A 55,770-nucleotide genomic window follows, 5' to 3' on the forward strand; every position below is an offset into this window, starting at 1 on the left:
GCGTGGCCTGTGACACACAGATCAGCGTGCCCAGTTGCTTGTTCACGCTCTCGAGACGGGCCGCCGTGTTGACGGGATCACCCAGCGCGCGGTAGTCGAAGATGGCCTTGCCGCCGAAGTTGCCCACGATGACTTCGCCCGAGTGCACACCGAACCGCGTGCTCCCGAAAGCGATGCCCTGGGCCTGCAAGTCCCTCGCGTAGGCGGAGGCAAAGGCGTGCATCTCCAGCGCGCAGTCCAGGGCACGTTGTGCATGGTCGGGCTGTGCCACCGGCGCGGAGAACATGATCGCCAGGGCGTCGCCCACGATGCGATCCAGAGTGCCCTGGTGCCGGAAGGCGATGGAAATCATTTCCTCCAGGTAGCGGTTGAGCAGGGACACCGCTTCCGCCGGGTCAATGGATTCCATGAGCGCCGTGAAGCCCGTCAGATCGGTGAACACAAAGCTGCAATGCTGGCGTTTACCGCCGAGTTCCAGCTGGCCCGGGTTGTTCATCAGGTGTTCGACCCGGTTGGGCGACACATAGCGCGAGAACGCTTCCTTGATCCACCGCTGCTGGCGTTCGCTCCAGAAGTGCCTCCAGAGGCTGGACAGGGCGAATGCCACCGTCATCACGAGCGCCGGCGTGAAGCTGTCCAGCAACAGGCGCTGGCTGGCGAACGCCCACCAGCCACCCCACAGCACCGCGCCCACCAGCACCAGCGCCCCGCCTGCCGCCCACAGCGACGGCAGGAACGCACCGATCCAGACCAGCAACACACAACCGACCACCACCACGATGGCTTCGGCGGCCTGGGCCCATCCAGGCCGGTTGAGAAAGTGGCCCGACAGCGCCTGCTCCAATGCCTGAGCGTGAGCCTCGACACCGGGCATGACGGCGCCCAGCGGGTTGAAGCGCAGATCCAGCAGGCCCTGCGCCGAACTGCCCACCAGCACGATGTGCCCTTCAAGCAGGGCCGGGTCCACGGCGCCTTCCAGCACCTGCCACGCCGGCACATAACGCTGCGCCTCGTGCCGGGTGTAGTGAATCCACATCTCCCCCCGTTCATTGGTCGGCAGATCCAGGGAGCCGATGCGAACCGATTCCAGTGCGGGCGCCGCGCCATCCGCGCGCTTGAGAATGTGGTTCTCCAGACCCTGTGCCACCCGCAGCATCTCGGCGCCGAGGCTGGGCACCGGGTTCCCCGCGAGGCTCACCACCAGCGGCACCCGGCGCACCACGCCATCCCCGTCAGACACGAAGGTGAGCGATCCATTGCCCCGCGCAGCAGCATCCAGCCCGGGCAGTGAAGGCACGGCGGCTGCGAAGGCGTACAGGGCCTGAGGACTCGGCTCGCCCATCCACACATAGCGGTAGGGCGCATGGGGCACCGCACCCTGGCCTTTCGATGGCGCCTCGCCGAGCGCAGCGAAGCCCAGCACCACGTTGTGCCTCTGGATGGCTTGCGCGAACACCGTGTCGTGGTCGGGCAAGCCCTCCAGCGCCGCGCGCGCGGATGGGGACAAAGGCCACTCGGCAGAGGCTCTTCGCGGTGAGGTGCGATCGGGCTCGGCAAACACCACGTCAAATCCGATGGCGGCGGCACCACGCCGATCCAGCTGTTCGACCAGCTGCGCCAGCCGGGTGCGCGGCCAGGGCCACTGGCCCAAACGCTGCAGGCTCTCCTCGTCGATGTCGACGACCCTCACGGGCACGGGCGTGTACCCGCGGGGTTGCCAGCGCTGGTACTGATCGAACCCCTGGTGCCGCAGCGTCTGCAGCGCCATGGGGTCAAACAGCACGAGCGCCAACCCCAGCGAGGCCGTGACGAGACTGAGCAGGATGGCGATCGAACGCAGGGGCATTTTTTCAATCGCGGGATATGTGAGACATTCGACGCTTTACGTGGCCCCGGACGGCCCGCCTTTTTTCATGGGTCGGATTTTCCAGACATGCAAACATCCCTGCATTTGCGCCGCTGGCTGCTGAGCGCCGCGGCTCTGCCGATGGTACTGGTGTTGGCGGCTTGCGGCACTTCCACACCGCGTTCCTATGTGGTTCTCCTGCCGGACGCGGATGGCAACGTGGGACAGGTCATCGTGAGCGGCGGCAAGGGCCGTCAAGTGTTGACACAGTCCGGGCAGATGGCCGCGCTGGATGGGGGCGCGGTCCACATCGCGTTGAGCCAGGCACAGATCGCCGCGGAATTCGGAGAGGCCAGGGCCGCTCAACCCGTGGCGCCGGAGCACTTCATGCTCTATTTCCTGACGGGGGGCACCCGCCTGACCATGGAATCGGAGATGAAGTTCGCGGACATCCTCGCCCGCTGGAAAGCCCGGCCGCAGAACACGGTGAGCGAGCTGGTGGTGATCGGACACACCGATACCGTGGGCAGCGACGAAAGCAACACCGCGCTCGCCATGCAACGCGCCCGGTCGATCGCGGAGAGGTTGCGCGATGCAGGCATCAGGGTGGGCGCGCTGACGCTGGAGTCCCATGGCGAGAAGAACCCCCTTGTCCCCACCAGGGACGGGGTGGCCGAACCGCGCAACCGGCGCGTGCAGGTCACCATCCGCTGAACAGCCGCACAAAAAGAGAAAGGGGCGCATCGCGCCCCTTTCTGCTGGCATGAACCCTCGGCAGGCTCAGTGCGCCAGGATCTTGTTGAGGAAGTCCTTGGTGCGCGGCTGGCGGGCTTCGGGGTTGCCGAAGAACTCGTCCTTCGAGCAGTCTTCGAGGATCTTGCCACCCACGTCCATGAAGATCACACGGTTGCTGACCTTGCGAGCAAAGCCCATTTCGTGCGTCACGCACATCATGGTCATGCCCTCGTGGGCCAGGCCGATCATCACGTCCAGCACCTCGCCGACCATTTCCGGGTCCAGCGCGGAGGTGGGTTCGTCGAACAGCATCACGATGGGGTCCATCGACAATGCGCGCGCAATGGCCACACGCTGCTGCTGGCCGCCCGAGAGCTGGCCCGGGAACTTGTCCTTGTGGGCGATCAGGCCCACGCGTTCGAGCATCTTCAGGCCGCGCTTCTTGGCCTCGTCCGGGTTGCGGCCCAGCACCTTGATCTGCGCGATCGTGAGGTTCTCCGTCACCGACAGATGGGGAAACAGTTCGAAGTGCTGGAACACCATGCCCACGCGGCTGCGCAGTTTGGGCAGGTCGGTCTTGGGATCGTGCACCTTGATGCCGTCAACGGTGATCTCGCCCTTCTGGAAGGGCTCCAGCGCGTTGATGGTCTTGATGAGGGTGGACTTGCCCGAGCCCGATGGACCGCACACCACCACCACTTCGCCCTTCTGGATGTTGGTGGAGCAATCGGTCAGCACCTGGACACTGCCGTACCACTTGGAGACGTTCTTGAGTTCAATCATGGCTATTCCTGTTTGTCGGGTACTTCAGCTTCAACGGATGATGGCGATCTTCTTGTGCAGCCGCTTGACCAGCCAGGACAGGGCAAAGCACATGACGAAATAGATCACGGCGGCGGCGAGGTAGGCCTCGATCGGCCGGCCGTAGTTCTTGCCGGCCACCTCGAAGCCCTTGAGCATGTCGTAGGCGCCGATGGCGTAAACGAGCGAGGTGTCCTGGAACAGGATGATGGTCTGCGTGAGCAGCACCGGCAGCATGTTGCGAAACGCCTGGGGCAGCACCACCAGCTTCATGTTCTGACCATAGGTCATGCCCAGCGCCTGCCCCGCGAACACCTGGCCACGCGGAATCGACTGGATGCCAGCGCGCATGATCTCGCTGAAATAGGCGGCCTCGAAGGCGATGAAGGTGATCACCGCCGACACCTCGGCACCGATGGGACGCCCGATGAGCAACGGCACCAGCAGGAAGAACCAGAGGATCACCATCACCAGCGGGATGCTGCGCATGCCGTTCACGTAGATCGCTGCCGGCGTGTCCAGCCACTTCTTGCCCGACAGGCGCATGAGCGCGAGGATCGTGCCAAAGAAGATGCCACCCAGCGTGGCGACGATGGTCAGCATGACGCTGAAATAGAGACCCTTCAGCACGAAGTTGCTGATGAGGTCCCAGTTGTAGAAAGAGAAGTCGAGATTGAGGTTCATGTCAGTGGCCCCCTGCTCCGCCGGCGACCACGAAGCCCGGGATGCGCACGCGTTTCTCGATCACCGCCATGATGCGGTTGATGGCGAAAGCCGAGATGATGTAGAGGCCGGTCACCGCGAGGTACACCTCGACGCCGCGCGAGGTTTCTTCCTGCGCCTGCATCGCGAACATGGTGAGTTCGGACACCGACACCGCGAACGCCACCGAGGAGTTCTTGAAGATGTTCATCGTCTCGCTGGTCAGTGGCGGGATGATGATGCGGAACGCCATCGGCAACAGCACGTAGCGGTAGTACTGGAATGTGGTGAAACCCATGGCCATGCCGGCGTAGCGCTGGCCGCGCGGCAACGCCTGGATGCCCGAACGCACCTGTTCGGCGATCCGTGCCGACGTGAAAAAGCCCAGCGCGAACACCACCAGCACGAAGCCGGGCACATCCCTCATTGCCGGGAACACGGCAGGCACCACGTGGTACCAGAGAAAGATCTGCACCAGCAGGGGGATGTTGCGAAACAGTTCCACCCAGGCATTGCCCAGGCGCACCACCATGGGTCGGTCCGGCAGCGTGCGCAACGTGCCGATCACCATCCCGATCACCAGCGCCAGCAGCAAGGCCAGCAGCGACACGGACACCGTCCACCCCCAGGCGGAGAGCATCCAGTCCAGATAGGTGATATCTCCCCCCTTGCCAAAGCAGCTTGCCACCGGCTGCCGCTCGATGGTGTCCTCGCAGAACACCTGCCAATCCCAGGCCATAAGAGCCCCTTCTCGTTTTGTTACCAGTCCGGCGGGCACCCTCTGGTGCGCGGACCTCTACGAAAACGCCCCTTCAAATGATCCACTTGAAGGGGCGTGCCTGAAGCGTGTTGGAGCTTACTTGGTGGCGTAGTCTTCCATCGGCTTGTCGTTCGGGTTGGCCCAGGCAGCCTTGGTGGCAGCGGACATGGGCAAACCGATCTTCACGTTCGCGGGCGGGATGGGTTGCATGAACCACTTGTCGTACAGCTTGGCGAGCGAGCCGTCGGCGATCTGGCGCTTGATGCTGTCATCCACGGCCTTCTTGAAAGCGGGATCGTCCTTGCGCAGCATGCAGGCGATGGGCTCCACCGACAGCACTTCGCCGACCATCTTGTAGTCGTTGGGGTTCTTGGACTTCGACGCGTTGGCGGCCAGGATGGAGCCGTCCATCACGAAGGCGTCGGCACGGCCGGACTCGAGCAGCAGGAAGCTGTCGGCGTGGTCCTTGCCCATGACCTCCTTGAAGTCGATGTTTTCGGCGCGCTTGTTGCGACGCAGGGTCTGCACCGAAGTGGTGCCCGTGGTGGTGGCCACGGTCTTGCCCTTGAGGTCTTCAATGCCGTTGATGCCGGAATTGGCCTTTGTCAGGATGCGCACTTCTTCCACATAGGTCGTCACGGCGAAGGACACGTCCTTCTGGCGGGCGGCGTTGTTGGTGGTCGAGCCGCACTCCAGGTCCACGGTGCCGTTCTGCACCAGAGGGATGCGGTTCTGCGAGGTCACGGGCTGGTACTTGATGTCCAGCTTCGGCAGGCCGAGCTGCTTCTGGATGTCGGCGAGGATGATCTCGCCCATTTCGGTGTGGAAGCCGACGTACTTGCCGTTGCCCAGGGTGTAACCGAGGCCGGACGACTCACGCACGCCCAGGGACACACTGCCGGACGCCTTGATCTTGGCCAGCGTGTCGCCAGCCTGTGCAAAGGCGCTGCTGGCGGCCAGTGCGGTCACGGCCAACGCGAGCAGGTGTTTTTTCATAGGGATCTCCTTGCTTGTGGATAAAGGTATTGATTCAACGAACGGACCGGGATGCTCTACGCCCCAGAGACGCAGATGGCATCACGATGATGCTACCTACGCAAGCTCCGTTCCACCCGGGAATTCCCACCCGTGTCGAGCGGAACCGGCGACTGTAGCCAGCGGCCGGTGCGCAAGCCAATGCCGATTGCAGCGCCGGTCATGCAAACCGTTCATGTCCGAATTTACCCCAATGGCGAAACCCGGAATGGTGCGGTAAGCAGCTTTTGACGCATCGTTACGGCGGGGTTCCCAGCCGCTGGCGGAGATCGTGCCAGAAGCTCTCGACCTGGCCCTTGGCCTTGCGGGTGCTGGACCGTTCACGGTAGATGCGGATGTCCAGCGCCGTCTCCAGCGCCCCGCCGGCAGACACCAGCTTGCGAGCACGCACTTCCTTGCGCACCGCGCTGGCCGGCAGGAAAGCGATGCCATGGCCTTCGAGCGCCATGGCCTTCAGACCCTCGGCCATGTCGGTTTCGTAGATGCGGTCCAGGTGGACTGGTGTGGTGCTCTGCTTGAGCATCTGGTCCACCGCGCGGCCCAGGTAGGCACCTGGCGCATAAGCCAGATAGGGTTGTGGCTGCTGGAGCGTGCCCGGTAGTGCGTACAACGGTGCGCCCTGGTCATCGGGGCGCACATAGGGAGACAGCAGTTCCGTGCCCAGGTGCAGCATCTCGTAGCGGCTGGCATCGAGCTGGATGGGCTGGGACGCGTGCTGGTAGGCGATGAGGAGGTCGCAACTGCCCTCCACCAGCCGCAGCACCGCATCGTGCACGTTCAAGGCGATGAGCCGGCTCTTGATGGGGCCGCAGGTCGCGCGCAGGCCGGACAGCCAGGATGGGAAAAAGGTGAACGCCAGCGTGTGCGGCACCGCGAACTCGATCACGTCCTGGGCGGCGGCGGTGTGGGCGCGGAGCGTGGCGCGGGTGCTCTGGAGGGCCTGCAGCATCTCCAGGGCCTGGTCGTACAGCGTCTGGCCGGCGGGGGTGAGGCGGGTGGGATACGAAGATCGATCCACCAGATCGGTGCCCGCCCAGGCTTCCAGCGACTGGATGCGCCGGGAGAAGGCGGGCTGCGTCACGTGGCGCAGCTGCGCCGAACGGCTGAAGCTGCGGGTCTCGGCGAGGCTGACGAAGTCCTCGAGCCATTTGGTTTCCATGGGGGGCGATTATGGAGCGGCTCCCGACGCCCGGGCACCAGACCGGCACGACCTGCGGGTAAACGGGAATCAGTCGCTGGCCGACTGCTGCAGTGCCCACATGCCGGCGTACGTCCCGTCCCGGGCCACCAGATCCGCGTGCGTGCCCCGCTCCACGATCTCGCCGTTGACCAGCACCAGAATCTCGTGCGCATCGACCACGGTGGACAACCGGTGTGCGATCACGAGCGTGGTCTTGTCGCGCGCGGCACTCCGCAATTCGGCCTGGATCGCGCGCTCGTTCGCGGAGTCGAGCGCCGAGGTGGCCTCGTCGAAGATCACGATCGGCGGGTTCTTCAGCAGGGTACGGGCGATGGCGACGCGCTGCTTCTCGCCGCCCGAGAGCTTGAGGCCGCGTTCGCCCACCATGGTGGCGTAACCCAAGGGCAGGCGGTCGATGAAGGCGTGGATGTGGGCGGCCTTCGCCGCCTCCACGGCCGCGTCGTGCCCCGCATCGGGGCGGCCATAGAGGATGTTGTATTCGATGGTGTCGTTGAACAGCACGGTGTCCTGCGGCACGATGCCGATGGCCTGGCGCACGCTGGCCTGGGTGACATCCCGGATGTCCTGGCCATTCAGTGTGATGCGGCCACCCTCTTCCGGGTTGCTGACGTCATAGAACCGGTACAGCAGGCGCGCCAGGGTGCTCTTGCCCGACCCGGAAGGGCCCACCACCGCCACCGTCTTGCCGGGCGGAATCTCGAAACTGATGCCATGCAGGATCTCCCGCGCCGGCTCGTACGAGAAGCGCACGTTCTCGAACCGCACCGCAGGTGGGCCCGCCAGATGCAGCGGCCCGGCCCCGGGCTCGTCAGCGATCTCGCGCTCCTTCTCGAGCAGCGCGAACATCTTCTCGAGATCGGTCAGGCTCTGCTTGATCTCGCGGTAGAGCACGCCCAGGAAACCCAGCGGAATATAGAGCTGGATCATGAAGGCGTTGACCATCACCAGATCGCCCAGCGTGAGCTCGCCGGTGGTCACCCCCTGGGTGGCACGCCACAGCATGAGCACCAGCGCCACGGCAATCACCAGCTGCTGCCCGGCGTTGAGCATGGACAGGGTGGTCTGGCTCTTGATGCGCGCCCGGCGCAGTTTTTCCAGCGCCTCGTCGTAGCGACGGCCTTCGAACGCCTCGTTGTTGAAGTACTTGACCGTCTCGTAGTTCAGCAGCGAGTCGATCGCCCGGGTCTGGCTGGTGGACTCCAGTTCGTTCATCTTGCGGCGGAACTGGGTCCGCCACTCGGTCACCACCACGGTGAAAGTCACGTACAGCACCAGTGCGATCAGCGTGATCCACACATAACCCATGTCGAACCTGGTGCCCAGCAGCGCGAGCACCATGATCACTTCGATCAGCGTGGGAAAGATGCTGTAGAGCGAGTACGAGATGAGCGATTGCACCCCACGCGTGCCCCGCTCGATGTCGCGCGTCATGCCGCCGGTCTGGCGCTCCAGGTGAAAGCGCAGGCTCAGCGCGTGCAGGTGCCCGAACACCTGCAGCGCGATGCTGCGCGTGGCGCCCTCGGTGGCCTTGGCGAACACCAGCTCCCGCAGTTCCGTGAAGACGCTGGTGGACAGGCGCAGCAAGCCATACGCCAGCAGCAGGCCCACCGGCACGACCAGCAGCGCCGCGGCGCTGCCGGGCGCGATCGTCATGGCGTCGACCAGTTCCTTGAGGAGCAGTGGCACCCCCACGTTGGCCATCTTGGCGGCCACCATGAAGGCCAGCGCCAGCACCACGCGCCCTTTGTACTGCCAGAGGTAGGGCAGCAGGCGCTGGAGGGTGGCCCAGTCGGAACGGGGGGCAGGGCTGGCACCCGCCGCCCCGGACGCACCGGCACTGGCGGGCGCGACGAACGCGGAACGGGCGGAAGAATCGGGTCGCATGCAGGAAAATGGGCGGCTAATGTCTGGAGATTGTGCCCATGTCCCGCGATTCAAGCCTGCCCCCGCAAACCGCCCTGCCCACCGACCGCGAGCTGGTGCTCAAGGTCATTCCCATGCCCGGCGACTGCAACGCCAACGGCGACATCTTCGGCGGCTGGGTGATGGCACAGGTCGACCTGGCCGGTGCGGTCCTGCCCGCGCGCTACGTGCGCGGCCGCATGGCCACGGTCGCGGTGAACCAGTTCGTCTTCAAGCAACCGGTGCGCGTGGGCGACATCCTGAGCTTCTTCGCCCACATCACGCGCGTCGGGCGCACCTCGGTCACGGTGCAGGTGGAGGTGTTCGCCGAACGCTTCTCGACGCAGGGCCAGTACGTGAAGGTGACCGAGGCGAGCCTGACCTACGTGGCCATCGACCTCGAAGGCCGGCCCCGGCCTATTCCGCGCGACGGCCTGGAGCTGCCCGGCCACCTGGCCTGAGCCAGCTCAGCCCGGCCAGCGCGAACGCCAGGTGCGGTAGATGCGGTCGGCGAGGGCCTGGCTGCCTGGCAGGTGCCGGTCGGTGGCGGCCAGCATGCCGGCCGGGTCCTGCACGCTGTCGCGGTGCAGCAGCACCTTCACGGGGTAGGCCTCGCCGGGGGTTTCCAGCCAGTCCTTGATCTTGGCCGGCGTGATCTCGATGTGGAACTGCATGGCCAGATGAGGGCCGATGGCAAAAGCCTGGTGCGCACATGCCGCTGACGTGGCCAGCCATTCGGCACCGGGCGGGAGATCCACGAAACCGTCCTGGTGCCACTGATACACAGTGGGGGTGCGTCCGTCGCCAAACCACTGGCGCGCGGTCGCGCCGCCGTTGTGCTCGATCGGCCACCAGCCGATTTCCGGTTGGCTCAGCTGCTCCACCCGCCCCCCGAACGCCCGCGCCATCAGCTGGCCGCCCAGGCAGTGCCCGATGACGGGAATGCCCAGTGCGTCGGCCTCGCGGATGAGCGCTTCGGCCTGGCGCAGCGTGGGGCGCTCGTCGTTGGCGCTCCACGCGCCTCCCAGCACCACCAGGCCTCGGTAGCCTCGCACCGAGTCGGGATATGGATCGCCCGCCTCCGCACAGCGCAAATGCCACGTAGCGCCCTGCATGTCGAGCCATTCACCCAGATAGCCGGGTCCGTCCTCGAAAAGATGCTGCAGGATCAGTGCGTCGGCAAAGGGGGTAGCGGTAGCGGGCATCGGGCAATGATGAGGCAAATCTTGCCGACAACATCGCCCGGCCATGCATTCCCGAAGCGGACCCAGGGGCGTTGGTTTCGGGAACGCCATTTGCCCGTCGATGGGCCTCCATCCACAAAAAGGGCAAAAAATGAGCGACAAGGACGCATCCCTCGAATCCCTGCGGGACATGATCAAGGACATTCGCTTCGCGATGTTCACCACCCGCAGCCACCGGGCTCACCATGCGGGCCACCTGCACTCCCGACCCATGACGACCCAGAAGGTTGGCGTCGATGAAGGCACTCTCTGGTTCTTCATGTCGCGCAAAGGCGATCCGGTGGCCGACATCGCCGCCGATCCCGTCGTCAACGTGAACTATGCCGATCCGGACAAGGACACTTACGTTTCCGTTTCAGGCACCGCACGAGTGGTCAACGATCCAGCGAAGGTCCGCGCGCTGTGGAACAAGGCAGTCGAAGCCTGGTTTCCGAAGGGCCCGGATGACCCCGACGTCGCCCTCGTGGCGGTGGACATCGGGCACGCGCACTACTGGGACATCAAGGAAAACAAGCTGGTGCAGCTGCTGGCGATGACGAAGGCCGTGATCGTCGGCGGCGTGCCCAGGCTGGGCGAATCGGTCGAGGTGCCGGTCCGCTGAAGGGCTTTCAGAACTTGCCGTGCCGGCCCTGCCCGGCCGCGAAGCGCTGTGCGCCGGCCAGGGCATCGGGTATGCGTTCGCGCCCGCCTTCCCACTCCTGCTTCAGGGCGTCGCCCATCGGCAGATCCCATTGGCGCAACGCGCTCTCGCGGTCGGCGCGCATCGTGGCCTGCGGGAACGCCGCCAGTTGTCGCGCCAGTTCCACCGCCGCATCTCGCGCCTGCCCGGGTGGCACCACGCGGTTGGCCAGACCCATCTGCAAGGCCTCCGGCGCCTCGACCTTGCGGCCGGTGAGGATCAGGTCCATCGCATGCCCCATCCCGATCAGGCGCGGCAGGCGCACGGTCCCGCCGTCGATCAACGGCACGCCGAAGCGGCGGCAGTACACGCCGAAGTAGGCGTCCTCCTCCATCACGCGCATGTCGCACCACAGCGCGAGTTCCATGCCGCCGGCCACGGCAGCGCCGCTGACGGCCGCGACCACGGGCTTGGAGAGCTGCAGGCGCGACGGCCCCATGGGACCGAGCGCCCGTGTGTCATCGGCCGCGAAGTCAAGATCGAGGCCGCCCGTTTCGCCACTGGCTGCGAGGCGGGCGCCGTACTGCAAGTCCCAGCCCGCGCAGAAATGACCGTGCGCCCCATGGAACACCGCCACCCGGGCTTCGGCGTCGTCCTCGAAGGCCAGAAAGGCGGCGTGCAAGGCCTGCGCGGTCGGGCTGTCGACGGCGTTGCGCACCTCGGGACGGTCGAGCGTGACGACCCACACCTCGCCGAGCTGTTCCGTCCGCACCGCGGCGTTCATGGCCACCACCCCACGCGCGGCGCGTCCAGGGCCGCATTCAGTTCTTCGGGCGTCACGTCGATCTCCATCCGGAGCAAGGCACCGGCCATGGCCTTGCCAAGGTTGTCCAGCCGCAGGTTGCGTGCGCCGCCTCCTTGCAGGGCGCCACGCAGCACGAACTTGAGCGCGAGGATGTTGGGCAACGGCCAGGCGTCCACCTCACCGGGCAGCCAGGGCGCGAAGTGCGCCTGCACGCGCGCGGCCGTCACCTCGCGTTCCAGCACGCGGTAGCCCGCCTCGTTCCAGGCGAACACGCCGAAGTCGACCCAGTCGGCCTTGTCGCCACTGCGCGCGTGGGCGATGCGCACCAGGGGAATGCGGAGGGTGTCGCTCATGCGGCCTCCCCGAGCAGCTCGACACGAACACCGGTCTCGACACCACCTCGCGGTATCAACGTGGGCCAGATGCCCAGCAGCTCGCTCGTGTTGTGCAGGCCGGTGAAGCCGCAGGTGTAGGCCGGGCCACTCAGGCCCATCCAGGGGAACAGCCGGCCGAAACCGTCGGCCGCCGCCTTCTCCTGCGTGCGCAGCACCATGCGCGTCCAGATTTCGTTGGACTGGTTCAGCGCATCGGGTTTGGGACAGGGCGCCAGTGCGCCGTGCGCCGAGTTCAAGCCCGGGTACTCCACATACAGCTCGTCGTGCGGGATGCGCTTCTCGTGCAGCAGGGTTCGGATGGTGGCCTGCGCGGCCTGCGCCTTGTCCCAGGCGTCGGGCCAGGAAAAGCCCCAGGTTACCTCCGCCTTGTAGCCATCGCGAAAACCCGCCACGACCTTGAGCGTGTCGGTGGGCGCGGCGCCGCGCGCGCCGCTGAGCCGCACGCGGTCACCGCCTTCGTCGTCCAGGTAGATGCCCCCCATGTCGAGCACCACGTCGGGCGAGTGATAGGCGTGCGGGTTGTGCACCTCGTACAGCAGTTGCTGGCGCACGGTGTCGAAGTTGACGCGCCCACCCGAGCCCGGCGCCTTGGTGATGAGCGCGCCGCCATCCTCCCACACCTCGGCAATGGGATAGCCGATGTGGGCCAGATCGGGAATGGCCTGCCAGGCACCCTGGCTGCCGAAATTGCCCCCGCTGCCCTGCCCCGAACATTCGAGCAGGTGGCCCACGGTGAGGCCTTGTGCCAGGCGGTCGAGATCGCGCTGCGCGCTGGCGCCGGTGAGCTTCCAGCCCAGGCTGTGCACCAGCGGTCCGAGAAACAGCGCCGCGTCGGCCACACGGCCGGTGATGACGATGTCCGCCCCCGCGTCCAGCGCCGCCACGATGGGCGCCGCACCCAGGTAGGCATTGCCGAACACCAGCCGTTCACGCACTTCCTCCACCGGCGCCCGCGTGAAGAGATGGGCAAAAGCGCCAGCGGGCGCAGCGGTGTCGAGCAGCTGCGGCAGCACGTCGTCGCCACTGACCACCGCCACGCGGGCGCGCCAGCCCTTGGCCTTGAAAGCGGCCAGCACCGCCTGCGCGGCGCCCGCCGGGTTCAGGCCCCCGGCGTTGCACACGAAGCGCACACCCCGCTCGAGCATCAGTGGCCACAGCTTCATCAGCATGGGCACCACGTCGCGCGCGTAACCCAGCGACGGGTCGCGCTGCCGGTCTTTCTGCAGGATGGCCAGCGTCAGCTCGGCCAGGTGATCGCTCGCGATGAACTGCACGCCACCGCGTTCGATGCTCGCGGCCACGGGCTCCCAGTTGTCGCCATAGAAACCGAGGCCGGCGCCGATGCGTATGGATTTCATGTGATCGATCTTCCTGGCACCTGAGCGACTCAGGATGGGGGAGAACCCCTAGCGCCAGTCACGGGCAGGACAGCTATAAATTGCGCTCACCTGCTGGGCAGACTGCCACAAAGATTGCAGCGCCACCCCGCGCCGAGGCGTTGAAGGAACAACAGAGGAGACATTGCGTGCAATTGCTGCAACTGCTCATCAGCGGTGTGGCCCAGGGCTGCATCTATGGGCTGATCGCGCTGGGGTTCGTGCTGATCTACAAGGCCACCGAAACGGTGAGCTTTGCCCAGGGTGACCTCATGATGGTGGGCGCCTTCGGCGGTCTCGCGGCCATGACCATGCTGGGCTTTCCCTTCTGGCTCTCGGTGCCCGCCGCCATTGTCGGCATGGGCCTGTTCGGCGTGGTCCTCGAACGCGTGGTGATCCGCCCCATCCTGGGGCAGCCGGCCTTCTCGATCGTGATGCTCACCATCGGCGTGGGCTACACGTTGCGCGGCCTCATCACCATGCTGCCCAACATCGGCACCGAAACCCACACGCTGCCGGTGCCTTACGCCAACGAGGTGCTGCGCCTGGGCGCCCTTGTGGTCTCGGCCGAACAGATCGTGGTGATCGGCGTCACCGCCGTGCTGTGCGGCGGCCTGTTCGCGATGTTCCGCTACAGCAAGCTTGGCATCGCCATGCAGGCCTCTTCGCAGAACCAGCTCGCCGCCTACTACATGGGCATTCCGGTCAAGCGGCTCAACGGCCTGGTGTGGGGGCTGGCGGCGGCCGTGGCGGCGGTGGCCGGCCTGCTGCTCGCGCCCATCACCTTCGTGCACGCCAACATGGGCTTCATCGGGCTGAAGGCGTTTCCCGCGGCCGTGGTCGGCGGCTTCGGCAGCCTGCCTGGCGCCATCGTGGGCGGCCTGATCATCGGCATCGTCGAAGCGCTCTCGGGCTTCTACCTCCCCGAGGGTTTCAAGGACGTGGCGCCCTACATCGTCGTGCTGATCATGCTGGTGCTCAAGCCCAACGGCCTCTTCGGCGAAAAGCTCAGGAAGAAGGTCTGACCCATGCGCTTTCTTTTCAAGACCGACTACAACCAGGACATCCAGCTCGCCAAGCACGGCGGCCACCGGTTCTGGTACAGCCTGCTGGGTCTGTTCCTGGTGACCGCACCCTGGGTCATTCCCGAGTACTGGCTGGCGCAGCTCACCTTCGTGTTCATCTACTCCATCGTCGGCCTCGGGCTGATGCTGCTCGCCGGTTTCACGGGGCTGTTCTCGCTCGGCCATGCCGCCTTCCTCGGGGTGGGCGCGTACACGCAGGCCATCATGGTCAACGCGGGCCTGCCGTTTCCGCTCGCGCTGGCCTGCGCCGGCCTGCTGTCCGCGGCGGTGGGCATGGTGGTGGGCCTGCCGGCGCTTCGCGTGAAGGGCATCTACCTCGGCATGGCCACGCTGGCGTTCGGCTTCATCGTCGAGGAGGTCATCGCACGCTGGGAACATGTGACCGGCGGCAACGCCGGTCTGATGGTGCAGTACCCCGCCCTCTTCGGCTGGGAGCTGGACTCCACCAACGAGTTCTACTTCCTGTGCCTGATCATCACCGTGCTGGCCACGCTGGGCATCGTGAACCTCATGCGCTCGTCCACCGGCCGCGCTTTCGTGGCCATCCGCGATTCGGAGATTTCCGCCCAGAGCATGGGCATCCAGCTCGCGCGCTACAAGACACTGAGCTTCGCGCTCTCGGCCGCGCTGGCCGGCATCGGCGGCGCGCTGTACGCGCACAAGATCCAGTTCCTCTCGCCCGAGCAGTTCAGCATCATCCAGTCGATCGACCTGTTGCTCATGGTGGTGATCGGCGGCCTCGGCTCGATCCACGGCGCCTTCCTCGGCGCGATCTTCCTCATCGTGATGCCGCAACTCATCGCGCTGGGCAAGGACTTCCTGCCCGACGCCATCGGCCAGGCCGCCGGCCTGCAGGGCGCGGTGTACGGCATCGTGCTGATCGCGTTCGTGCTGTTCGAGCCCACGGGCCTGTATGGCCGCTGGCTGAAGATCCGCACCTGGTTCCAGTTGTTCCCGTTCTACCGCAAGGGCATGTTCAAGCGGCAGAAATCGTTCCAGAAGTCCGACCGCCTGAAGTGAACGCCATGAACGACATTCTTCTTTCGGCCCAGAACCTGAGCGTGCGCTTCGGCGGCGTGCTGGCGGTCAACAACGTGAGCTTCAACGTACGGCGCGGCGAGGTGTTCACGCTCATCGGGCCCAACGGCGCCGGCAAGACCACGGTGTTCAACCTGATCAGCCGCATCTACACGCCCACCACCGGCACCATCGACTACGCCGGCCCGCACGGGATGCTGCGCCTGACCGACCAGGCACCGCACCAGATCGCCCGGCTGGGCATCGCACGCACCTTCCAGAACATCGAGCTGTTCGAACACGCCACAGTGCTGCAGAACCTGCTGATCGGGCGCCACACGCACCGCAAGACCGGGTTGTGGAGCGAGATCTTCTTCACCGGCAAGACCCGCGCGGCCGAGATCGAGGCGCGCGAGAAGGTGGAACAGGTGATCGACCTGCTCGACCTGCAGCACCACCGCGAGTCCATGGTCGCCGGCCTGCCCTACGGGGTGCGCAAGGTGGTCGAGCTCGCCCGAGCGCTGTGCACCGAGCCCCGGTTGCTGCTGCTGGACGAACCCTCTTCCGGCCTGAACGTGGAGGAGACCGAGGACATGGCGTTCTGGATCACCGACATCAAGGAGGAGCTGGGCATCACGGTGCTGATGGTCGAGCACGACATGAGCCTGGTCTCCAAGGTGTCCGACCGCGTGCTGGCCATGAGCATGGGCACCGAACTTGCCACCGGCACACCGGCCGAGGTGCAGGCCGACCCCGGCGTGATCGAGGCCTACCTGGGCAGCGTGGACGATGTGTCTAGCCTGCGCCGTGAGAACCAGAGGGTGACGACATGAGACACGCCGGGCCGCCCCAAGTGGCGAAAGCCCCCTCGGGGGGCAGCGCAGTACACGAAGTGACAAGCGTGGGGGTTATTCCATGAGCGTTGCGACGTCCGACGCCCCCGTCCTCAAGCTGCTCAACGTGGAGAGCGCCTACGGCCCGATCAAGGCCATCCGGGGCGTGAGCCTGCAGGTGCGCCGCAGCGAGATCGCCACCGTGCTCGGCTCCAATGGCGCAGGCAAGACCACCATCCTCAAGACCATCAGCGGCATCATCGACCCGCGCAAGGGTTCCATTGAGTTCAAGGGCGAGAACATCACCGCGCAGGACCCGGCGCTGATCGTGCAGCAGGGCCTCTCGCACGTGCCGGAAGGCCGCGAGGTGTTCCCGTTGCTCTCGGTGCGCGACAACCTGCTCATGGGCGCCTACACGCGCAAGGACCGCGACGGCGTGGCGCGCGACATGGAGGCGGTGTTCAACTACTTCCCCATCCTGCGCGAGCGCGCCGCGCAGGACGCCGGCCTGCTCTCCGGTGGCCAGCAGCAGATGCTGGCCATCAGCCGCGCGCTCATGGCCAACCCCGATCTCATCCTGCTCGACGAACCCAGCCTGGGCCTCTCGCCCAAGCTCACCAAGGAGATCTTCGAGATCGTGGTGCGCATCAACCGCGAGCGCGGCACCACCATCCTGCTGGTCGAGCAGAACGCCAACATGGCGCTCAACGCATCCGACTACGGCTACGTGCTGGAGAACGGCCGCATCGTGATGGAAGACACCTGTGCCCACCTGCGCGAGAAGGACGACATCAAGGAGTTCTACCTCGGCATGAAGGAAGCGGGTGTGCGCGCAGACCGCCGCTGGAAAAAGAAGAAGAACTGGAGATAACACGATGGCTTACCTCTGGGACCTCTCTCACATTCAACCGCAGCCCGACATCGTGCTGGCAGGTGACACCATCCCGGCGCAGTTCTGGAACGGCGTGAAGGAACGCGGTCCGTCGGTCTGGATGCGGCAGAAGGACCTCGGCATCTGGCGCAGCTGGACCTGGGACCAGACCGGCACCGCCGTGCGCGAGATTGCCCATGGGCTGATGGCCCTGGGCTTCGAGGCGCGCGAGACCGCCTCCATCCTTTCCAACACCACCATCGAATGGGTGCTGTGCGACCTGGCGGTGCTGAGCGCCGGCGGCGTGTCCAACGGCATCTACCCCACCGACGCGGCTGAGCAGGTGCAGTACCTGTGTGAAGACTCCACCACCACCGTGCTGTTCGTGGAAGACGACGAGCAACTCGACAAGGCGCTGGAGGTGCGCGATCGCCTGCCGCGACTCAAAAAGATCGTCGTCGTCGACATGGAAGGCCTGCGCGACCTGAACGACCCGCAGGTGATCAGCCTGGCCGCGCTGCGCGAGATCGGCCGCGCGCACCTCGCGCAACACCCCGGCATGGTGGAGGCGCGCGTGGCCGCCGTGAAGCCCGAAGACCTCGCCATCCTGGTCTACACCTCGGGCACCACCGGACGGCCCAAGGGCGCGATGCACAGCCACCAGGGTCTGGTCTACACCGTGCGCGGCTACAACACGCTGATCGCGCGCGACCAGAACGACGAATGCATGTGCTTCCTGCCGCTGTGCCACATCGCCGAGCGCATGGGCGGTGAGTATTTTTCGATGTACACGGGGGCGAAGCTGAACTTCGTGGAGAACCCCGAGACCGTGCCCGAGAACGTGCGTGAGATCGCGCCCACGGTGTTCACCGCCGTGCCCCGCGTGTGGGAGAAGTTCTACTCCGGCGTGATGATCGCGCTCAAGGAAGCCGGTGGCCTGCAGCAGGCCGCCTACGCCTGGGCCATCGGCGTGGGCCAGCAGGTGGCCGATCTGGTGATGGCCGGCAAGCCCGTGCCCGGCGGACTGCGCATGCGCTTCAAGCTGGCGCGCGTTCTGGTGCTGGACAACGTGCGCAAGCTCATCGGCATCCACCGCGCGCGCTTCCTCGTCACCGGCGCCGCGCCCATCTCGCCCGACCTGGTGCGCTGGTACCTCGCGCTGGGCGTGCCCATGCTCGAGGTGTGGGGCATGACGGAGACCTGCGGCGCCTCCACCGGCATTCCGGCCGATCGCATCAAACCCGGCAGCATCGGGCCGGCCGCGACCTACAACGAGGTGAAGCTGGACGCGCAGACCGGCGAGATCCTGGTGCGCGGACCCAACGTGTTCATGGGCTACCTGAACCTGCCCGAGAAAACCGCCGAGACCATCGACCCCGATGGCTGGCTGCACACTGGTGACGTGGGCGTGGTCGATGAGGAAGGGTTTTTCCGCATCACCGACCGCATGAAAGACATCATCATCACCGCAGGGGGCAAGAACATCACCCCCAGCGAGCTGGAGAACGAGCTGAAGTTCTCGCCGTACGTGACCGATGCCGTGGTGATCGGTGACAAGCGCCGCTACCTCACCGTCATCATCATGATCGACCAGGAGAACGTGGAGAAATATGCGCAGGACAACGATGTGCCGTTTTCCAACTACGCCAGCCTCACGCGTTCGCCCGAGGTGCAGGCGCTCATCCAGGCCGAGCTTGACCGCGTGAACAGGAAATTCGCTCGTGTCGAACAGATCAAGAAGTTCTTCCTGCTCGACACCCAGCTCAGCGCCGAAGACGAAGAGCTCACCCCCACCATGAAGCTCAAGCGCAAGCTGGTGCAGCAGAAATACGCCGAGCAGATCGAGGCCATGTACCGCGAAACCGCCTGACCGCCTTTCCAGAACACCAGGAGACAAGACCCGTGACGACCGCCCGCCCCACCCTGATCGCCCTCGCGCTGAGCCTGTCCGCCTGCGCCGCCCTTGCCCAGACCCAGGGCGTGACCAAGGAAGAGATCGTCCTCGGTTCGATCCAGGACCTCTCCGGCCCGCTGGCGGGTTTCGGCAAGTCCGTGCGGCAGGGCATGGTGCTGCGCGTCGACGAGATCAATGAACAGGGCGGCATCAACGGCCGCAAGATCCGGCTGCTGGTGGAAGACAGCAAGTACGACCCGCGCAACGCCGTGCTGGCCGCGCAGAAGCTCGTCAACCAGGAAAAGATCTTCGCCATGATCGCCCACCTGGGCACGGCGCAGAACATGGCCGCCATGCCGGTGCAGTTCCAGAAGAACGTGGTGAACTTCCTGCCCGTGACGGCGGCGCGCGAAATGTACGAGCCCTTCCACAAGCTCAAGTTCGCCAACATCGGCCCGTACTACGAGCAGATGCGCACCTTCCTGCCGCGCATGGTGCAGGAGAAGAAGCCCAAGGCCGTGTGCGCGATCTACCAGGACGATGAGTTCGGCCTGGAGGTGCTGCGTGGTGCCGAGGAAGGCCTCAAGGCGGTGAACATGACGATGGTCGAGAAGACCTCGTTCAAGCGCGGTGCGACCGACTTCTCTTCGCAGGTGGCGCGCATGAAGGCCTCCAACTGCGACTTCGTGGTGCTCGGCACCATCATCCGCGAGACCATCGGCACCATCGGCACCGCGCGCAAGCTGGACTACAACCCCACCTTCTTCGGTTCGCAGGCGGCCTACACCGACCTCATCCACAAGCTCGGCGGCCCGGCCATGAACGGCCTGTACGCCACCATGACCACCCAGCATCCGTACCTGGACGAGTCCTCGCAGCCCATCCGTTTCTGGGCCAACAAGTTCAAGACCAAGTTCAACGAAGACCCGAACGTGTTCTCGGTCTACGGCTACAACGCCATCGACATCTTCGCGCGCGCGGCCGGCCGTACCGGTGCCAACCTCACGACCGACAGCTTCGTCAAGACCATGGACAGCCTGACCGTGCCGACCGACATCTTCGGCTCGCCGGAACTGCGCTTCAGCCCGCAGCGGCGCTACGGCAGCATGGCCATGCGCCTGTCGCAGATCCAGGATGGCCGCTGGAAGGTCATCTCGGACTACGTGAACCAGTGAACATCGAACCACCCTTCTTCAGGAGACAGCAACGATGAAAACGACACTGAGTCTGATGGGCGCGGCGATCGCGCTGACCACGGGCGCCGTCATGGCGCAGACGCAAGGCGTGACCAAGGACGAGATCGTGATCGGCTCGATCCAGGATCTGTCGGGTCCCATCGCCGGCTTCGGCAAGCAGGTGCGCATGGGCATGCTGCTGCGCGTGGACGAGATCAACGAGCAGGGCGGCATCAACGGCCGCAAGATCAAGCTGTTGGTGGAAGACTCCAAGTACGACCCGCGCAACGCCGTGCTGGCCGCGCAGAAACTGGTCAACCAGGACAAGATCTTCGCCATGGTGGGCCACATCGGCACGGCGCAGAACATGGCCGCGATGCCGGTGCAGTTCCAGAAGAACGTGCTGAACTTCTACCCCATCACGGCCGCGCGCCAGATGTACGACCCCTTCCACAAGCTGAAGTACTCGTTCGCCGCGACCTACTACGACCAGATGAAGATCGTCACGCCCCTGCTCGCCAAGGAGAAGGGGGCGAAGAAGGTCTGTGCGATGTACCAGGACGATGAGTTCGGCCTGGAGGTGAAGCGCGGTGCCGAGGACGGCCTCAAGGCCGCCGGCATGACACTCGCCGTGGAAACCACCTACAAGCGCGGCGCCACCGACTTCGCCTCGCAGATGCAGAAGCTGCAGGCCGAGCAGTGCGACCTGGTGGTGATGGGCACCATCATCCGCGAGACCATCGGTGGCATCGCCACCGCGAAGCGCCTGGGCTTCAACCCCACCTTCGTGGGCTCCAGCGCCGCCTACACCGACCTCATCCACAAGCTCGGTGGCCCCGCCATGAATGGCTTCTACGCCGCCATGACGGTGCAGCACCCCTACCTGGACTCGGCCTCCCAGCCCCTGCGCTTCTGGGCCAACAAGTACCAGACCAAGTTCAACGAGGAACCGACCGTGTTCTCGGTCTACGGCTATGGCTCCATCGACGCGTTCGCGCGGGCCGCCAGCAAGGCCGGTGCCAACCTCAGCACCGACAGCTTCATCAAGGCCATGGACACGATGAAGATGCCCCCCGACATCTTCGGCAGTGCCGAGATGACCTTCAGCCCCACCAAGCGCCTGGGCAGCAACGCCACACGCCTGTCGCAGATCACCGATGGTCGCTGGAAGGTGATCTCGGAGTACATGTCCCCCAAGGACTGAACCACCGGTGTGACGCCGCCCGCCTCCCCGCGGGCCATGCGTGAACCGCCAGCGCCTCGTGCACTGGCGGTTTTTTTATCTCTGCGCGGCTTACCATGGGCCGATGGACCTGGCCTCCACGCTCAACCCCGCCACCGCTGCCCTGCTGGCCGATGCCCTGCTGGCCTTGCATGTGGGCATCGTGGTGTTCGTGGTCGGCCTGCTGCCACTGGTGCTGGCGGGCGGGGCGCTGGGCTGGCACTGGGTGCGGACCTTCGGCCTGCGGCTGACGCACCTGGCCTTGATGGTGTTCATCGCCGCCCAGGCCTGGCTGGGACAGCTCTGCCCGCTCACCGTGTGGGAGCAGGCCTTGCGCCGCACGGCTGGCCAGGGGAGCTACGGCGAGAGCTTCATCGAGCACTGGCTCTCGCGGCTGCTGTACAGGAATGCCCCGTGGTGGGTGTTCGTGGCGGCATATACCGCGTTTGCCCTGCTGGTGGCACTGGCGTGGTGGTGGGTCAGGCCAAACAGGCGGGTCCGCCGATCGTAGCGCCCCACATGCTGCCGATCCGGAATCGATGCAACGAGATTTGTGGACCGACTGAAGATCTGCGGGCTATGAGCTTGCGCAACGCAAATGCCAGCGAATCACCGGCACAGTGGCTCGCCCAAGCGGCTCTCGAAACGATAGCTGCTGAAGCGAGACAGAAACGCGTGTCACGGCTTCTTGACGGAGCAGGTATTGAAGCCCAGGAGCGCATAAGGTGGACACCAGCCGATCAGACCCGTGATCAGTGGCAGGAGGCCGATGTAGCCCCACAACCCGATGGCGCCGGTGGCGGCTGCCGCGATAAGGGCCAGCCCGATGACGATGCGCAGGATGCGGTCAATGCCGCCAACATTCTTGGTCATGTGATATCTCCAGGGTTGATGAAAGGTGGGTGATCGATACACCCGATCAGAGTGCATTGAGGGGGATCTTCAGATAAGACACACCGTTGCCCTCCGGAGGCGGCAAGCCGCCCGCACGGATGTTGACCTGCACCGAAGGCAGGATCAGCGTGGGCATCTCCAGCGTGGCGTCACGTTTTGTGCGCATGGCCACGAACTCGTCTTCGCTCACGCCATCGCGCACGTGAATGTTCTTCGCGCGTTGCTCAGCCACCGTGGTCTCGAAAGCCACCGGGCGGTCGGAGGGCGGATAGTCATGGCACATGAACAGACGCGTCTCGGGGGGCAGGCTGAGCAGCCTGCGGGTGGAGGCGTACAGCGCCCGGGCATCGCCACCCGGAAAATCGCAGCGTGCCGTGCCGACATCCGGCATGAACAAGGTGTCGCCCACGAACACAGCGTCCCCAAACCGGTAGGCCGCACAGGCCGGGGTGTGGCCGGGCACGAACATCACCTCGCCGGAAAGCTCTCCCAGTGGAATGGCCTCACCTTCCTGAAAGAGATGGTCGAACTGTGAGCCGTCCATCCTGAAGCCAGGCTCCAGATTGAAGATGCCCTTGAACACCTTCTGCACATGGGTGATGTTGCTGCCGATGCCGATTCGTCCACCCACCTGCTCCCGCAGATAGGGGGCTGCCGAGAGGTGGTCAGCATGGGCATGGGTCTCCAGAATCCAGCGCACCTTCAAATCGTTGGCACGCACATACTGGATCACCCGGTCGGCCGATGAGTGCCAGGTACGGCCAGACTTGGGGTCGTAGTCCAACACCGTGTCGACGATGGCGCATTCGCTGCCGGGTCCACTGTGGACAACGTAGGTCACCGTCCAGGTGGCCGGGTCGAACTGCCCGTGCACTTGCACAGACGTACTAAAGGGGCTCATGGCATGGTCCTTCAATTGTGTTTTAAACATTATATTGACAAATATATTATCAGTCAATATACTTTCAAACATCGATGAACCGGAGATTCCCCTGCGATGAAGAACGCCACCCTAGATCTCGACGACATGCAGACAGCGGCGGCCGACGCCTGCAGGCTCCTGAAAGTGCTGGCCAATCCAGACCGGCTGTTGATCCTGTGCCAGCTGTCCCAGGGCGAACACCGTGTGGGTGAACTTGAAGAGCTGCTCGGCATCGGACAGCCCACGCTGTCGCAACAGCTCACCGTGCTGCGCGCAGAGGCACTGGTGAGCACACGCCGCGAAGGCAAGAACATTTATTACCTGCTCGACAGTCCCCAGGCACTGGCGGTGATGCAGGTGCTGTACGCGCAGTTCTGCGGCAAACAGGAAAAAAAACGATGAGCATCGACTGGCACCATTTCACGCCCTGGGCCTCACTGTCCGGCGGCATCCTGCTGGGCGTGGCCTCGGCCTTGTTCATCCTGGTCAATGGCCGCGTACTGGGTATCAGCGGCATCCTCGGCGGCCTGCTGCCGCCCAAGGTGGGCGACGCTGGCTGGCGCCTGGCCTTCCTGCTGGGCATGCTGGCTGCGCCGCTGGTGTACGGCCTTCTAGCGCCACCCGGATTCATCCAGGCGCCGCGTATTGACGCTGGCTTTGGCACCATCGTGATCGCTGGTCTCCTGGTGGGCCTCGGAACACGCTACGGCTCGGGTTGTACCAGTGGCCACGGGGTGTGCGGCCTGTCGCGCCTGTCGCCCCGTTCTCTGGTGGCCACGCTTGCCTTCATGGCCGCCGGCTTTGCCATGGTTTTCGTGGTTCGCCACATGTTGTAAGGGTGGTTCTCATGCACCGCATCAGCGAATTTTTTGTAGGCCTGCTGTTCGGCCTCGGCCTGCTGCTATCGGGGATGACCGACCCTGGCAAGGTGCTCGGCTTTCTGGACCTCTTCGGCAACTGGGATCCCTCGCTGGCCCTCGTCATGGGCGGAGCGATCGCCGTGGGTTTCTTTGCCTTCGCCCTGGCCCGCAAGCGCACCACCAGCTTTCTGGGCGGCGCCTTGCACCTGCCCAGGGCGACCCAGATCGACAAGCGCCTGGTCATCGGTGGCCTCACGTTCGGCGCCGGCTGGGGTCTGGCGGGCTTCTGCCCGGGTCCGGGCATCGTCTCCATGGCGTCCGGCGAATGGAAGGCCGCGGTGTTCGTCGCTGCCATGGTCATCGGCATGGTGATCTTCGAGATCGCTGAGCGCTCTGGCCTGCGCCGACGCCTGGGGGCCTGACGTGGCAGCACAGCGCATCTTCCCACTGGCGGACTCGCTGTCCGTGGCGGGGCAGATTTCACCCACCTCCCGCCAAGGCGCCGCAACACTGACGGAAGCTGACTGAAGGTGATCCCGTGAACGCTGTGTCCGAATGGCGCCGCTGGTTGCCTTCACTGCCCGTGCTCCATTGGGGCCGCGAGTACAACCGCACCACCTTGCTCAGCGACGGCGTGGCTTCGCTGATCGTCACCATCATGCTGATTCCGCAGAGCCTGGCCTACGCCATGCTCGCTGGATTGCCGCCGGAAGTGGGGCTGTACGCCAGCGTCGCACCGTTGTTGCTCTATGCGGTGTTCGGCACCAGCCGGGTGCTGGCCGTGGGGCCGGTGGCGGTGGTTTCCCTCATGACGGCGGCGGCGGTCGGTCAGCACGCGGCGGCGGGCTCACCCGGTTATTGGGCAGTGGCCATCACGCTGGCCTTTCTCTCCGGGACGCTGCTGCTGGTCATGGGCTTGCTGCGACTGGGCTTTCTCGCCAACTTCCTGAGCCACCCGGTCATCTCCGGTTTCATTTCGGCATCCGGCATCCTGATCGCTGCCAGCCAACTCAAGACCTTGATGGGCGTCAAGGCCGATGGGCACAACCTCGTCGACCTGAGCCTGTCGCTATGGTCACAGGCGGACCGCATGCACGGCCTGACCCTGACCCTGGGCGTGGCGACCGTCGCTTTCCTGTTCTGGGTGCGCAGCGGCCTCAAACCACTGTTGCAAGGCCTGGGGATGGCACCCCGGACCGCCGACGTGGTTGCCAAGACCGGACCGGTGGCAGCCATCGCTGTGACCACCGGACTCACCTGGGCGCTGAACTGGCAGGCGCAAGGCGTGAAGATTGTGGGCGCTGTGCCACAGGGCCTGCCGCCTTTCACGATGCCACGCTGGGATCTGGGCCTGTGGCAGTCGCTCCTGGTGCCGGCCTTGCTCATCAGTGTGGTCGGCTTTGTCGAGTCTGTGTCGGTGGGCCAGACCCTGGCGGCCCGGAGGCGCCAACGCATCGACCCCGACCAGGAACTGGTGGCACTGGGGTCGAGCAACCTGTCGGCGGCATTCACTGGCGGCTTTCCGGTGACCGGCGGGTTCGCACGGTCGGTGGTGAATTTCGACGCTGGTGCAAAGACCCCCGCCGCGGGCGTGTTCACAGCCGTCGGTATCACACTGGCTTCGCTGTTCCTTACACCCGCTCTGTTCTTCCTTCCGCAGGCCACACTGGCAGCCACGATCATGGTAGCGGTGCTCTCGCTGGTGGACTTCAGCATCCTGCGCAAGACATGGAACTACGCGAAATCGGATTTTCTGGCCGTGGCGGCCACGCTGCTGAGCACGCTCGCGGTGGGCGTGGAAACGGGTCTGGTCGTGGGTGTGGCCTTGTCACTGGCACTGCACCTCTTCCGCACGAGCCGTCCGCACATGGCCGAGGTGGGCCTGGTGGCGGGCACCGAGCATTTCCGCAACGTGCTGCGCCATGCCGTGCTGGTGAGTCCGCGGGTACTCAGCCTGCGCGTCGACGAAAGCCTGTACTTTGCCAACTCGCGCGCCCTGGAAGACCGCGTCAACAACGCGGTGGCCAGCCGCCCCGGGCTGGAGCATGTGGTATTGCAGTGCTCGGCCATCAACGACATCGACGCCAGTGCGCTGGACAGCCTGGAGGCCATCGACCTGCGCCTGCGCAGCGCTGGCTTGCAATTGCACCTGTCAGAAGTCAAGGGTCCGGTGATGGACCGACTGAAGCGCACGGATTTTCTTCAAAGGTTGAGTGGCCAGGTATTCCTCACACAGTACCAGGCCATCCAGGAGCTCTCGCCCGAGGCGATGCGGACGCCGCGTGCTGCGACGTGACACGCAATCCAATGCCTTGAGACCGAATCGCCCGCCTCACCGCACCGGCTGCCAGCCGCCGCCCAACGCGGCCACCAGCGCCATACTGGCGGCCAGCCTTTCCGCCTGCACATCGAGCGCGGCACGCCGCGCCGCCAGGGCGAGGTTCTGCGCGGTGGCCACCTCCAGAAAACTGATCTCGCCAGCCTCGTAGCGGTAACCCACCACGCGTTCGTTCTCGCTGGCCAGGGCCACCAGCTGCTGTTGCTGGAGGTCCTGCTCGGCCAGCGTGGCCAGCTGCACCAGCGCGTCCTCGGTCTCGCGCACCGCCGCCAGTACACCGCCGCGCCAGGCCGCGGCCTGTTCGTCGTAGGCCGCGAGGAAGGTGGCTTCGTCGGCGCGGCGTGCGCCGCCGTCGAACAGCGTGGCCGCCAGCTGCGGACCCAGTGACCAGACACGCGCCGGGGCGTCCAGCAGTCGCGCCAGGCTGCTGGCCTGCCAGGTGTTGCTGGCCGAGAGGGTGAGGTCGGGCAACCAGGCGCGCTGGGCCACGCCCAGGCGGGCGTGTGCGGCGGCGAGCGAGCGCTCGGCGGCGGCCAGGTCGGGCCGACGGCGCAACAGCTCGCCGGGCACCGCCGCCGGCACGGGAGGCACGGCCGGCAGGGCCGACCCGCGCGCGGCGATGGGAAACTCGGCGGGCGTCGACCCCGCGAGCAGCGCCAGCGCGTTGGCCTCCAGCGCGCGTTGCCGCTGGAGGGTGAACACCTGCGTGCGCAGGGACTGCAGCTGCGTCTCTGCCTGGATCACGTCGGCGCGCGCCACCAGACCGGCTTCGTACTGCAGCCGGGTGACCTGCAACGAGCGCGCGTAGGCCGTGTCGGCTTGTGCCTGCAGCACCAGTTGCGCGTCCAGCGCGCGCAGCCGCACATGGCCCTGCGCGGCCGCGAGTTGCAGCGCGAGCTTCGCGGCGTCGCGCAGGGCGGCCTGCGCATCGGCGCTGGCCTGCGCCGATGCTCGGGACAGGGCCGCGCGGCCCCAGAGGTCGGGCGTCCAGGAGAGATCGAGGCCCGCCGCGTAGAGCTGGCGCGTGCCCGCGCTGCTGCCGGAGGCGGCATTGCCACCGCTGCGCGTAGCCGACGCCCCGGCACCGAGCTGCGGCAGTGCGAGCGCCCGTGCCGCGTCGACCTGCGCGAGCGCCTGCCGCCAGCGCGCTTCGGCCTGCGCGAGGTCGGTGTTGGCCTCGCCCACGCGCCGCAGCAGGCGGTCAAGGTCGGCGTCCGCGTACACGGCCCACCAGTCGGGCTGGATCGCGGTGGGCGCGTCTTCCGCACTGGCGTGCAGGAAGCCATTGGGCAGCGCCATCTCGGGCGGACGGGGATCGGTGCCACTGGCGCAGGCGGCCAGTGCGAGTGGCACAGCGGCCAGCGCGAAACGGTGAAGGAACGGCAGATGGGACATGGGTTCAGGCGGTCGCGGCCACGGGGGTTCTGCGCAGCACGTGGCCCCGCAGGCGCTCCAGCGCGAGGTAGACCACGGGGGTGGTGTAAAGCGTCAGCAGCTGGCTCATGGCCAGGCCACCGATGATGGCGATGCCCAGCGGGCGGCGCAACTCGGCGCCTTCGCCCAGGCCCAGCACCAGCGGCACCGCGCCCAGCAGCGCGGCGAGGTTGGTCATGAGGATGGGGCGCAGGCGGCGCAAGGCGGCTTCGTGGATGGCCTCCTGCGCCGCAAGACCGCGCGTGCGTTGCGCAGCGAGCGCGAAGTCGATCATCAGGATCGCGTTCTTCATCACCACCCCGATGAGCAGGAACAGCCCCAGCAAGGCGATCAGGCTGAATTCGGTGCCGGACAGGCGCAGCGCGAGCAGCGCGCCCACGCCGGCCGAGGGCAGTGTGGACAGGATGGTCAGCGGGTGCAGCGTGCTCTCGTACAGCATGCCCAGCACCAGGTACACCGTGACCAGCACCGCCAGGATCAGCCAGGGCTGGCGCTTGAGCGTGGCCTGCAGGCTGTTCGGATCGCCGGCACGTTCGCCGGTGGAAATGCTGGTGGGCAGCAGCAGGCTGTTGACGGCGCGGTCGATCGCCTGCTGCGCCTGTTGCAAGCTCACGCCGGGTGCAAGCGCATAGCTGATGCCCGAGGACGCGAACTGCGCGTCGTGCTGCACGCGATCGCGGGTGAGCCCGTAGCGCCAGGTGGCGATGGCGCTGAGCGGCACCCGCTCTCCCGCGTCGTTGAGCAGTTGCACCTGCTCCAGCGCGGACGGCTCGCTGTTGCCACGCGGGTCGGCTTCCATCACCACGCGGTACTGGTTCAGCGGGTCGTACAGCGTGGCGACCTGGCGTTGCGAGAACGCGTTGTTCAGGGCTGTGGTCACGGTGTCCATGCGCACGCCCAGCCGGCGCGCGGCCTCGCGGTCCACGTTCAGCACGACCTGCTGCGCATCCTCGCCGGCACCGAAGTCCACATCGGTCAGCTCCGGCAGCGCGCGCAGCGCCTCGCCCACGGGTTTGGTCGAGGCGCGCAGGTCGGCCAGCGAATCGGAGCGCATGACGAACAGGTACTCGTTGTCGCCGCCACCGCTGGAGAGGCGAATGTCCTGATCCACGTTCACGAACAGCGCGCCGCCGGCAATGCGCGGTGCGTTGGCGCGCAAGCGCGCCACCACCGACGAGGCCGGCTCACCGCGTTCGGCCAACGGCTTGAGGCGGATGCGGAACCACGAGTTGCTGGTGCCGGTGCGCCCTCCGCTCACCCCGGTGACATCGGCCACGGCGGGGTCGGCCACCAGCAGGCGGCGGAACGCTTCCACCTTGGGCTGCATGCCCTGGAAAGAAAAGCCGTCGTCACCGCGCACAAAGCCGCCGAGCTGGCCCGTGTCCTGCTGCGGCAGCATGCCCTTGGGAATCGCCACATAGAGCCACACGTTCAAGGCCACGGTACCGGCCAGCAACAGCAGCGTGAGCACGCGGTGGCGCAGCGCGAAGCCCAGGCTGCGCGCATAGCCGCTTTGCACATCGGCCAGCAGGCTCGCGATCCCGCGCGCCAGCAGGCCCGGCGGTTTCGTGCGCGGTCCCGCCGGCAGGCCATGGGCGCACAGCGCGGGCGTGAGCGTGACCGACACGGCCAGCGAGATCAGCATGGCCGCCACCAGCGTGATGGAGAACTCGCGGAACAGCCGCTCCACCACGCCACCCATGAACAGGATGGAGAGGAACACCACGATCAGCGCGAGGTTCATGGCCAGCAGCGTGAAGCCGACCTCGCCCGCCCCGGTGAACGCCGCGCGCCAGACGGTGCGCCGCCCGACCTCGCGCTGGCCGTTGGCGGCCTGCACGGCACGCGCCCGCTCGATATGGCGCTGGATGTTCTCCAGCACCACGATGGCATCGTCCACCACCAGACCGGCGGCCACGATCAGCGCCATCAGCGACAGGTTGTTGAGCGAGAAGCCCTGCCACCACATCACCGCGAACGCGCCGATGAGCGACACCGGCAGCGCCAGCGCGGGAATCAGTGCGGTTCGCCAGCTCGAGAGAAAGGCCCAGACCACCGTCATCACCAGCACGCAGGACAACACCAGCGTGAACTGCGCCTCGCGCAGGGTGGCACGAATGCCGGGCGAACGGTCCATCACCACGCTCAGCGTGGTGTCGGCCGGCATCAGCGCGCGCAGCTGCGGCATCTGCGCATGGATGGCGTCGATCGTCTCCACGATGTTGGCCCCCGCGCGCCGGCTCACCAGCAGCACCACGGCGGGCCGGTTGTTGTGGTACCCGCTGGTGTAGCGGTTCTCCACCGAATCGGTCACCTCGGCCACGTCGGACAGCCGCACCAGCGCGCCACCGTCGTTGCGCACCACCAGCTGAGAGAAATCGGCTGCCGTGCGCAACGGCTCCGGCAAGGCGATCTGCCAGCGCCGCCCGTCCTGCTCGACCTGACCGAGCGGCCGCCAGGCATTGGCCTGGGTGATGGCCTGGCGCACGTCGTCCAGCGACATACCCCGGTGCGCCAGCGCCTGGGGTTCGGCCTGCACCCGCACAGCGGGCAACGACGAGCCGTCCACCGTGACCTCGCCCACACCGACGATCTGCGCCAGCTTCTGCGCCAGCAGGGTGGACGCGTTGTCGTACAGCGCGGACGACGGCAGCCGGGGCGACGACAGCGCGAGCGCCATGATGGGCGCCTGCGAGGGGTTCACCTTCACGAAGGTCGGGTTGCCCGTCATGCCCGACGGCAGCTGGCCACGCGAAGCATTGATGGCGGCCTGCACCTCGCGCGCGGCGGCGTCGATGTCGCGGTCCAGGTCGAACTGCAGGGTCACACTGGTGCTGCCCTGGTTGCTGCTGGAACGGATGCTGGTGACGCCCGCGATGCTGCCCAGCGCACGCTCCAGCGGCGCGGCCACGGTGGAGGCCATGCTTTCGGGGCTCGCGCCCGGCAGGCTGGCGCGCACCTGGATCACCGGGAAATCCACGCGCGGCAAAGGCGAGACGGGCAGCATTCGCCACGCGAGCAGGCCAACCAGCACGATGGCGATGGCCAGCATCGTGCTGCCGATGGGGCGGCGGATGAAAAAGCGCGCGAGTGCGTTCATGCGCTCGCGGCACGTCGACGACGCGCCAGCCGGTCGAAGGCCAGGTACACCACCGGCGTGGTGAACAGCGTGAGCACCTGGCTCACGATCAGCCCGCCGACCATGACGATGCCCAGCGGCTGGCGCAGTTCGGCGCCGGAACCACTGGCCAGCATGAGCGGTACCGCACCGAACAGCGCGGCCAGGGTGGTCATGAGGATGGGACGGAAGCGCAGCAGCGCGGCGCGGTGGATGGCCTCGCGTGGCGACAGGCCAAGGCGGCGCTGCGCGTCGAGCGCGAAGTCCACCATCATGATCCCGTTCTTCTTCACCAACCCGATCAGCAGCACGATGCCGATCACGGCGATGAGGTCGAGCGGCCGGCCGGCCAGCAGCAGCGCCGCCAGCGCGCCCACGGTGGCCGATGGCAGTGTGGACAGAATGGTGAGCGGGTGCACCGCGCTCTCGTACAGCATGCCCAGCACCAGGTACATCACCACCACCGCAGCCAGGATCAGCCACAGCGTATTCGCCAGCGAGCTGCGGAAACCCTCGGCCGCGCCCTGGAAGGCGAGTTCCACCGCCACCGGCAGGCCGACCTCCCGCTCCACCGCCTCGATGGCCGCCACGGCCTCGCCCAGCGAATGCCCTGGCGCGAGGTTGAACGACAGGGTGACCGCCGGGAACTGGCCCTGATGCTCGATCGCCAGCGGCGCGCGCCGCTCCACCGCGCGCGCCACCGCCGACAGCGGCACCGGCCTCGCATCAGCTCCGCCGCCCACCGGCTGCACGTAGATGCCTTCCAGCGCCTGCAAGCCACCCTGCTTCGCCTCGTCGCTCTCCAGCACCACGCGGTACTGGCTCGAGTGCGTGAACAGGGTGCTGACCTGCCGCTGGCCGAAGGCGCTCTGCAGCGCCGAGGCGATGTCGCCCATGCGCAGGTTCAGCCGTGCGGCGGCGTCGCGGTCAATTTCCAGCCAGGCCTGCAGGCCTTCGCGCTGCAGGTTGCTGGCCACATCGGCCAGTTCCTCGCGCTGCGCCAGGCCGTCCAGCATGCGCCGCGTCCATTCGCCGAGCAGCGTGCTGTCGGGTGAGCTGAGCGTGAACTGGTACTGCGTGCGGCTGATGCGGTCTTCCATGCCGAGTTCCTGCACCGGCTGGAACCAGGCTTCGATGCCGCTCACCTCGCGCGCGCGCTCGCGCAGCCGCTCGATGAGTTGGCCGGCGGAGACCGAGCGCTCGGCGTGCGGCGAGAGCGTGAGCATCATGCGCCCGCTGTTGAGCGTGGCGTTGCTGCCGTCCACGCCGATGAAGGACGAGATGCTGTGCACGGGCGCCTCTTCCAGCAATGCGCGGGCCAGCGCCTGCTGCCGCTCCGCCATGGCGCCGAAGGACACGCTCTGCGGTGCCTCCGTCACCACCTGGATCGCACCCGCGTCCTGAACCGGGAAGAAGCCCTTGGGCACAGCGAGGTAGAGCAGCGCCGTGAGCACCAGCGTGGCCGCCATGGCCAGCAGCGCGAGCGGCTGGCGGGCCAGCACCCAGTCGAGCCAGCGGCCGTAGCGGTCGATGGTGCCGCTGAGCCAGTCGCGCCGGCCTTCGCCATGTGCCGGGGCCTGCTTGAGCATGCGCGCGGCCATCATGGGCGTGAGCGTGAGCGAGACCACGAGCGAGATGCCGATGGCCACCGCCAGCGTGACCGCGAATTCGTGGAACAGGCGGCCCACCACGTCGGCCATGAAGAGCAAGGGGATGAGCACCGCCACCAGCGAGACCGTGAGCGAGATCAGCGTGAAGCCGATTTCACTCGCGCCCTTGAGCGCGGCTTCCATCGGCCCGGCACCCTCTTCCCGGTGGCGCGCGATGTTCTCCAGCATCACGATGGCGTCGTCCACCACGAAGCCGGTGGCAATGGTCAGCGCCATCAGGCTCAGGTTGTTGAGCGAATAGCCCAGCAGCAGCATGGCCGCGAAGGTGCCGATAAGCGACAGCGGCACCGCCACGCTGGGAATGAGCGTGGCCGGCAGCGTGCGCAGGAACACGAAGGTGACCAGCACCACCAGCGCGATGGCGAACAGCAGTTCCTTCTGCACATCGCGCACCGAGGCGCGGATGCTTTCGGTGCGGTCCGAGACGATCTGCACCTTCACCGTGGCCGGCAGCGTGGCCGTGAGCTGCGGCAGCAGCGCGCGCACCTGGTCGGCCACGGCGATCACGTTGGCGCCCGGCTGGCGCTGGATGTTCAGCAGCACGGCGGGCGCCAGGCCGCAACCGCTGGCCTGCCCCTCGGCGCAGGCCATGCCGGCCCAGGCCGCAAGAAAACGGTCTTCCGCACCCTCTTCCACCTTCGCCACATCGGCCAGGCGCAGCGGTGCGCCGTCTCGCCAGGCCACGATCAGCCGCTGGTATTCGGCCACCGATCGCAGCTGGTCGTTCGCGTCCAGCATGGTGCTGCGCAGCTCGCCGTCGAAACTGCCCTTGGGCTGGTTGTTGTTGGCCGCCGCAATGGCCGTGCGCAACTCTTCCAGTGTGAGGCCGTTGGCCGCCAGCGCGCGGCTGTTGGCCTGCACGCGGATCGCCGGGCGCTGCCCACCCGCCAGGCTGACCAGACCCACGCCCGGCAGGCGCGAGATCTGCCCGGCCATGCGCGTGTCCACCATGTCCACCACGCGCGGCAGCGGCAGCGTCTCGGAGCCGATGGCCAGCGTGAGGATGGGCACGTCCGCCGGGTTCACCTTGCGGTAGATCGGCGGCGCGGGCAGGTCTGACGGCAGCAGGCTGTTGGCGCCCTGCAGCGCGGCCTGCACGTCCTGCTCGGCCACGCCCAGGTCCACCTCCAGCGCGAACTTCATGGTGATGACCGAGGCGCCGCCCGAGCTGGTGGACGACATCTGCGCCAACCCCGGAATCTGCCCGAGCCGGCGCTCCAGCGGCGCGGTGACGGTGCGCGCCGTCACGTCCGGGCTGGCGCCGGGCTGGAAGGTGAACACCTGGATGACCGGGTAGTCCACCTGCGGCAGCGCCGACACCGGCAGTTGCCGCCACGCCAGCAGCCCGGCGATGAGCACCGCCAGCATCAACAGCGAGGTGGCCACCGGCCGCAAGATGAAAGGGCGGGAGATCGAAGCAGAAGACATATCAGGCACTCATCAAGCCAGCGCGACACCCGCAACGAAAGAAGCAGCCGCCACCAAAGGCATCCTGGGTCCGGCTCCGCCGGCCCGAGATGCCGTCCCCCCTCCCAGCGCCGAAGGCGCGCCAGAGAGGGGGGAAGCCGCACAGCGGCGCAGGGGGAGTCTCATTTCTCCGGTGCCAGGGGCGACGACGCCGGCAGCGCCGTGGCCTGCACGATCGTCACCGCACGGCCGTCTTCCAGACGGTCCAGGCCCTCGAGCACCACCGGCTCGCCATCCTTCAGGCCCTTGAGCACCACGGTGCGCCCGCCGCTGGCGGGGCCGAGCGAGAGGTCGCGCACCTGCGCCTTGTTCTCGGCGATCACATACACATAGCTGCCGCGCGAGCCATGCTGCACCGCATCGGTGGGAATGGTCACCGCAGCGGGCAGCTCCCGCAGCGCCAGCCGCAGGTTCACGAACTGGTTGGGAAACAGCGCGTCGTCCGCATTGTCGAAGCGCGCCTTCAGGCGCAACGTGCCGGTGGCGGCGTCGATCTGGTTGTCCAGCGTGTCGAGCCGGCCCACGGCCAGGCGCTGACGGTTGTCGCGGTCCCACGCTTCGGCGCGGGGCGGCTGCTTGCTGTCGTGCGCGGCGCGCACATCGGCCACCTGCGGCTCGGGCACGCTGAACACCACCGAGACGGGCTGCGTCTGCGTCAGCGTGAACAGCCCGTTGGCGTCGTTGGCCGACAGCAGGTTGCCCGCGTCCACCCGGCGCAGGCCGATGCGCCCGGCGATGGGCGCGGTGATACGGGTGTAAGAAAGCTGCAGCTTCGCGTTGTCCACCTGCGCCTGGTCGGACTTGAGCGTGCCGCGCAGCTGCTGCACCAGTGCGGCCTGACGGTCCAGCACCTGGCGGGCGACCGCATCGCGCGCGAACAAGCCTTCGTAGCGGGCCAGCTCGCTCTCGGCATTGCGCAATTGCGCCAGGTTCTGCTGCTGCTGCCCATGGGCCTGCGCCAGCGCCACGCGCAGCGGCTCGGGGTCGATCTCGGCCAGCAACTGGCCCTGCGTCACCCGCTGGCCTTCACGCACCAGCACGCGGGCCAGCTGGCCGTCCACCCGGCTGCGCACCGTGACCGTGTTGTACGGCGCGACCGTGCCCACGGCGCGTGCCTGCACGGTGAAGTCTTCGGTGCGCGCGGCCTCCACCCGCACCGCCACCGGCCCGCGCCAGGCACTGGGTGTGGCCGGCGGCTGCGGCGGTGGGCGCAACAGGAACCACCAGGCGGCAAAGCCCACCCCCACCAGCAGGACCAGCCAGAACAGGCGGCGCGGCCAGCGGGAGGACGAAGAGGACGCGGGCGCGGCGGAGGGAGCAGACTGCATGGAAAGACGGAAAAGGGGTGCTTGCCGTGGCGATGCGGGGGCCGGCTCCGGGCCTGTCCTGCAATGGCTGCGCGCTACAACACCGGGACGCTCGGGGCGGGATGTTGGGAGGGAAGCGCGATGATAAACATGGCGCAGGTATTCGTTTACGGGCGGGGGGAAAAGTTCAAGACTGGCTGGCCTATTTCCGTCGAACTGAGGAATACCAGTTCCAGGAGCACAAAGCACCCTATACCCCCGAGGGTATGCTCAGATCCAACGAAAAAGATCAGGAGCACCTCGCTATGAATTTTGAGGACTGGATGCGCCACCGAGGCCTTAGTAACTCCTCCGTCAACAAGTACGCCAGCGCGATCGAAGGACCACTATCAGAGTGGGCCGGGAAGCATCACTTAACTGAGGGGCCACTAAGCTCACTAAAAAACAAGGATGCGTTCTTAAAAGTCTCGGAAAAACTGCAAACCTTGGACATCTTCAAGCAGCGCAACTCACGTGGTCATCACATGTACAGCAGCGCATTGGCCAAGTACGTGGAATATCTATCTGAGGGGTATGGCAGTGACCTTGAACAAGACATTGAAGAAATACTTGCAGATAAGAACCTCAGCAGAACCGAGTGCTTGAGCCTAGTGAAATCCAGAATCGGTCAAGGTGTGTTTAGACAAAAGCTATTGCTGCACTGGAAGGCCTGTTCGGTGACGGGCTTCAAGGACACCAATCTTCTGATCGCCTCTCACATCAAACCATGGCGTTCGTGCAGCAACTCTGAGAGGCTAGATCCCTTTAACGGACTCCTGCTAACTCCAAATCTCGACAGAGTATTTGACGCAGGACTGATCACGTTCACCGATAGCGGAAGCATCGCTCTATCGCCGCTTCTATCCGAACCATCAAAACTGGGCATTTCTTTGGATATGCGGGTGGAAATCTCAGCACCGCATCGCCCGTTTATAAACTTTCACCGAGAGGCCGTGTTTCGCGCGACATAGTCTCTGCGCTCTCATATCGCACACGGAGGAATATTCTCAAGACACGATATAAGCCCCAGCCCCCACACAAAGCAGCTTCCCATCCGCCCCCTCGAACGCCATCCTCGTGTTCGCCACGCGTGAGCCCAGCCGCAGTACCTCGGCGCTGAGATGGAAGTAATCGCCCACGCAGGGCCGCAGGTAGTCGATGCGCAGGTCGATGGTGCCGAGTTTGGCGAAGCGCTGCAGGCGCTGCAGGGGTTCTTCGTTCATGTGGCGGGCGCCATTGGCGGCGATGCAGGCCAGGCCGCCCATGGCGTCGAGCGCGGCACTCACCACACCGCCGTGCACGCGTCCATGCTGGTAGTGGCCGATAAGGTCGGGCTTCATGTCGATGCGGGCCGTGACGCGCTCGGGCGTGATGTCCTGGAGCCTGAGGCCGAGCACGCGGTTGAAGACGATCTTGTCCTCGAACAGGTCTTTGAGCAACGCGATGAACTCGGGCTCGAACGCGGCTGGAGCGGTGGCGGTGGTCGCAGTGTGTTTGCTCATAGGCCCCATTGTCGTGCGGCAAGTTCCTTCATGATTTCTTCGGCGCCGCCGCCGATCATCATCACCTTCACCTCACGGTAGACGCGTTCGCTCACGGTGCCACGCATGTAGCCCATGGCGCCGAGGATCTGCACGGCCGTGTCCGCGCAGAACTGCATAGCCTGGGTGGCGTGGTTCTTGAGCAGGCAGACGTGGGCGACCCAGTCCGCACCCTGGTCACCGGCGTCGGCGCGTTCACCGGCGGCATCCAGCCACGCCTGGGTGGACTGGATGCGCATCTGCATGTCCATGAGTTTGTGGCGGATCACCTGGCGTTCGATGAGGGGTGCGCCGAAGGTGTTGCGCTGCCGGGCCCAGGCCAGGGCTTCGTCGTAGCAGGCTTCGGCGAAGCCGAGCGCCATGGCGGACATGGCGAGGCGCTCGCCGTTGAAGTTGCCCATGATCATGCGGAAGCCCGCGCCCTCGGCACCGAGGCGGTAGCGCGCGGGCACGCGCACACCATCGAAGCGCAGGTGCGCGGTGTCGGAGCTGTGCCAGCCCATTTTCTGCAGCGCGCTGCGCGAGATGCCGGGTGTGTCGCACGGCACCACGATCATGGAGATGCCGTTGGCGCCTTTGGCATTCGGGTCGGTGCGCACGGCGAGCGTGATCCAGTCGCAGCGCATGCCGGAGGTGATGAACACCTTCTCGCCATCGATGACGTAGTGATCGTCTTCGAGCCGCGCGGTGGTGCGCAGCGCGGCCACGTCGGAGCCGCCGCCGGGTTCGGTGATGCCGAGCGCGGCGATCTTCTCGCCGCGCAGCACGGGGGGTATCACTTCCTGCTGCAGCTCGGGTGTGCCGTGCGCGATCACGGGTGGCAGGCCGATGTTGTGCGTGAAAAGGCTGGCCATCACACCGCCGCTGCCGCCATGCCGCGCCAATGTGCGCGACATGGCGTTGCGCGCGCTCCAGGGCGCGGGCGTGCCGCCGAGGTGTTCCGGGTAGCCGAGGCCGAGCAGGCCGATGTCGGCGGCTTCCCGGTGCAGCGAACGCGGCAGCTCGCCCGCCTCTTCCCAGGTGGGCACGTGGGGTGCGATCGCCTGCGTGGCGAAGCGCCGCACGGTGTCGATGAGCGCGCTGCGGTCTTCGGCGGTGAAGGTGGCGGCGGGCGTGTTCATGCGGCGAAGGTCACCAGGAGCTGCCCGGGCGCCACCTGCTGCCCGGTGGCCACGGACACGGTGTCCACCGCCACATCGCGCGGTGCGGCGAGCGTGTGTTCGAGCTTCATGGATTCGATGACGAGCAGGGGTTCGCCCTTGGCGATGCGGGCACCCGGCGCCACGTGCACCGCGACGAGCTTGCCGTTGAAGGGGGCGCGCAGCTCGCGCGCGGCCGACGCACCACCGGCCCGTTCGCGGGGTGCGTGGCTGAGGTCAAGCAACTCGATGGTGTGCGCGCCGGCCTGGGCCTGCCAGCGGCCCGCAACCAGCGGCACGGCCACCACCGGCCAGGTGACGCCGTCGATGACCACGCGCCCCGGCGTCACACGGGCCTGCACGCTGCGGTCGCCCACGGTCAGGTTCACCGCGCCCTGCCCTTGTTCGTGCAGCGCCAGGTCCAGCACCTGCTCGCCGTGCTGCCAGCGCAGCGGGCGCGCGAAGGGACACGGCAGCGCGGCCGCGGGCGACTGTGCGCCGTAGGTGGCGGCCAGCACGCCGGCCAGCACCGCGTCGGGCGGTGGCACCAGCATGGCGCGCACGGTGTCGCCCTCTTCGGCCAGGAAGGGAATGAGCGCACCACCTTCGTGGAACACGGGGTGGCGCAGGCAGGCCGCGAGGAAAGCCCGGTTGGTGGGCAGGCCGAGCAGACGCGTCTGGTCCAGCGCGTGGGCGAGGCGGTCGATGGCTTCGCGGCGCGTGGGCGCGTGCACGATGAGCTTGCCCAGCATGGCGTCGTAGTGCGGCGTGATCTCGCTGCCGGTTTCGAGTGCGTGGTCGAAACGCAGGCCGGCCTCGCGCGGCGGCTCGCTGAAGTGGCGCACGCGGCCGGTGTGCGGGGTGTAGTGCTCGTCCTCGGCGCACAGGCGCACCTCGATGGCGTGGCCGTGGAAGCGGATCTGTTCCTGCGCCAGCGGCAAGGGCTCGCCGCGAGCGATGCGCAGCTGCCACGCCACGAGATCCAGGCCGGTGATGGCTTCAGTGACCGGGTGCTCCACCTGCAGGCGGGTGTTCATCTCCATCAGGAAGAACTCTTCGCCTTCCAGCAGGAATTCGACCGTGCCCGCGCCCACATAACCCGCGCCCTGCGCGAGCGCCACGGCGCAGCGGCCCAGCTGTTCGCGCAAGCCGGGCGATACGGCCGGGCTCGGCGTTTCTTCCACGATCTTCTGGTGGCGGCGCTGCACCGAACAGTCGCGCTCGCCCAGGTGCACGCAGTGGCCCTGCGCATCGGCGAACACCTGCACTTCCACATGGCGCGGGCGCAGCAGGGCGCGTTCGATCAGCAGGTCGCCGTTGGCGAAACCGGCCAGTGCCTCGGAGCGCGCGCTGCGCAGCGCAGGCAGCAGTTGCGCCGCCTCGTGCACCAGGCGCATGCCGCGCCCGCCACCGCCCGCCACGGCCTTCACCATGAGCGGGAAGCCGACGCGCAGGGCCTCGGTCTCGAAGGTGGCCTCGCGCTGGTCATCGCCGAAGTAACCGGGCAGGCAGGGCACGCCCTGCGCCACGGCGAGCGCCTTGGCAGCGGACTTGCTGCCCAGCGCTCGGATGGCCGAGGGCGGCGGGCCGACCCAGGTCAGGCCCGCATCGATCACAGCCTGCGCGAATCCGGCGTTCTCGCTCAGGAAGCCGTAGCCCGGGTGAACCGCGTCGGCATTGGTGGCCACGGCGGCGTCCAGCAGGCGGTCGACGCGCAGGTAGGAATCGGCCGAGGCCGTGCCACCGAGCGCGTAGGCGCTGGTGGCTTCGCGCACGTGCAGCGCACCGGCGTCGGGCTCTGAGAAAACGGCCACGGTTTCGATGCCCATGGCGTGCGCGGTGCGGATGATGCGCCGGGCGATCTCGCCCCGGTTGGCGATGAGCAGGCGTTTCATGGTTTCGGGGTCCAGGGGGCTGGTTGCTTTTTCGCGAAGGCGGCCAGCCCGCCCGCCGCCTCGGGGCCGCGCAGTGCGCTGGCGAAGGCGATGGCGGCTTCGTCGCGCAGGTCGGGCACGTCGCCGCGCAGGCGTTGCAGCAGGCGTTTGGTGCCGGCCACGGCGCCGGGCGCGGCGCGCTTGATGGACTGCACGCGTTCGCGCAACGCGGCATAGAGGGCGTCGTCGGCCACCACCTCGTCCACCAGGCCGAGGGCTTGCGCTTCCTGCGCGCGGTAGCTGCGGCCTTGCAGCAGGCATTGGCGCGCCGTGGCATCGCCCAGGCGTTGCCAGACGAAGGGCGCGATCTGCGCCGGCGGCAGGCCGAGGGTGACTTCGGGCGTGGCGAACACGGAGCGTTCCGTGGCGATGACGTGGTCGGCGCAGCAGACCAGACCGAAGCCACCGCCCATGGCCGCGCCGTCCACCGCGCACACCAGCCATTGCGGCAGCGCGAACAGCGCGTGCAACACGTCGCCGAAGCGGCGGTTCATGGCGATCAGCGGGTCGTCCTCGCCCGGCTGCAGCGGCTGGCCGATGGCACTGGCGAAACCACCGAGGCTGCCGCCTGCACTGAAGGCGCCGGCGGCGCCAGTGAGCACGACCACGCGCAAGGTGGAGTCCTGCTGAGCGCGCAGGCAGGCCTCGTACAGGCCCATCACCATGGCGTCGCTCAGCGCGTTGCGCGTGGCGGGGTCGTTCAGCACCCAGCGCTCGGTGTCACCCGCGCGTTCGACCAGAAAAGCACTCATGTCACGCCTCTCACATGCAGACCAACGCCCACCCAATGACCGTCCAGGGTCGACGACGATCCGGCTTCGCCGATCGAAGTCGACGTCCCCTCCTGGGGGGAAGCCGCGCAGCGGCGCAGGGGGGATTTCATCTTGCGGGCCTTTTGGCGATGCCCATGATCTTGGAGAGGATGCCGAGCATCACCTCGTCCGCACCACCGCCGATGGAGGCCAGCCGGCCGTCGCGGTACATGCGCGAGACCTTGTTCTCCCAGGTGAATCCCATGCCGCCCCAGAACTGCAGGCAGGTGTCGGGCACCACGCGGTTGAGCCGGCCGGCCTTGAGCTTGGCCATGGTCGCCCATTCGGTCACGTCCTCCCCCGCCACGTAGTGCTCGCAGGCCATGTAGGTGAGCGCGCGCAGGCTCTCCACCTCGGTCTTGAGTTCGGCCAGCTTGAACTGCACCCACTGCTGGTCGGCCAGGGCCGCACCGAACAGCTTGCGTTCCTGTGCCCACTCCACCGTCCACTCGATGCAGTTGGACAGGCTCTGCAGCGTGCTCGCGGCGCACCACAGGCGCTCTTCCTGGAACTGCTGCATCTGGTAGATGAAGCCCGCACCTTCCTGGCCGATCAGGTAGCGCTGCGGCACGCGCACCTCGTCGAAGTACAGCAGGCCGGTGTCGCTGCTGTTCATGCCGATCTTGCGGATCTTCTTGCCCACCTCGAAGCCCTTGACGGTCTTGCCGTTCTCGCGCAGCGGCACCATCACCAGGCTCTTGTTCTTGTGCGCCGGGCAGTCGCTGGTGTTTACCAGCATGCACATCCAGTCGGCCTGCAGGCTGTTGGTGATCCACATCTTCTGGCCGCTGATCACGTAGTCGCCACCGTCCTTGCGCGCCACGGTCTTGATGGCGGACACGTCGCTGCCGGCGCCGGGCTCGCTCACGCCGATCGAGCCCACCAGCCGGCCCGCGATCGAGGGCGCCAGAAACTCGGCCTTGAGCTCCTCGCTGCCGAAGCGCGCCAGCGCGGGCGTGGCCATGTCGGTCTGCACGCCGATGGCCATGGGCACGCCGCCGCAGTGGATGTGGCCCAGCGTCTCGGCCATGGCCATGCTGTACGAATAGTCCAGCCCCGCGCCACCGTGGGCCTCGGGTTTGGTCAGGCCCAGCAGGCCCAGGTCGCCCAGGCCTTTGAAGATCTCATGCAGCGGCATCATCTCGGCCTCTTCCCACTCGTCCACGCGCGGGTTGATGTGGTCGTCGATGAAGCGCTTGAGCGTCTTCTGGATCTCGCGGTGTTCATGTGTCAGTTGCATGGCTTGTCTCCGTTGTTGTCTGTCTGTGTGAAGGAAGGCGGCGGCTACATGCGCGCCACGCCGAACTGCATGCGCCGGGGTTCGCGCGCGGCGGCCTCGGCGCAGGTGTCGAGGCAGAACGCGAGCACGGCGCGCGTGTCGCGCGGGTCGATCACGCCGTCGTCGAGCACGAGGCCGCTGGTGTGGAACGCGTCGGCCTGGCTTTCGAACACGTTCACGATCTGGTCGAACTGCGCCTGCATCTGCGCCGGGTCGGGCGTGATGCCTTTGCGGGCCATGCCGGCCTCGGCCACGATCTGCATGGTGCGCGCGGCCTGCTCGCCGCCCATCACCGCGGTTTTCGCCTGCGGCCAGCTGAACAGGAAGCGCGGCGCGTAGCCGCGCCCGCACATGCCGTAGTTGCCCGCGCCGAACGAGGCGCCGCATTGAATGGTGATCTGCGGCACGGTGGCGTTCGTCACCGCCTGGATCATCTTGCTGCCGTGCTTGATCATCCCGCCCTGCTCGCTGTCCTTGCCCACCATGTAGCCGGTGGTGTTCTGCAGGTAGACGATGGGGTGGCCCAGCTGGCACATCCACTGGATGAAGTGCGTGGCCTTGTTGGCGCCGGCCACGTCGATCGGGCCGTTGTTGCTGATCAGGCCGACCGCGTGGCCACCGATGCGCGCCTGCACGCACAGCGTGGCCGCGCCGTACAGCGGCTTGAACTCGAGCAGCTCGGAGCCATCGACGATGCGCGCCATCACCTCGCGCATGTCCACCGGTTCGCGGTGGTGCGCGGGCATGAGGGCCAGCAGTTCATCTCGAGCGAACACGGGCTCTGACACGGTCGCGCGCGATGCGGTTGATGGCTGCCAGCCGGTGCGCTGCAGCAGCTCGCGCGCCAGGCCCAGCGCCTGCCGGTCGTCTTCCGCGAGGTACTCGCCCAAGCCGGAGACGCCGGTGTGCATCTCGGCGCCGCCCAGTTCTTCTTCCGTCGCCACCTCGCCCGTGGCCGCCAGCAGCAGCGGTGGCCCGGCCAGGAAGGCGCGCGAGCGGCCGCGCACCATGACCACGATGTCCGACAGGCCCGGCATGTAGGCGCCGCCCGCCGTGCCCGAACCGTGTTGCACAGTGATCACCGGCAGGCCGGCTGCCGAGAGGCGCGCGAGGTTGCGGAACAGCGAGCCGCCGAGCACGAAGCCTTCCACCTTGTATTTGGTGAGGTTCGCGCCTGCGCTCTCCACGAGGTGCACGAAGGGCAGCCGGTTCTCCAGCGCGATCTCCTGCACGCGCAGGATCTTCTCCAGCCCGCGCGCCTGGATGGCGCCGGCGTCGATGCCCGAATCGCTGGCCACCACCATGCAGCGCACGCCGCCGATGAAGCCCATGCCCGCGAGCATGCCGCCACCGGGCACGGATTTCTCAGGGTCCTTCGTGTCCTGCAGGAAACCGGCCAGCGAGCACAGCGGCACATACGGCGCGCCGGGGTCGAGCAGCAGCGCCACGCGCTCGCGCGGCAGCAGCTGGCCACGCTTCTCGAACACGGGCTTCGATTTCGCGGAGGCCGTTGCGGCGCGCTCTTCCAATGCCCGCAGCTGCGCGATGCGTGCCAGCATGGCCTCGCGCCGTTGCAGGGCCTGCGCGCCCTGGGGGTTGAAGGACGATTCGAAATTCAGGCTCATGACTGGAACACCTTGGGCATCACGTAGCGGTGGAAGCCATCGAAGGGTTTGACGGCATCGCGCGCCTGCGCCTCGGCGGGCGCGGCCACCTGACCCCAGCCCATGCGCACCTGCGGGCGCGCGCCGTCCACGCGCAGCACGCTGCCGCTGATGAAGCTGGCCGCGGGCGACAGCAGGAAGACGATGGCGGCAGAGGTTTCGGCCTCGTTGCCGAAGCGCCCGGCCGGCACCGTGTCGCGCATCTCACGCAGCATCGGGCCGGCCTCGGGCGGGTAGTGGTCCATGCCGTGGGAGGCGATGTAGCCCGGCGCCACGGCGTTCACCCGCACGCCGCTGCGCGCCCATTCCAGCGCCGCGGTCTCGGTGAAGTTCACCATGCCCGCGCGCGCCGCGCCGCTGTGGCCCATGCCGGGCATGGAGCCCCACATGTCGGCCACGATGTTGACGATGGCACCGCCGTGCGCCTGCATGCTCTGCACGTAGCACTCGCGCGCGAACAGGAAGCCGCCCGTGAGGTTGGTGTCGATCACCGCCTGCCAGCCCTTCGCACTGATGTGCTCCAGCGGCGTGATGTACTGGCCGCCCGCGTTGTTCACCAGCGCGTCGATGCGGCCGTGCGCGCCGACGATGGCGGTGACCACGGTGCGCACCGCGTCTTCCTGCCGGATGTCGCACGAATGGAAGCTGGCGCGCCCGCCATCGCTCACGATCTCGCCGGCCACATCCTGCAGCTTGGCGAGGTTGCGGCCGATCAGCACCACGTGCGCGCCCAGGCTGGCCAGCTCGTGCGCGGTGCAGCGACCGATGCCCGAGCCGCCGCCTGTGACCACGGCCACGCGGCCCGTGAAGAGGTTCGGCGCGAAGGCCGAGCGGTAATGCGCTGTCATCGGGGTTCCCTCAGGAAGAGTTGCAGGGCGGATTCGGTGAGCTCGTCGAGCGAGGCGCGCGAGCGCGCCCGCGCGCTGCGCCCGGAAGGTGGCACATACCACTGCGCCGACCAGTTGAGCGCGCCGAAGATCATGAGCCGCGCCAGCACCGGGTCCGCGCCGAGCTGGCCTTGCGCGTGCAGGGCCTCCAGCTCGGGCACCCAGTCGGCCTCGTAGCGGTCCTTGAGCTGGTTCACCTCGACGCGCTGCGCGGCGTTGACCGAGCGCCATTCGTAGAGCATCACGGGGATGAAGTCGCTGTCGGGGCCGAGCAGCACGTCGAAGTGGTTGCGCACCAGCGCCCGCAGGCGCTCGCGCGGCGCGGCGCCGGCGGGCAGTTGCGCCAGCGCGGCCTGCTGGCGCTGCAGCGCGCCCTGCATGCCTTCGAGCATCACCGCGCCGAGGAGCGCTTCCTTGCTTTCGAAGTGATAGAAGGGCGATCCCGAGCGCATGCCCACGGCGGCCGCGATGTCGCGCGTGCTGGTGGCGGCGAAGCCCTGCTGGCGGAACAGGCGCGCAGCGCCCGCCACCAGTTCGCGGCGGCGGTTACCGTCGTCGCGCTCGTCGGCGGTCTTGCGCGGGCGGCCGCGCGGGCGGCGCGGCACCTCGGCGGGGGAAGACGTGTCGGGATCGGCCAGGCTCATGCGCGGCACGATAGCAGCAGGCCTTAATTTCAGCAAGCATGTGCTTGGTGAAAATCACTCGCAAGGGTATTCCCTAGCTTTCGAGCACCGGGCGACACGGCTAAAGTTTGACCATATCTTGCGTACACACAAATTATGTGTACTCAAGAGTAACGCGGTGGCCAGGCCTCGCCAAGCCACCGGAACGCTCTGACCGGACCCAGGAAATCCATTGATGAACCACGCCGTCCCGACCCACGATGCCCCCGGCATCGACGACATGAAAAGCTTCGACCACGTGGCGAAGATCGTGGCCTCCGACGAGGACATTCGCCGGGCGGTGGACGAGGCCGACATGCCGTCGCTGCTGGCCGCCCTGGCCATGCTGACGCAGGATTTCGAGTTGATCGGTGACGACCTGAAGCCGCCCACCCCGGCCATGACGTCCACCATCTCGCCCCAGGGCGGCATGGGCCCCGAGGCCCTGGCCCGCGCACGCGAACTGGCCACGCGCAAGATCATCGAATACCGCGATGCCGGCAGCCCCACCCCGGCGGACCCGTCCAGCGAGGTGCTCGACCGCGTGGTGCGCTTCGTGATCAAGCCCGACCAGGACAGCTGCCTGCCGCTGCTGCGCCACGAGCTCAACATTCCGCACGACGTGGGCGCACCCGGCTGGACGCTGGACGCCGTCGCGCCGGGCGCAGAGTTCAAGGTCGCCGTCATCGGCGCGGGCGTTTCTGGCCTGGCGGCCGCCTACCGGCTGCAGCAGGCCGGGCTGGACTACACCGTGTTCGAGAAGAACACCGAGGTCGGCGGGGTCTGGTGGGAGAACACCTACCCCGGCTGCCGGCTCGACACGCCGAACTACGCCTACAGCCTGTCCTTCGCGCAGAAGCAGGACTGGCCCCAGCAGTTCTCCCGCCAGCCCGAGATCCAGAAGTACCTGGCCAGCGTGTCGGCCCGTGGCCAGCTGCGCCCGCGCATCCGGTTCGAGACCGAGGTCATCTCGATGGTGTTCGACGAGCCCAGCGCGCTGTGGGTGCTGACGGTGCGCACCGCAGAGGGCCGCATCGACGTGGCCCGCTTCAACGCCGTGATCACGGCGGTGGGCATCCTGAACCGCCCGAGCATTCCGGACTTCAAGGGCCTGGACAGCTTCAAGGGCCAGGTCGTGCATTCGGCCGCGTGGCCCAAGGGCCTGGATCTCGCCGGCAAGCGCGTGGCCCTCATCGGCACCGGCGCCAGCGCATTCCAGATCGGCCCGGCGGTGGTGGGCGAGGTGAAGAGCCTCACGGTGTTCCAGCGCAACCCGCCGTGGATGCTGCCCACGCCGAACTACCACGACGACATCAAGCCCGGGATGATGTGGCTGCTCAGGCACATCCCCTATTACGGACGCTGGTTCCGCTTCTGGCAGTTCTGGGTCGCGGTCGAGGGCCGCCTGCCGCTGGTGGAAGCCGAGCCCGACTGGGACCACCCGGTGTCGGTGGGCCGCGCCAACGAACAGCTGCGCCAGGAATGCGTGGCCGCGCTGGAACGCCAGTTCGCACACCGCCCCGACCTGCTGGCCAAGATGACGCCGAACTACCCACCCGGTGGCAAGCGCATGCTGCGCGACAACGGCGTGTGGGGCGCCATGCTGCAGCAGCCGCACGTGAAGCTGGTGAGCGATGGCATCTCGCACCTCACGGCCGACGGCATCACCTCGCAGGACGGCGAATCGCACCCAGTGGATGTGATCGTCTGTGCCACCGGCTTCAAGTCGTCCGATTTCCTCCACCCGATCCGCATCGTGGGCCGTGCCGGCCGCGACCTGCACGCCTGGTGGCAAGGCGATTGCCGCGCGTACGTCGGCATCACCGTGCCTGGATTCCCGAACCTGTTCATGACGGGAGGCCCCAACACCGCCGTGGTGGTCAATGGCAGCGCGATCTTTTCATCGGAATGCCAGGTGGAATATTCCATCAAGGCAATCAAATACCTGATCGACCATCAATTGGGCGCCCTGGATTGCAAGCTGGCGCCTTTCAATGCCTACAACCAATACGTCGACGAGGGCAATCTGACCAAAGCCTGGGGTGTCGCACGAACCAGCAGTTGGTACAAGAACGCGGCCGGCCGCGCATCGCAGACGTGGCCATTCGGATTGCTCGATTACTGGACGCTGACCTCGGAAGTCAAATTCGACGATTACGAAAAATTGCCCACCAACCGCCAATCCAGCGAGGTCAGGACATCATGTCCCGCATGAAATCAGATGATTCAATCGACATCCGTCCGATTGACCAACCGGAGCATCAATTCCATGAATTGGGATTGCTCCTGGGCGTTCAACGGGTCGAGCAGCCAATGCTGCATCTCCATGACCACCGGGGTGGCCCGCACCAGCAGGTCACGGCCTTCGTCGGTCAGGAACAGCACACGCAGGCGGCGGTCGGTGGCCGAGGCCTCGCGCTTGATCAGACCCCGCGCCTCCAGCCGGTAGATCACGCCGGCCACGGTCGAGGTGTCCAGTGCGATGTCGCGCGACAGCGCGCTCTGGTCCACCCCCGGCTTGCGTTCGATGGCGTCCAGCGCTGCCCACTGCAGGGGCGTCAGCCCGAAAGGTTCGGACTCCAGGCTGAACTTGGCCACGGCGATCTGGTGAAGGCGGCGAAACAGGTGACCGGGGATCTGCTGAAGGCTGTTCTGCGGGGAATTGGACATTGCGAAAGAAGAAGACAGATCGTTGCGTGAAGGGTGAGAGCGCCCCATTCTAGACCGGGCGATTCGCACGACACAAGCACAAAGACCGATGGAGACGAATTCAATGTTTTCGCAAAGCTGGCCCGAGGTGAATCATTGCCGCACGCGATTGAGGCGCGCGGGCAAAGGGGCTTCCCTGCTTTATCTGCACGGCGCCAATGGCGTGCCGCACGTGCCCGCATTTCTTGAAAAATTCACCGCAGATTGGGATGTCCTGGTGCCCGAACATCCAGGTTTCGGTGAATCGGACGACCCCGATTGGCTCGAATGCATGGACGATCTGGCCTATTTCTATCTCGATTGGCTGGACCAGCTCGGGATCGAACGGCTGCACGCCGTCGGCAGCTCGCTGGGGGGCTGGCTGACCATGGAACTGGCGATTCGCCAGCCACAACGGTTCGCCTCGCTCACCCTCATCGGCAGCGCCGGCCTGGCACCGCCACCGCCCGGGGCCGAACACAACCTGTTCCGCTGGACGCCCGCGCAACTCGTGCGCAACACCTTTCACGACGAGGCCTTCGTGCAGGCCGCGCTGGCCACGCCCCCTGATGCCGAAACCGCCGCGAAGAACCGCCACACCATCGCGCGCCTGGGCTGGCACCCCCGCCTGCACCACCCCATGCTGCACAAGCGCCTGCACCGGCTGACCATGCCCGTGTTCCTGGCCTGGGGCGAGGAAGACCGTGTGCTGCCGGTCACCCAGGTGCCCGAATTCCAGCGCCTGCTGCCCCACGCCGAAACGCGCACCTACCCAGCCTGCGGTCACCTTCCGCAGGTCGAGCAGCAGGCGGCGTTCACGCAAGACCTCCTGCGGTTCCTCCGCTCCGTCTGATTCACAAGGAAAGCGCCACAACCATGCTTGCTGGACAAATCATCAACGGCATCGTCAGCGGTGCCATGTACGCGCTGGTGGCGATCGGCTTCTCGCTGGTCATCGGCGTGCTCGACAAGCTCAACTTCGCACACCCCGAGGTCTTCATGTTCGGCGGCTTCGTGGCGCTGGTCTCGATCACCGTCATGCCACTGCCGCTGGCGTTCCTGGTGGTGTTCCTGGTGGGCGGCGCCATGGGCCTGCTCACCGAGTTCATCGCCTTCCGCCGCTTCGGCAGCGCAGACGCCAAGATCACCGCCGCGCTGGCCTCGATGGCGCTGGGGCTGATCGTCACCGACCTGGTGCACAAGTGGTGGGGGACCGAGCCCATGCCGGTCACGTTGCCACCGGGCTGGCTGCAGAACAGCCAGCAGATCCTCGGCGTGTCGGTGCTGAACCTGCAGTTCGTCATCCTGGGCGTCACGTTCACGCTGATGGCCTTGCTGCATCTGGTGCTGCAGCGCACGGCCATGGGCCGCCAGATCCGCGCGCTCGCCGAATCGAGCACCTCGGCCTCGCTGCTGGGCATCAACGTCAAGCGCGTGACGCAGTCGGTGTTCTTCATCTCGTCGGCGCTCGCCGCCGTGGGCGGCCTGCTGCTCGCGCTGCGCGGCGGCGCCGCCAGTTCCGACATCGGCCTCACCTTCGGCCTCAAGGCGCTGGCCATCATGGCCATCGGCGGGCTGGGCGACTTGCGCGGCGCGGTGATCGGCGGCCTGCTCATCGGCGTGCTCGAAGCGCTGATGTTCCTGTTCGGCCTGGGCCGCCTGGTCGAGATGACGGTGTGGGTCACGATGATCGCGGTCCTCATGTTCCGGCCCGGTGGTCTGTTCAGCGGCGGCATGCACAACCAGGAGCAGCGCGTATGACCCTCGACCACCTGTTCTTCACCGGGCTCAACGTGCTGCTGGCCTGGAGCGTCTACGTCGCGCTGCTCACCGGCAGCCTGTCGTTCGCGCAGGGCGCCTTCATGGCCATGGGCTGCTATGGCGCGGGCGTGCTCACCGTCAAGTTCGGCCTGCCGCTGCTGCCCGCCACGCTGCTGGCCGCCGTGGGCGCCGCGGTCATTGCCGCGGTGATCGGCTACCCCGCGCTTCGCCTGCGGGGCATCTACCTCATCCTCGTCACCCTGGGCATGACCTTCTGTGTGCGCGTGCTGCTGGAGAACGTCGACTACGTGGGCGGCGTGTCGGGCTTTGGTGGCATGGTGGGCGCCGACCTGCAGGCCGTGCTCATGGCCGTGGTGATCGTGGGCGCCCTGCTGTTCTGGCTCTCGCGCAGCCCGCTGCAGCGGATCTTCGACGCGGTGCGCGAGGACGACCGCGTGGCGGCCGCCATGGGCATTCGCGTCACGCAGATTCGCCTGCTCGGGTTCGCGGCGGGTGCGGCCATCGCCGCGGTGGCCGGCTCGCTGTACGGCCACTACATGAATTTCGTGCGGCCCGAGAACTTCGACGTGCTGCTCTCGGTGTACGTGGTGCTGTACGTGGTGCTGGGCGGCGTCAACAACCTGTGGGGCCCGCTGCTGGGCGCCACCGTGATGACGCTGCTGCCCGAGTACTTCCGCGTGCTGGCCGACTGGCGCCCCACCGTGTTCGGCCTGGCCATCCTGATCCTGCTGCTGTTCCGACCCGAAGGCCTGCTGTCCTTCCGCACGCGCACCAGCCGCGCGAAGAAAGCGACCGCCCCATGAACGCTCCCCAAGTGAACACCTCCCAACCGGTGCTGGCCGTGCGCGGCCTGAGCAAGCACTTCGGCGGCGTGAAGGCGCTCGACGGCATCGACCTGCATGTCACGCGCGGCGAACTGCTCGGCGTCATCGGCCCCAACGGCGCGGGCAAGACCGCGCTCATCAACACCATCACCGGTTTCTACCGCGCCACGGCGGGGCAGATCGAGCTCGAAGGGCGCGAGATCAGCCACCTGCCGATGCACGAGATCGGCCGCCTCGGCATCGGCCGCACGTTCCAGAACATCCGCCTGTTCAAACGCATGACCGTGCTGGAGAACGTGCTGGTGGCCTTCAAGGCCTTCAGCGGTTCGCCGTTGCGTTCGTTCTTTCGCGCCGGCACGCCCAAGGCCGACATCGCCGCCGCGATGCACTGGCTCGAACAGCTGCAGCTGGCCGACCGCGCCGACGCCCTCGCCGCCTCGCTCGCCTACGGCGATGCGCGCCGCCTCGAGATCGCCCGTGCCCTGGCCGGTGGCCCGCGCCTGCTGCTGCTGGACGAGCCCGCCGCCGGCATGAACGAGGCCGAGACGGCACAGCTCACGCGAGACATCCAGAAAATCCGCGGCCACGTGTCCTCGATCCTGCTGATCGAGCACGACATGGGCCTGATCCGCGCGCTGTCGGACCGCATCGTCGCCATGGACTACGGCAAGAAGATCGCCGAAGGCAGCGCGCACGCGGTGCTGGAGCACCCCGAGGTGCTGCGCGCCTACCTGGGTTCGGAAGAAGAAGAGGAGGTCCGCGCATGAGCCGTGTTCTGCTGTCCGTCGACAACCTGCACGCCAGTTACGGCCCCATCCGCGCGTTGCGCGGTGTGAGCTTCGAGGTGCGCGAGGGGGAGACCGTGTCCGTCATCGGCGCCAATGGGGCGGGCAAGACCAGCCTGATGCGCGCCATCTCGGGGTTGCTGCCGCTGAGCGAGGGCAAGGCCAGCTTCCTGGGCAAGGACATCCGCACCAGCGCACCGCACCAGCTCGCGCGCATGGGCATGCTGCACGTGCCAGAAGGGCGCGGCACCCTGCAGACCATGCTGGTGGAGGAGAACCTGCGCCTGGCCTGGGAGATCCGCCCCACCGACCGCCCTTTCGCTGACGCCGTGGCCGAGGTGTATTCGCGCTTCCCCCGCCTGCAGGAGCGCAGCACACAGCTCGCGGGCAACCTCTCGGGCGGCGAACAGCAGATGCTGGCGGTGGCGCGCGCCATCATCAACCGCCCGCAGCTGCTGCTGCTCGACGAACCATCCATGGGCCTGTCGCCGCGCTTCACCTCCGAGGTGTTCCGTGCGCTGCGCGAACTGCGCGACGCGGGCGTCTCGATCCTGCTGGTGGAACAGAACGTGAGCCGCGCGCTGGGCCTGGCGCACCGGGCCATGGTGCTCACCCATGGCGAGTTCACGCTCGAAGGCCCGGCCGCCGACCTCGCGCACGACCCGCGCGTGATGGCGAGCTACATGGGACATGCCGATGCCGACGCCCGCTGACAGCACCGGATCGCCGTTTAACCTGGAGGGCCAGCGCTGCGTGGTCACCGGCGCGGCCAGTGGCATCGGCCGCGCCGTGGCCACCGCCCTGCTGGACCACGGCGCCGAGGTGCTGCTGGTGGACCGCGACGCCACCGCGCTGGCCGCCGTGCTGGACACCGCCCCGCCCGCGCAACGGCAGCGCGCGCACAGCGGGGCCTGCGACATCACCGACGCGGCGCGCTTCCAGCGCCTAGTGGACGGCTTCGGCGCACTGGACGCGTTGTTCGCCAACGCCGGCGTGAGCGGCGGCCCGGGCTTCGGCACCGAGGCGGGCCGCGACAGCGGCACGCTGGCCGCACAGCAGATGGACTACTGGCGCCGCGTGATGGACATCAACCTGCTCGGCACCGCGACTTGCCTCCAGGCCGTGCTGCCCGCGCTGAAGCAGCACCCGCAACGCCAGGGCCGCATCGTGGTCACCGCCTCCGTGGCCGGCCTGCAGGCCGAGCCCTTCGTGTCCTACGCGTACGCGCTCACCAAGGCCGCGGTGGTGCAGCTGGTGCAGCAGACCGCGCTCGAGCTCGCGCCGCACGGCATCACCGTCAACGCCATCGCCCCCGGTTTCATCAAGACCGGCATCGCCAATGGCCGCCTGCACGACGACGACGTGGCCCGGGGCCTGGTGCCCCGCATCCCGCTCGGCCGCCTGGGCGATGCGGCGGACCTCGGAGGCCTGGCCGTGTTTCTCGCGTCGCGCGCCAGCGCGTACATCACCGGCGCCGTCATCCCCGTGGACGGCGGCTACCTCTTGAACCAGAAGGAACCCTACCCGTGCTGAAAGACCAACTCCAGGGCAAGAACGCCATCGTCACCGGTGCGGCCTCCGGCATCGGCGCCGCCACCGCGCTGCGCCTGGCGCAGCTGGGCATGCATGTCGTGCTGGCCGACATCAAGCCCGGACCGCTGAATTCGTATGCCGCGCAGCTCAAGGCGCAGGGTCTGAGCGTGGAGGCCATCGCCACCGACGTGTCCGACGAGGCCTCCATCGTGGCCATGGCAGATTTCGCCGAAGAGCGCTTTGGCCCCATCCACCTGGCCTTCAACAACGCCGGCATCGCCATGCACGGCACGCCCATGCACCAGATGCCGATGCAGGACTGGCAGTGGGTGATCGACGTCAACATCCGCAGCATCGCCTACAGCATCCACCACCTGCTGCCGCGCATGCTGCGCCACGGCCAGCCAGGGCACTTCATCAACACCGCGTCCATCGGTGGCCTTCAGGTGAATCCAGCGTGGCTCACCGGCGCGTACTCCATGACCAAGTACGCCGTGGTCGCGATGAGCGAAGGCCTGGCGCAGGAGAACAAGGACAGCGCCATCCGCGTGCTGGTGCTGTGCCCCTCCGCCGTGGCCACCGGCCTGGGCGACAGCGGCAGCCGTCCCCAGCGTTTCGGCGGTGCCACCGAACGGCCCGAGCAGGCCTTCCTCGCAGAAGCCATCAAGCAACACGGCGCCTCGCCCGATCTGGTCGCCCAGCGCATCCTGCAGGCCATGGAGGACCCCGAGGAGTTCTTCATCTTCACCGACAGCAGCGCACGACCCGTCATCGAGGCGCGCCACCAGCGCATCCAGCAGGCCTTCGACCGCACCGAAGCCTTTCTCCAGCAAGTCCGTTGATCACCCCCCGTTCGCCCATCACAAACAGGAGACCTTCACCATGCAACGCAGCCCCTCCACGCCCCGCCGCGCCATCGTGCTCGCGGCAGCCGCCACCGTGCTCGGCCTCAGCGCCGTGCCCGCCCATGCCCAGGCCACGAAGCCGCCCATCAAGGTCGGCCTCATCACGCCGCTCACCGGCCCGCTCGGCAGCTACGGCAAGTCGCAGGAAATGATGATCAAGCTCGCCGTGGAAGACGTGAACGCCGCCGGCGGCATCAACGGCAGCCCGCTGCAGGTCGACATCGGCGACTCGCAGACCGACCCCGGCCAGGCCGTGCTGCTCTTCCGCAAGTACTTCAACGACGGCTACTTCGGCGTGGTCGGCCCCATGACGGGCACGCAATGGGAAACCGTGAGCCCGCTGGCCAACCAGCTCAACATGCCGGCCGTGAGCGTTAACGCGGTCAAGCCCGGCATCACCATCAAGCCCTGGACGATCCGCCTGATGCCGCCGGACGACACGCTGATGCCCGAAGGCGTGAAGGCTTTCCTCGCCGCCAACCCGAAGGTCAAGAAGGTCGTCATCACCGCCGACGTGCGCGAAGCCTCCAGCAAGGCCAGCGCCGACATGTACGCCGCGCTGGCCAAGCAGCTCGGCCTGGAGGTGCTGGAGACCGTGGAGTTCTCCTCTCGCGCGACGGACATGTCCGCGATCGCCATCCAGATCAAGAGCCGCAACCCGGACGCCATCCTCGCCTCAGCCTTCCCCGCCCAGGCCATGCTGCTGGCCAAGGACCTGACGGTGCAGGGCGTGAAGGCGCCGATCCTCAACACCAGCATTCTCTGGACCGGCCCGTTCATCAACAACGTGGGCGAGAACGGCCGCAACTGGAACGTGATCGGCTTTGCCACCAACGACGCCGGGCCCGCCGGCCACCACGACGCAGCGATCTACGGCAACCTGGCCAAGCGCGCCCAGCAACGCGCCGACGCCTCCATCGGCCTGCCGTTCAACGTGGCGAACTGGCCCGTGAGCTACGACGGCATCCTGTTCCTGGTCGACGCCATGCGCCGCGCTGGCGTGGACGGTTCTACCGATCCCAAGAAGGCCCGCGAAGCCATCAAGAACCAGTTCACGAGCGCCAAGAGTTTCAATGGCGCGTTCAAGTACAGCTTCCGCGACACGGGCGATGGCCACATCCCCACCGGTGTGTTGTCGGCCGACGTGGACAAGAAGGTCTGGAAGTTCACGGCAGCGCCCGCACGCTGAGCCTTTCACCACACGACAAGGGCCTTGCTGGCGCAAGGCCCTTTTTCTTTTGCCGCCCGCGGGCAGGGTGGCCGGCGCTCAGCCGTCGATGCCGCGCGCGATCTCGGCCAGCTGTTTGCGCAGCCACTTGCTGGACGCGCTGGCGTGCTTGCGCTGGTGCCACAGCTGGTAGAACTGCATGTCGTCGAACTCCTGCGGCGCGGGCACGATGACCAGCGGCACGATCCGCGCCTGGTGTTCGGCGAAGCGGCGGCCGGTGGTGAAGACCAGGTCCGAACCGGCCAGCGCGTAGGGCACGAGGTTGTATTCGGGCACGGTGGCCGCCACGTGGCGGCGGTAGCCGATCTTCTGCATCGTGGCCATGATGGGGCCGGGCTCGCCGTCCATGCTCTGGCTGGGCGCGAGGTGGCGCGCCGCCAGGTAGCGCCCCAGGCTGATGCGCGGCTGCTTCGCCAGGGGGTGGCCGGGGCGCATGAGGCACACCACTTCCTCGCTGTAGAGCGCGCTGGTGCGCAGGTCTTCGCGCGGGTTGGGGTGGTTGCTCACGATCAGGTCGAGCGTGCCGGTGTCCAGCGCGCG

General features: G+C 66.9%; 52 protein-coding genes (2 of these 52 running past the window's edge). 25 read left to right on the forward strand and 27 right to left on the reverse strand.

Annotated elements, in window-relative coordinates:
- Positions 1-1,846: the 5' portion of a CHASE2 domain-containing protein gene (locus J2X09_RS18630; protein ID WP_204734658.1), read on the reverse strand. It extends 290 nt beyond the left edge of the window; the window shows 1,846 of its 2,136 coding nt (coding positions 1-1,846); it begins with the start codon at positions 1,844-1,846; the stop codon falls past the left edge of the window.
- A gap of 87 nt (positions 1,847-1,933) precedes the next feature.
- On the opposite strand from J2X09_RS18630, the gene J2X09_RS18635 reads away from it, so the two are divergent.
- Positions 1,934-2,560, forward strand: coding sequence for an OmpA family protein (locus J2X09_RS18635; RefSeq protein ID WP_204734659.1), 627 nt, complete (start codon positions 1,934-1,936; stop codon positions 2,558-2,560).
- Between the two features lie 66 nt (positions 2,561-2,626).
- On the opposite strand, the gene J2X09_RS18640 is transcribed toward J2X09_RS18635, so the two are convergent.
- The 6 genes from J2X09_RS18640 to J2X09_RS18665 form a co-directional block, all read right to left on the reverse strand.
- Positions 2,627-3,364: an amino acid ABC transporter ATP-binding protein gene (locus tag J2X09_RS18640; protein WP_204734660.1), complete on the reverse strand. Its 738-nt coding sequence runs from the start codon at positions 3,362-3,364 to the stop codon at positions 2,627-2,629.
- 30 nt (positions 3,365-3,394) lie between these two features.
- Positions 3,395-4,066 carry an amino acid ABC transporter permease gene (locus J2X09_RS18645; protein WP_204734661.1) on the reverse strand — a complete coding sequence of 224 codons (672 nt, stop codon included), beginning with the start codon at positions 4,064-4,066 and terminating at the stop codon, positions 3,395-3,397.
- Position 4,067: 1 nt separating this feature from the next.
- Positions 4,068-4,823, reverse strand: a complete 756-nt coding sequence (locus J2X09_RS18650) for an amino acid ABC transporter permease (RefSeq protein WP_204734662.1) — start codon at positions 4,821-4,823, stop codon at positions 4,068-4,070.
- Positions 4,824-4,940: 117 nt separating this feature from the next.
- Entirely contained in the window at positions 4,941-5,840 is a 900-nt protein-coding gene (locus J2X09_RS18655) for an amino acid ABC transporter substrate-binding protein (RefSeq protein WP_204734663.1), read from the reverse strand.
- Between the two features lie 277 nt (positions 5,841-6,117).
- Complete coding sequence (locus J2X09_RS18660) at positions 6,118-7,038, reverse strand: LysR substrate-binding domain-containing protein (protein WP_204734664.1); 921 nt, start codon at positions 7,036-7,038, stop codon at positions 6,118-6,120.
- 69 nt (positions 7,039-7,107) lie between these two features.
- A complete protein-coding gene (locus J2X09_RS18665; protein ID WP_204734665.1) occupies positions 7,108-8,964 on the reverse strand; it encodes an ABCB family ABC transporter ATP-binding protein/permease in 1,857 nt (618 codons plus the stop codon).
- Positions 8,965-9,002: 38 nt separating this feature from the next.
- Here J2X09_RS18665 and J2X09_RS18670 point away from each other — a divergent pair, with 38 nt between their 5' ends.
- Positions 9,003-9,443, forward strand: coding sequence for an acyl-CoA thioesterase (locus tag J2X09_RS18670; protein ID WP_204734666.1), 441 nt, complete (start codon positions 9,003-9,005; stop codon positions 9,441-9,443).
- Between the two features lie 6 nt (positions 9,444-9,449).
- Here the strand turns inward: J2X09_RS18670 and J2X09_RS18675 are convergent, their stop codons facing one another.
- Positions 9,450-10,187, reverse strand: coding sequence for a type 1 glutamine amidotransferase (locus J2X09_RS18675; RefSeq protein ID WP_204734667.1), 738 nt, complete (start codon positions 10,185-10,187; stop codon positions 9,450-9,452).
- A gap of 130 nt (positions 10,188-10,317) precedes the next feature.
- Here J2X09_RS18675 and J2X09_RS18680 point away from each other — a divergent pair, with 130 nt between their 5' ends.
- On the forward strand, positions 10,318-10,827 hold the full coding sequence (locus J2X09_RS18680) for a pyridoxamine 5'-phosphate oxidase family protein (RefSeq protein WP_204734668.1): 510 nt from the start codon (positions 10,318-10,320) through the stop codon (positions 10,825-10,827).
- 7 nt (positions 10,828-10,834) lie between these two features.
- On the opposite strand, the gene J2X09_RS18685 is transcribed toward J2X09_RS18680, so the two are convergent.
- The 3 genes from J2X09_RS18685 to J2X09_RS18695 are packed head-to-tail and all read right to left on the reverse strand — an operon-like array spanning position 10,835 to position 13,403.
- Positions 10,835-11,629: a crotonase/enoyl-CoA hydratase family protein gene (locus tag J2X09_RS18685; RefSeq protein ID WP_204734669.1), complete on the reverse strand. Its 795-nt coding sequence runs from the start codon at positions 11,627-11,629 to the stop codon at positions 10,835-10,837.
- Complete coding sequence (locus J2X09_RS18690; RefSeq protein ID WP_204734670.1) at positions 11,626-12,003, reverse strand: AtuA-related protein; 378 nt, start codon at positions 12,001-12,003, stop codon at positions 11,626-11,628. The genes J2X09_RS18685 and J2X09_RS18690 overlap by 4 nt, the downstream gene beginning before the upstream one ends.
- Positions 12,000-13,403 (reverse strand): acyclic terpene utilization AtuA family protein, encoded by a 1,404-nt coding sequence (locus J2X09_RS18695; RefSeq protein WP_204734671.1) that lies wholly within the window; start codon positions 13,401-13,403, stop codon positions 12,000-12,002. The genes J2X09_RS18690 and J2X09_RS18695 overlap by 4 nt, the downstream gene beginning before the upstream one ends.
- 167 nt (positions 13,404-13,570) lie before the next feature.
- Here J2X09_RS18695 and J2X09_RS18700 point away from each other — a divergent pair, with 167 nt between their 5' ends.
- From J2X09_RS18700 to J2X09_RS18735, 8 genes are all read left to right on the forward strand, one after another.
- Positions 13,571-14,446, forward strand: coding sequence for a branched-chain amino acid ABC transporter permease (locus J2X09_RS18700; RefSeq protein WP_204734672.1), 876 nt, complete (start codon positions 13,571-13,573; stop codon positions 14,444-14,446).
- Positions 14,447-14,449: 3 nt separating this feature from the next.
- Positions 14,450-15,526: a branched-chain amino acid ABC transporter permease gene (locus J2X09_RS18705; RefSeq protein WP_204734673.1), complete on the forward strand. Its 1,077-nt coding sequence runs from the start codon at positions 14,450-14,452 to the stop codon at positions 15,524-15,526.
- Positions 15,527-15,531: 5 nt separating this feature from the next.
- A complete protein-coding gene (locus tag J2X09_RS18710; protein WP_204734674.1) occupies positions 15,532-16,356 on the forward strand; it encodes an ABC transporter ATP-binding protein in 825 nt (274 codons plus the stop codon).
- Positions 16,357-16,438: 82 nt separating this feature from the next.
- On the forward strand, positions 16,439-17,227 hold the full coding sequence (locus tag J2X09_RS18715; RefSeq protein WP_204734675.1) for an ABC transporter ATP-binding protein: 789 nt from the start codon (positions 16,439-16,441) through the stop codon (positions 17,225-17,227).
- Between the two features lie 4 nt (positions 17,228-17,231).
- On the forward strand, positions 17,232-19,097 hold the full coding sequence (locus J2X09_RS18720) for an AMP-dependent synthetase/ligase (RefSeq protein WP_204734676.1): 1,866 nt from the start codon (positions 17,232-17,234) through the stop codon (positions 19,095-19,097).
- A gap of 32 nt (positions 19,098-19,129) precedes the next feature.
- Positions 19,130-20,296, forward strand: coding sequence for an ABC transporter substrate-binding protein (locus J2X09_RS18725; RefSeq protein ID WP_204734677.1), 1,167 nt, complete (start codon positions 19,130-19,132; stop codon positions 20,294-20,296).
- Between the two features lie 34 nt (positions 20,297-20,330).
- The gene (locus J2X09_RS18730) at positions 20,331-21,500 is read left to right on the forward strand and encodes an ABC transporter substrate-binding protein (protein ID WP_204734678.1); all 1,170 of its coding nucleotides are present in this window, start codon (positions 20,331-20,333) and stop codon (positions 21,498-21,500) included.
- A 103-nt stretch (positions 21,501-21,603) separates the two neighbouring features.
- Positions 21,604-22,029 (forward strand): DUF2784 domain-containing protein, encoded by a 426-nt coding sequence (locus J2X09_RS18735; protein ID WP_204734679.1) that lies wholly within the window; start codon positions 21,604-21,606, stop codon positions 22,027-22,029.
- A gap of 167 nt (positions 22,030-22,196) precedes the next feature.
- On the opposite strand, the gene J2X09_RS18740 is transcribed toward J2X09_RS18735, so the two are convergent.
- Both J2X09_RS18740 and J2X09_RS18745 read right to left on the reverse strand, forming a co-directional pair.
- On the reverse strand, positions 22,197-22,391 hold the full coding sequence (locus J2X09_RS18740; RefSeq protein ID WP_204734680.1) for a YgaP family membrane protein: 195 nt from the start codon (positions 22,389-22,391) through the stop codon (positions 22,197-22,199).
- A 46-nt stretch (positions 22,392-22,437) separates the two neighbouring features.
- Positions 22,438-23,313, reverse strand: coding sequence for an MBL fold metallo-hydrolase (locus tag J2X09_RS18745; RefSeq protein WP_204734681.1), 876 nt, complete (start codon positions 23,311-23,313; stop codon positions 22,438-22,440).
- Between the two features lie 96 nt (positions 23,314-23,409).
- Here J2X09_RS18745 and J2X09_RS18750 point away from each other — a divergent pair, with 96 nt between their 5' ends.
- From J2X09_RS18750 to J2X09_RS18765, 4 genes are all read left to right on the forward strand, one after another.
- A complete protein-coding gene (locus tag J2X09_RS18750; protein ID WP_204734682.1) occupies positions 23,410-23,736 on the forward strand; it encodes an ArsR/SmtB family transcription factor in 327 nt (108 codons plus the stop codon).
- Positions 23,733-24,170: a YeeE/YedE family protein gene (locus tag J2X09_RS18755; RefSeq protein ID WP_204734683.1), complete on the forward strand. Its 438-nt coding sequence runs from the start codon at positions 23,733-23,735 to the stop codon at positions 24,168-24,170. Before J2X09_RS18750 ends, J2X09_RS18755 begins: the two co-directional genes overlap by 4 nt.
- Positions 24,171-24,181: 11 nt before the next feature.
- Positions 24,182-24,616 carry a DUF6691 family protein gene (locus tag J2X09_RS18760; protein ID WP_204734684.1) on the forward strand — a complete coding sequence of 145 codons (435 nt, stop codon included), beginning with the start codon at positions 24,182-24,184 and terminating at the stop codon, positions 24,614-24,616.
- A 125-nt stretch (positions 24,617-24,741) separates the two neighbouring features.
- Positions 24,742-26,490 carry a SulP family inorganic anion transporter gene (locus J2X09_RS18765; protein WP_204734737.1) on the forward strand — a complete coding sequence of 583 codons (1,749 nt, stop codon included), beginning with the start codon at positions 24,742-24,744 and terminating at the stop codon, positions 26,488-26,490.
- Between the two features lie 36 nt (positions 26,491-26,526).
- Here the strand turns inward: J2X09_RS18765 and J2X09_RS18770 are convergent, their stop codons facing one another.
- From J2X09_RS18770 to J2X09_RS18785, 4 genes are all read right to left on the reverse strand, one after another.
- On the reverse strand, positions 26,527-27,927 hold the full coding sequence (locus tag J2X09_RS18770) for an efflux transporter outer membrane subunit (RefSeq protein ID WP_204734685.1): 1,401 nt from the start codon (positions 27,925-27,927) through the stop codon (positions 26,527-26,529).
- Between the two features lie 4 nt (positions 27,928-27,931).
- Complete coding sequence (locus J2X09_RS18775; protein ID WP_204734686.1) at positions 27,932-31,066, reverse strand: efflux RND transporter permease subunit; 3,135 nt, start codon at positions 31,064-31,066, stop codon at positions 27,932-27,934.
- Positions 31,063-34,182 carry an efflux RND transporter permease subunit gene (locus J2X09_RS18780; protein WP_204734687.1) on the reverse strand — a complete coding sequence of 1,040 codons (3,120 nt, stop codon included), beginning with the start codon at positions 34,180-34,182 and terminating at the stop codon, positions 31,063-31,065. The genes J2X09_RS18775 and J2X09_RS18780 overlap by 4 nt, the downstream gene beginning before the upstream one ends.
- A gap of 161 nt (positions 34,183-34,343) precedes the next feature.
- A complete protein-coding gene (locus J2X09_RS18785; RefSeq protein WP_204734688.1) occupies positions 34,344-35,549 on the reverse strand; it encodes an efflux RND transporter periplasmic adaptor subunit in 1,206 nt (401 codons plus the stop codon).
- Between the two features lie 17 nt (positions 35,550-35,566).
- Between J2X09_RS18785 and J2X09_RS18790 the strand changes: the two genes are divergently transcribed.
- Complete coding sequence (locus J2X09_RS18790) at positions 35,567-36,538, forward strand: HNH endonuclease (RefSeq protein WP_310309000.1); 972 nt, start codon at positions 35,567-35,569, stop codon at positions 36,536-36,538.
- Between the two features lie 36 nt (positions 36,539-36,574).
- Here the strand turns inward: J2X09_RS18790 and J2X09_RS18795 are convergent, their stop codons facing one another.
- From J2X09_RS18795 to J2X09_RS18830, 8 genes are all read right to left on the reverse strand, one after another.
- The gene (locus tag J2X09_RS18795) at positions 36,575-37,069 is read right to left on the reverse strand and encodes a thioesterase family protein (RefSeq protein WP_204734689.1); all 495 of its coding nucleotides are present in this window, start codon (positions 37,067-37,069) and stop codon (positions 36,575-36,577) included.
- Positions 37,066-38,229, reverse strand: a complete 1,164-nt coding sequence (locus tag J2X09_RS18800; protein WP_204734690.1) for an acyl-CoA dehydrogenase family protein — start codon at positions 38,227-38,229, stop codon at positions 37,066-37,068. The genes J2X09_RS18795 and J2X09_RS18800 overlap by 4 nt, the downstream gene beginning before the upstream one ends.
- Positions 38,226-40,142, reverse strand: a complete 1,917-nt coding sequence (locus J2X09_RS18805) for an acetyl/propionyl/methylcrotonyl-CoA carboxylase subunit alpha (RefSeq protein WP_204734691.1) — start codon at positions 40,140-40,142, stop codon at positions 38,226-38,228. Before J2X09_RS18805 ends, J2X09_RS18800 begins: the two co-directional genes overlap by 4 nt.
- Entirely contained in the window at positions 40,139-40,933 is a 795-nt protein-coding gene (locus J2X09_RS18810; protein WP_204734692.1) for an enoyl-CoA hydratase/isomerase family protein, read from the reverse strand. The genes J2X09_RS18805 and J2X09_RS18810 overlap by 4 nt, the downstream gene beginning before the upstream one ends.
- A 127-nt stretch (positions 40,934-41,060) precedes the next feature.
- Positions 41,061-42,233 (reverse strand): acyl-CoA dehydrogenase family protein, encoded by a 1,173-nt coding sequence (locus J2X09_RS18815; RefSeq protein ID WP_204734693.1) that lies wholly within the window; start codon positions 42,231-42,233, stop codon positions 41,061-41,063.
- A 44-nt stretch (positions 42,234-42,277) separates the two neighbouring features.
- On the reverse strand, positions 42,278-43,897 hold the full coding sequence (locus tag J2X09_RS18820) for an acyl-CoA carboxylase subunit beta (protein ID WP_204734694.1): 1,620 nt from the start codon (positions 43,895-43,897) through the stop codon (positions 42,278-42,280).
- The gene (locus tag J2X09_RS18825) at positions 43,894-44,784 is read right to left on the reverse strand and encodes an SDR family oxidoreductase (RefSeq protein WP_204734695.1); all 891 of its coding nucleotides are present in this window, start codon (positions 44,782-44,784) and stop codon (positions 43,894-43,896) included. The genes J2X09_RS18820 and J2X09_RS18825 overlap by 4 nt, the downstream gene beginning before the upstream one ends.
- Positions 44,781-45,467, reverse strand: a complete 687-nt coding sequence (locus tag J2X09_RS18830) for a TetR/AcrR family transcriptional regulator (RefSeq protein ID WP_204734696.1) — start codon at positions 45,465-45,467, stop codon at positions 44,781-44,783. Before J2X09_RS18830 ends, J2X09_RS18825 begins: the two co-directional genes overlap by 4 nt.
- A 214-nt stretch (positions 45,468-45,681) precedes the next feature.
- Between J2X09_RS18830 and J2X09_RS18835 the strand changes: the two genes are divergently transcribed.
- Positions 45,682-47,700, forward strand: a complete 2,019-nt coding sequence (locus J2X09_RS18835) for a flavin-containing monooxygenase (protein WP_204734697.1) — start codon at positions 45,682-45,684, stop codon at positions 47,698-47,700.
- A gap of 11 nt (positions 47,701-47,711) precedes the next feature.
- On the opposite strand, the gene J2X09_RS18840 is transcribed toward J2X09_RS18835, so the two are convergent.
- Entirely contained in the window at positions 47,712-48,155 is a 444-nt protein-coding gene (locus J2X09_RS18840) for a MarR family winged helix-turn-helix transcriptional regulator (RefSeq protein ID WP_204734698.1), read from the reverse strand.
- Positions 48,156-48,258: 103 nt separating this feature from the next.
- Between J2X09_RS18840 and J2X09_RS18845 the strand changes: the two genes are divergently transcribed.
- From J2X09_RS18845 to J2X09_RS18880, 8 genes are read left to right on the forward strand one after another with little or no spacing between them, the layout of a single operon-like run.
- Complete coding sequence (locus J2X09_RS18845) at positions 48,259-49,026, forward strand: alpha/beta fold hydrolase (protein WP_204734699.1); 768 nt, start codon at positions 48,259-48,261, stop codon at positions 49,024-49,026.
- 23 nt (positions 49,027-49,049) lie between these two features.
- Complete coding sequence (locus tag J2X09_RS18850; RefSeq protein ID WP_204734700.1) at positions 49,050-49,934, forward strand: branched-chain amino acid ABC transporter permease; 885 nt, start codon at positions 49,050-49,052, stop codon at positions 49,932-49,934.
- The gene (locus J2X09_RS18855) at positions 49,931-50,758 is read left to right on the forward strand and encodes a branched-chain amino acid ABC transporter permease (RefSeq protein WP_204734701.1); all 828 of its coding nucleotides are present in this window, start codon (positions 49,931-49,933) and stop codon (positions 50,756-50,758) included. The genes J2X09_RS18850 and J2X09_RS18855 overlap by 4 nt, the downstream gene beginning before the upstream one ends.
- A complete protein-coding gene (locus J2X09_RS18860; protein ID WP_204734739.1) occupies positions 50,755-51,546 on the forward strand; it encodes an ABC transporter ATP-binding protein in 792 nt (263 codons plus the stop codon). The genes J2X09_RS18855 and J2X09_RS18860 overlap by 4 nt, the downstream gene beginning before the upstream one ends.
- Entirely contained in the window at positions 51,543-52,277 is a 735-nt protein-coding gene (locus J2X09_RS18865) for an ABC transporter ATP-binding protein (protein WP_204734702.1), read from the forward strand. The genes J2X09_RS18860 and J2X09_RS18865 overlap by 4 nt, the downstream gene beginning before the upstream one ends.
- Entirely contained in the window at positions 52,261-53,097 is an 837-nt protein-coding gene (locus J2X09_RS18870) for an SDR family NAD(P)-dependent oxidoreductase (RefSeq protein ID WP_204734703.1), read from the forward strand. Before J2X09_RS18865 ends, J2X09_RS18870 begins: the two co-directional genes overlap by 17 nt.
- Positions 53,091-53,939, forward strand: coding sequence for an SDR family oxidoreductase (locus J2X09_RS18875; RefSeq protein WP_204734704.1), 849 nt, complete (start codon positions 53,091-53,093; stop codon positions 53,937-53,939). The genes J2X09_RS18870 and J2X09_RS18875 overlap by 7 nt, the downstream gene beginning before the upstream one ends.
- Positions 53,940-53,979: 40 nt before the next feature.
- A complete protein-coding gene (locus J2X09_RS18880; protein ID WP_204734705.1) occupies positions 53,980-55,191 on the forward strand; it encodes an ABC transporter substrate-binding protein in 1,212 nt (403 codons plus the stop codon).
- A 78-nt stretch (positions 55,192-55,269) separates the two neighbouring features.
- On the opposite strand, the gene J2X09_RS18885 is transcribed toward J2X09_RS18880, so the two are convergent.
- A protein-coding gene (locus J2X09_RS18885) for a LysR family transcriptional regulator (protein WP_204734706.1) crosses the window boundary here: on the reverse strand, positions 55,270-55,770 show its 3' portion. 423 nt of this gene lie beyond the right edge of the window; only the last 501 of its 924 coding nucleotides appear in the window; the start codon falls outside the window, past its right edge — the gene reads right to left on this strand; its stop codon occupies positions 55,270-55,272.

This window comes from Hydrogenophaga laconesensis, from assembly GCF_031457235.1.
GTDB lineage: Bacteria > Pseudomonadota > Gammaproteobacteria > Burkholderiales > Burkholderiaceae_C > Hydrogenophaga > Hydrogenophaga laconesensis.

What these genes read in the sequence shown, in the direction of transcription:
- J2X09_RS18635 (WP_204734659.1), top strand. Translation starts at nt 1,934, where the DNA reads ATGCAAACATCCCTGCATTTGCGCCGCTGGCTGCTGAGCGCCGCGGCT.
- J2X09_RS18640 (WP_204734660.1), bottom strand. Translation starts at nt 3,364, where the DNA reads ATGATTGAACTCAAGAACGTCTCCAAGTGGTACGGCAGTGTCCAGGTG.
- J2X09_RS18645 (WP_204734661.1), bottom strand. Translation starts at nt 4,066, where the DNA reads ATGAACCTCAATCTCGACTTCTCTTTCTACAACTGGGACCTCATCAGC.
- J2X09_RS18650 (WP_204734662.1), bottom strand. Translation starts at nt 4,823, where the DNA reads ATGGCCTGGGATTGGCAGGTGTTCTGCGAGGACACCATCGAGCGGCAG.
- J2X09_RS18655 (WP_204734663.1), bottom strand. Translation starts at nt 5,840, where the DNA reads ATGAAAAAACACCTGCTCGCGTTGGCCGTGACCGCACTGGCCGCCAGC.
- J2X09_RS18660 (WP_204734664.1), bottom strand. Translation starts at nt 7,038, where the DNA reads ATGGAAACCAAATGGCTCGAGGACTTCGTCAGCCTCGCCGAGACCCGC.
- J2X09_RS18665 (WP_204734665.1), bottom strand. Translation starts at nt 8,964, where the DNA reads ATGCGACCCGATTCTTCCGCCCGTTCCGCGTTCGTCGCGCCCGCCAGT.
- J2X09_RS18670 (WP_204734666.1), top strand. Translation starts at nt 9,003, where the DNA reads ATGTCCCGCGATTCAAGCCTGCCCCCGCAAACCGCCCTGCCCACCGAC.
- J2X09_RS18675 (WP_204734667.1), bottom strand. Translation starts at nt 10,187, where the DNA reads ATGCCCGCTACCGCTACCCCCTTTGCCGACGCACTGATCCTGCAGCAT.
- J2X09_RS18680 (WP_204734668.1), top strand. Translation starts at nt 10,318, where the DNA reads ATGAGCGACAAGGACGCATCCCTCGAATCCCTGCGGGACATGATCAAG.
- J2X09_RS18685 (WP_204734669.1), bottom strand. Translation starts at nt 11,629, where the DNA reads ATGAACGCCGCGGTGCGGACGGAACAGCTCGGCGAGGTGTGGGTCGTC.
- J2X09_RS18690 (WP_204734670.1), bottom strand. Translation starts at nt 12,003, where the DNA reads ATGAGCGACACCCTCCGCATTCCCCTGGTGCGCATCGCCCACGCGCGC.
- J2X09_RS18695 (WP_204734671.1), bottom strand. Translation starts at nt 13,403, where the DNA reads ATGAAATCCATACGCATCGGCGCCGGCCTCGGTTTCTATGGCGACAAC.
- J2X09_RS18705 (WP_204734673.1), top strand. Translation starts at nt 14,450, where the DNA reads ATGCGCTTTCTTTTCAAGACCGACTACAACCAGGACATCCAGCTCGCC.
- J2X09_RS18710 (WP_204734674.1), top strand. Translation starts at nt 15,532, where the DNA reads ATGAACGACATTCTTCTTTCGGCCCAGAACCTGAGCGTGCGCTTCGGC.
- J2X09_RS18715 (WP_204734675.1), top strand. Translation starts at nt 16,439, where the DNA reads ATGAGCGTTGCGACGTCCGACGCCCCCGTCCTCAAGCTGCTCAACGTG.
- J2X09_RS18720 (WP_204734676.1), top strand. Translation starts at nt 17,232, where the DNA reads ATGGCTTACCTCTGGGACCTCTCTCACATTCAACCGCAGCCCGACATC.
- J2X09_RS18730 (WP_204734678.1), top strand. Translation starts at nt 20,331, where the DNA reads ATGAAAACGACACTGAGTCTGATGGGCGCGGCGATCGCGCTGACCACG.
- J2X09_RS18735 (WP_204734679.1), top strand. Translation starts at nt 21,604, where the DNA reads ATGGACCTGGCCTCCACGCTCAACCCCGCCACCGCTGCCCTGCTGGCC.
- J2X09_RS18740 (WP_204734680.1), bottom strand. Translation starts at nt 22,391, where the DNA reads ATGACCAAGAATGTTGGCGGCATTGACCGCATCCTGCGCATCGTCATC.
- J2X09_RS18745 (WP_204734681.1), bottom strand. Translation starts at nt 23,313, where the DNA reads ATGAGCCCCTTTAGTACGTCTGTGCAAGTGCACGGGCAGTTCGACCCG.
- J2X09_RS18750 (WP_204734682.1), top strand. Translation starts at nt 23,410, where the DNA reads ATGAAGAACGCCACCCTAGATCTCGACGACATGCAGACAGCGGCGGCC.
- J2X09_RS18755 (WP_204734683.1), top strand. Translation starts at nt 23,733, where the DNA reads ATGAGCATCGACTGGCACCATTTCACGCCCTGGGCCTCACTGTCCGGC.
- J2X09_RS18760 (WP_204734684.1), top strand. Translation starts at nt 24,182, where the DNA reads ATGCACCGCATCAGCGAATTTTTTGTAGGCCTGCTGTTCGGCCTCGGC.
- J2X09_RS18770 (WP_204734685.1), bottom strand. Translation starts at nt 27,927, where the DNA reads ATGTCCCATCTGCCGTTCCTTCACCGTTTCGCGCTGGCCGCTGTGCCA.
- J2X09_RS18775 (WP_204734686.1), bottom strand. Translation starts at nt 31,066, where the DNA reads ATGAACGCACTCGCGCGCTTTTTCATCCGCCGCCCCATCGGCAGCACG.
- J2X09_RS18780 (WP_204734687.1), bottom strand. Translation starts at nt 34,182, where the DNA reads ATGTCTTCTGCTTCGATCTCCCGCCCTTTCATCTTGCGGCCGGTGGCC.
- J2X09_RS18785 (WP_204734688.1), bottom strand. Translation starts at nt 35,549, where the DNA reads ATGCAGTCTGCTCCCTCCGCCGCGCCCGCGTCCTCTTCGTCCTCCCGC.
- J2X09_RS18795 (WP_204734689.1), bottom strand. Translation starts at nt 37,069, where the DNA reads ATGAGCAAACACACTGCGACCACCGCCACCGCTCCAGCCGCGTTCGAG.
- J2X09_RS18800 (WP_204734690.1), bottom strand. Translation starts at nt 38,229, where the DNA reads ATGAACACGCCCGCCGCCACCTTCACCGCCGAAGACCGCAGCGCGCTC.
- J2X09_RS18805 (WP_204734691.1), bottom strand. Translation starts at nt 40,142, where the DNA reads ATGAAACGCCTGCTCATCGCCAACCGGGGCGAGATCGCCCGGCGCATC.
- J2X09_RS18810 (WP_204734692.1), bottom strand. Translation starts at nt 40,933, where the DNA reads ATGAGTGCTTTTCTGGTCGAACGCGCGGGTGACACCGAGCGCTGGGTG.
- J2X09_RS18815 (WP_204734693.1), bottom strand. Translation starts at nt 42,233, where the DNA reads ATGCAACTGACACATGAACACCGCGAGATCCAGAAGACGCTCAAGCGC.
- J2X09_RS18820 (WP_204734694.1), bottom strand. Translation starts at nt 43,897, where the DNA reads ATGAGCCTGAATTTCGAATCGTCCTTCAACCCCCAGGGCGCGCAGGCC.
- J2X09_RS18825 (WP_204734695.1), bottom strand. Translation starts at nt 44,784, where the DNA reads ATGACAGCGCATTACCGCTCGGCCTTCGCGCCGAACCTCTTCACGGGC.
- J2X09_RS18830 (WP_204734696.1), bottom strand. Translation starts at nt 45,467, where the DNA reads ATGAGCCTGGCCGATCCCGACACGTCTTCCCCCGCCGAGGTGCCGCGC.
- J2X09_RS18835 (WP_204734697.1), top strand. Translation starts at nt 45,682, where the DNA reads ATGAACCACGCCGTCCCGACCCACGATGCCCCCGGCATCGACGACATG.
- J2X09_RS18840 (WP_204734698.1), bottom strand. Translation starts at nt 48,155, where the DNA reads ATGTCCAATTCCCCGCAGAACAGCCTTCAGCAGATCCCCGGTCACCTG.
- J2X09_RS18845 (WP_204734699.1), top strand. Translation starts at nt 48,259, where the DNA reads ATGTTTTCGCAAAGCTGGCCCGAGGTGAATCATTGCCGCACGCGATTG.
- J2X09_RS18850 (WP_204734700.1), top strand. Translation starts at nt 49,050, where the DNA reads ATGCTTGCTGGACAAATCATCAACGGCATCGTCAGCGGTGCCATGTAC.
- J2X09_RS18855 (WP_204734701.1), top strand. Translation starts at nt 49,931, where the DNA reads ATGACCCTCGACCACCTGTTCTTCACCGGGCTCAACGTGCTGCTGGCC.
- J2X09_RS18860 (WP_204734739.1), top strand. Translation starts at nt 50,755, where the DNA reads ATGAACGCTCCCCAAGTGAACACCTCCCAACCGGTGCTGGCCGTGCGC.
- J2X09_RS18865 (WP_204734702.1), top strand. Translation starts at nt 51,543, where the DNA reads ATGAGCCGTGTTCTGCTGTCCGTCGACAACCTGCACGCCAGTTACGGC.
- J2X09_RS18870 (WP_204734703.1), top strand. Translation starts at nt 52,261, where the DNA reads ATGCCGACGCCCGCTGACAGCACCGGATCGCCGTTTAACCTGGAGGGC.
- J2X09_RS18880 (WP_204734705.1), top strand. Translation starts at nt 53,980, where the DNA reads ATGCAACGCAGCCCCTCCACGCCCCGCCGCGCCATCGTGCTCGCGGCA.